This window comes from Nostoc sp. NZL (assembly GCF_015714705.1).
GTDB classification, from domain to species: Bacteria; Cyanobacteriota; Cyanobacteriia; order Cyanobacteriales; family Nostocaceae; genus Nostoc; species Nostoc foliaceum_A.
The window spans coordinates 57,672-99,972 of the sequence record NZ_WBKL01000167.1 but is presented as its reverse complement, the minus strand read 5'-3'; the positions used below and the strand labels follow the sequence as shown (position 1 = coordinate 99,972).

42 protein-coding genes, 15 tRNA genes and 1 pseudogene (1 of these 58 running past the window's edge) are annotated in these 42,301 nt (G+C 42.8%); 18 read left to right on the top strand and 40 right to left on the bottom strand.

Features of this window, described 5'->3' with window-relative positions:
- Positions 1–372, bottom strand: a 372-nt coding sequence (locus tag F8R90_RS24805; RefSeq protein WP_331000707.1) for an ELWxxDGT repeat protein, incomplete at its 3' end; no start/stop codon positions are given.
- Positions 373–1,337: 965 nt separating this feature from the next.
- Positions 1,338–2,300, bottom strand: a complete 963-nt coding sequence (locus F8R90_RS24800) for a protochlorophyllide reductase (RefSeq protein WP_196512880.1) — start codon at positions 2,298–2,300, stop codon at positions 1,338–1,340.
- Positions 2,301–2,553: 253 nt separating this feature from the next.
- On the opposite strand from F8R90_RS24800, the gene F8R90_RS24795 reads away from it, so the two are divergent.
- The 3 genes from F8R90_RS24795 to F8R90_RS24785 all read left to right on the top strand — a co-directional run bounded on the left by F8R90_RS24795 (position 2,554) and on the right by F8R90_RS24785 (position 3,594).
- The gene (locus F8R90_RS24795; RefSeq protein ID WP_230966787.1) at positions 2,554–3,099 is read left to right on the top strand and encodes a T4SS efffector SepA family protein; all 546 of its coding nucleotides are present in this window, start codon (positions 2,554–2,556) and stop codon (positions 3,097–3,099) included.
- Between the two features lie 87 nt (positions 3,100–3,186).
- Positions 3,187–3,378, top strand: a complete 192-nt coding sequence (locus F8R90_RS24790; RefSeq protein ID WP_196512879.1) for a DUF6888 family protein — start codon at positions 3,187–3,189, stop codon at positions 3,376–3,378.
- 15 nt (positions 3,379–3,393) lie between these two features.
- On the top strand, positions 3,394–3,594 hold the full coding sequence (locus F8R90_RS24785; protein WP_196512878.1) for a DUF6887 family protein: 201 nt from the start codon (positions 3,394–3,396) through the stop codon (positions 3,592–3,594).
- A gap of 82 nt (positions 3,595–3,676) precedes the next feature.
- Here the strand turns inward: F8R90_RS24785 and F8R90_RS24780 are convergent, their stop codons facing one another.
- Positions 3,677–5,404: a succinate dehydrogenase/fumarate reductase flavoprotein subunit gene (locus F8R90_RS24780; protein ID WP_196512877.1), complete on the bottom strand. Its 1,728-nt coding sequence runs from the start codon at positions 5,402–5,404 to the stop codon at positions 3,677–3,679.
- A 241-nt stretch (positions 5,405–5,645) separates the two neighbouring features.
- Entirely contained in the window at positions 5,646–5,963 is a 318-nt protein-coding gene (locus tag F8R90_RS24775) for a hypothetical protein (protein WP_190891069.1), read from the bottom strand.
- A gap of 571 nt (positions 5,964–6,534) precedes the next feature.
- On the opposite strand from F8R90_RS24775, the gene F8R90_RS24770 reads away from it, so the two are divergent.
- Positions 6,535–7,425, top strand: a complete 891-nt coding sequence (locus F8R90_RS24770) for a hypothetical protein (RefSeq protein WP_230966785.1) — start codon at positions 6,535–6,537, stop codon at positions 7,423–7,425.
- A 77-nt stretch (positions 7,426–7,502) separates the two neighbouring features.
- On the opposite strand, the gene F8R90_RS24765 is transcribed toward F8R90_RS24770, so the two are convergent.
- The 4 genes from F8R90_RS24765 to pds all read right to left on the bottom strand — a co-directional run bounded on the left by F8R90_RS24765 (position 7,503) and on the right by pds (position 11,536).
- The gene (locus F8R90_RS24765) at positions 7,503–8,825 is read right to left on the bottom strand and encodes an ABC transporter substrate-binding protein (protein WP_196512876.1); all 1,323 of its coding nucleotides are present in this window, start codon (positions 8,823–8,825) and stop codon (positions 7,503–7,505) included.
- A 179-nt stretch (positions 8,826–9,004) separates the two neighbouring features.
- A tRNA-Ser gene (locus F8R90_RS24760) sits at positions 9,005–9,096 on the bottom strand.
- Between the two features lie 84 nt (positions 9,097–9,180).
- A complete protein-coding gene (gene crtB / locus F8R90_RS24755) occupies positions 9,181–10,113 on the bottom strand; it encodes a 15-cis-phytoene synthase CrtB (RefSeq protein ID WP_190891065.1) in 933 nt (310 codons plus the stop codon).
- Entirely contained in the window at positions 10,097–11,536 is a 1,440-nt protein-coding gene (pds, locus tag F8R90_RS24750; protein WP_196512875.1) for a 15-cis-phytoene desaturase, read from the bottom strand. The genes crtB and pds overlap by 17 nt, the downstream gene beginning before the upstream one ends.
- Before the next feature lie 29 nt (positions 11,537–11,565).
- On the opposite strand from pds, the gene F8R90_RS24745 reads away from it, so the two are divergent.
- The 3 genes from F8R90_RS24745 (at position 11,566) to nagZ (ending at position 13,381) form a co-directional block, all read left to right on the top strand.
- Positions 11,566–11,769, top strand: a complete 204-nt coding sequence (locus F8R90_RS24745) for a hypothetical protein (RefSeq protein ID WP_196512874.1) — start codon at positions 11,566–11,568, stop codon at positions 11,767–11,769.
- 254 nt (positions 11,770–12,023) lie between these two features.
- Positions 12,024–12,146, top strand: coding sequence for a hypothetical protein (locus tag F8R90_RS33555; protein WP_269141794.1), 123 nt, complete (start codon positions 12,024–12,026; stop codon positions 12,144–12,146).
- A gap of 146 nt (positions 12,147–12,292) precedes the next feature.
- Positions 12,293–13,381 (top strand): beta-N-acetylhexosaminidase, encoded by a 1,089-nt coding sequence (gene nagZ, locus F8R90_RS24740; protein ID WP_196512873.1) that lies wholly within the window; start codon positions 12,293–12,295, stop codon positions 13,379–13,381.
- A 1-nt stretch (position 13,382) separates the two neighbouring features.
- On the opposite strand, the gene F8R90_RS24735 is transcribed toward nagZ, so the two are convergent.
- The 13 genes from F8R90_RS24735 to F8R90_RS24675 form a co-directional block, all read right to left on the bottom strand.
- Positions 13,383–13,453, bottom strand: a tRNA-OTHER gene (locus F8R90_RS24735).
- Between the two features lie 388 nt (positions 13,454–13,841).
- Positions 13,842–13,915: transfer RNA gene (locus F8R90_RS24730), tRNA-Ala, on the bottom strand.
- 92 nt (positions 13,916–14,007) lie between these two features.
- Positions 14,008–14,071 (bottom strand) — tRNA-Gln (locus tag F8R90_RS24725).
- Positions 14,072–14,082: 11 nt separating this feature from the next.
- Positions 14,083–14,157, bottom strand: a tRNA-Asn gene (locus F8R90_RS24720).
- Between the two features lie 7 nt (positions 14,158–14,164).
- Positions 14,165–14,262 (bottom strand) — tRNA-OTHER (locus F8R90_RS24715).
- Between the two features lie 80 nt (positions 14,263–14,342).
- Positions 14,343–14,417: transfer RNA gene (locus F8R90_RS24710), tRNA-Arg, on the bottom strand.
- A gap of 4 nt (positions 14,418–14,421) precedes the next feature.
- Positions 14,422–14,510, bottom strand: a tRNA-Ser gene (locus F8R90_RS24705).
- 143 nt (positions 14,511–14,653) lie between these two features.
- Positions 14,654–14,724, bottom strand: a tRNA-Glu gene (locus F8R90_RS24700).
- A gap of 56 nt (positions 14,725–14,780) precedes the next feature.
- Positions 14,781–14,852: transfer RNA gene (locus F8R90_RS24695), tRNA-Trp, on the bottom strand.
- Between the two features lie 3 nt (positions 14,853–14,855).
- Positions 14,856–14,928: transfer RNA gene (locus tag F8R90_RS24690), tRNA-Met, on the bottom strand.
- Between the two features lie 10 nt (positions 14,929–14,938).
- Positions 14,939–15,011: transfer RNA gene (locus tag F8R90_RS24685), tRNA-Cys, on the bottom strand.
- Between the two features lie 3 nt (positions 15,012–15,014).
- Positions 15,015–15,091 (bottom strand) — tRNA-Glu (locus F8R90_RS24680).
- A 4-nt stretch (positions 15,092–15,095) separates the two neighbouring features.
- Positions 15,096–15,188: transfer RNA gene (locus F8R90_RS24675), tRNA-Asp, on the bottom strand.
- A 97-nt stretch (positions 15,189–15,285) separates the two neighbouring features.
- Between F8R90_RS24675 and F8R90_RS24670 the strand changes: the two genes are divergently transcribed.
- From F8R90_RS24670 to F8R90_RS33550, 3 genes and pseudogenes are all read left to right on the top strand, one after another.
- The gene (locus F8R90_RS24670) at positions 15,286–15,747 is read left to right on the top strand and encodes a helix-turn-helix domain-containing protein (protein ID WP_196512872.1); all 462 of its coding nucleotides are present in this window, start codon (positions 15,286–15,288) and stop codon (positions 15,745–15,747) included.
- Between the two features lie 30 nt (positions 15,748–15,777).
- Positions 15,778–16,347: pseudogene (locus tag F8R90_RS33125) on the top strand (IS630 family transposase).
- Between the two features lie 149 nt (positions 16,348–16,496).
- Complete coding sequence (locus F8R90_RS33550; RefSeq protein WP_269141793.1) at positions 16,497–16,628, top strand: hypothetical protein; 132 nt, start codon at positions 16,497–16,499, stop codon at positions 16,626–16,628.
- A gap of 643 nt (positions 16,629–17,271) precedes the next feature.
- On the opposite strand, the gene F8R90_RS24655 is transcribed toward F8R90_RS33550, so the two are convergent.
- The 3 genes from F8R90_RS24655 to F8R90_RS24645 all read right to left on the bottom strand — a co-directional run bounded on the left by F8R90_RS24655 (position 17,272) and on the right by F8R90_RS24645 (position 18,553).
- Positions 17,272–17,664: an alr0857 family protein gene (locus F8R90_RS24655; RefSeq protein ID WP_196512870.1), complete on the bottom strand. Its 393-nt coding sequence runs from the start codon at positions 17,662–17,664 to the stop codon at positions 17,272–17,274.
- A 16-nt stretch (positions 17,665–17,680) separates the two neighbouring features.
- Positions 17,681–18,217 (bottom strand): HNH endonuclease, encoded by a 537-nt coding sequence (locus F8R90_RS24650; protein ID WP_442946759.1) that lies wholly within the window; start codon positions 18,215–18,217, stop codon positions 17,681–17,683.
- An 84-nt stretch (positions 18,218–18,301) separates the two neighbouring features.
- The gene (locus F8R90_RS24645) at positions 18,302–18,553 is read right to left on the bottom strand and encodes a hypothetical protein (RefSeq protein ID WP_196512869.1); all 252 of its coding nucleotides are present in this window, start codon (positions 18,551–18,553) and stop codon (positions 18,302–18,304) included.
- A 71-nt stretch (positions 18,554–18,624) separates the two neighbouring features.
- Here F8R90_RS24645 and F8R90_RS24640 point away from each other — a divergent pair, with 71 nt between their 5' ends.
- The 3 genes from F8R90_RS24640 to F8R90_RS24630 all read left to right on the top strand — a co-directional run bounded on the left by F8R90_RS24640 (position 18,625) and on the right by F8R90_RS24630 (position 22,111).
- Positions 18,625–18,960 carry a hypothetical protein gene (locus F8R90_RS24640; RefSeq protein WP_190891054.1) on the top strand — a complete coding sequence of 112 codons (336 nt, stop codon included), beginning with the start codon at positions 18,625–18,627 and terminating at the stop codon, positions 18,958–18,960.
- Between the two features lie 515 nt (positions 18,961–19,475).
- Complete coding sequence (locus F8R90_RS24635) at positions 19,476–21,494, top strand: GAF domain-containing sensor histidine kinase (protein WP_230966783.1); 2,019 nt, start codon at positions 19,476–19,478, stop codon at positions 21,492–21,494.
- Positions 21,495–21,502: 8 nt separating this feature from the next.
- On the top strand, positions 21,503–22,111 hold the full coding sequence (locus F8R90_RS24630) for an SRPBCC family protein (RefSeq protein ID WP_196512867.1): 609 nt from the start codon (positions 21,503–21,505) through the stop codon (positions 22,109–22,111).
- Positions 22,112–22,201: 90 nt separating this feature from the next.
- Here F8R90_RS24630 and F8R90_RS24625 read toward each other — a convergent pair.
- A tRNA-Glu gene (locus F8R90_RS24625) sits at positions 22,202–22,274 on the bottom strand.
- Positions 22,275–22,603: 329 nt separating this feature from the next.
- Here F8R90_RS24625 and F8R90_RS24620 point away from each other — a divergent pair.
- Positions 22,604–24,523: a cation:proton antiporter gene (locus tag F8R90_RS24620; RefSeq protein WP_196512866.1), complete on the top strand. Its 1,920-nt coding sequence runs from the start codon at positions 22,604–22,606 to the stop codon at positions 24,521–24,523.
- 43 nt (positions 24,524–24,566) lie between these two features.
- On the opposite strand, the gene F8R90_RS24615 is transcribed toward F8R90_RS24620, so the two are convergent.
- Both F8R90_RS24615 and F8R90_RS24610 read right to left on the bottom strand, forming a co-directional pair.
- A complete protein-coding gene (locus tag F8R90_RS24615; RefSeq protein WP_196512865.1) occupies positions 24,567–25,226 on the bottom strand; it encodes a cytochrome b N-terminal domain-containing protein in 660 nt (219 codons plus the stop codon).
- 361 nt (positions 25,227–25,587) lie between these two features.
- Positions 25,588–26,283, bottom strand: a complete 696-nt coding sequence (locus F8R90_RS24610; RefSeq protein WP_196512864.1) for an esterase/lipase family protein — start codon at positions 26,281–26,283, stop codon at positions 25,588–25,590.
- Between the two features lie 620 nt (positions 26,284–26,903).
- Between F8R90_RS24610 and F8R90_RS24605 the strand changes: the two genes are divergently transcribed.
- Positions 26,904–28,538, top strand: a complete 1,635-nt coding sequence (locus F8R90_RS24605; protein WP_196512863.1) for a hypothetical protein — start codon at positions 26,904–26,906, stop codon at positions 28,536–28,538.
- Positions 28,539–28,823: 285 nt separating this feature from the next.
- Here the strand turns inward: F8R90_RS24605 and petJ are convergent, their stop codons facing one another.
- From petJ to F8R90_RS24575, 6 genes are all read right to left on the bottom strand, one after another.
- A complete protein-coding gene (gene petJ / locus F8R90_RS24600) occupies positions 28,824–29,168 on the bottom strand; it encodes a cytochrome c6 PetJ (protein WP_190891037.1) in 345 nt (114 codons plus the stop codon).
- A gap of 243 nt (positions 29,169–29,411) precedes the next feature.
- Positions 29,412–29,831 carry a plastocyanin gene (gene petE / locus F8R90_RS24595; protein WP_190891035.1) on the bottom strand — a complete coding sequence of 140 codons (420 nt, stop codon included), beginning with the start codon at positions 29,829–29,831 and terminating at the stop codon, positions 29,412–29,414.
- Between the two features lie 400 nt (positions 29,832–30,231).
- The gene (gene psbV, locus F8R90_RS24590; RefSeq protein ID WP_196512862.1) at positions 30,232–30,723 is read right to left on the bottom strand and encodes a photosystem II cytochrome c-550; all 492 of its coding nucleotides are present in this window, start codon (positions 30,721–30,723) and stop codon (positions 30,232–30,234) included.
- Between the two features lie 132 nt (positions 30,724–30,855).
- Positions 30,856–31,071, bottom strand: a complete 216-nt coding sequence (locus F8R90_RS24585) for a hypothetical protein (protein ID WP_190891030.1) — start codon at positions 31,069–31,071, stop codon at positions 30,856–30,858.
- 162 nt (positions 31,072–31,233) lie between these two features.
- A complete protein-coding gene (locus F8R90_RS24580; RefSeq protein WP_196512861.1) occupies positions 31,234–32,070 on the bottom strand; it encodes a carbohydrate ABC transporter permease in 837 nt (278 codons plus the stop codon).
- Complete coding sequence (locus tag F8R90_RS24575) at positions 32,067–32,975, bottom strand: carbohydrate ABC transporter permease (RefSeq protein WP_196512860.1); 909 nt, start codon at positions 32,973–32,975, stop codon at positions 32,067–32,069. The genes F8R90_RS24580 and F8R90_RS24575 overlap by 4 nt, the downstream gene beginning before the upstream one ends.
- A 170-nt stretch (positions 32,976–33,145) precedes the next feature.
- Here F8R90_RS24575 and F8R90_RS24570 point away from each other — a divergent pair, with 170 nt between their 5' ends.
- Positions 33,146–33,796: a class I SAM-dependent methyltransferase gene (locus F8R90_RS24570; protein ID WP_196512859.1), complete on the top strand. Its 651-nt coding sequence runs from the start codon at positions 33,146–33,148 to the stop codon at positions 33,794–33,796.
- A 225-nt stretch (positions 33,797–34,021) separates the two neighbouring features.
- Here the strand turns inward: F8R90_RS24570 and F8R90_RS24565 are convergent, their stop codons facing one another.
- Positions 34,022–35,242 carry an ABC transporter substrate-binding protein gene (locus F8R90_RS24565; protein WP_196512884.1) on the bottom strand — a complete coding sequence of 407 codons (1,221 nt, stop codon included), beginning with the start codon at positions 35,240–35,242 and terminating at the stop codon, positions 34,022–34,024.
- Between the two features lie 229 nt (positions 35,243–35,471).
- Here F8R90_RS24565 and F8R90_RS24560 point away from each other — a divergent pair, with 229 nt between their 5' ends.
- Positions 35,472–36,881, top strand: a complete 1,410-nt coding sequence (locus F8R90_RS24560; protein WP_196512858.1) for an MFS transporter — start codon at positions 35,472–35,474, stop codon at positions 36,879–36,881.
- Positions 36,882–36,946: 65 nt separating this feature from the next.
- On the opposite strand, the gene accD is transcribed toward F8R90_RS24560, so the two are convergent.
- From accD to leuB, 5 genes are all read right to left on the bottom strand, one after another.
- Positions 36,947–37,897 (bottom strand): acetyl-CoA carboxylase, carboxyltransferase subunit beta, encoded by a 951-nt coding sequence (gene accD, locus F8R90_RS24555; protein ID WP_190891018.1) that lies wholly within the window; start codon positions 37,895–37,897, stop codon positions 36,947–36,949.
- 214 nt (positions 37,898–38,111) lie between these two features.
- Positions 38,112–38,285 carry a hypothetical protein gene (locus tag F8R90_RS24550; protein ID WP_190891015.1) on the bottom strand — a complete coding sequence of 58 codons (174 nt, stop codon included), beginning with the start codon at positions 38,283–38,285 and terminating at the stop codon, positions 38,112–38,114.
- Between the two features lie 162 nt (positions 38,286–38,447).
- Positions 38,448–39,296, bottom strand: coding sequence for a prepilin peptidase (locus F8R90_RS24545; protein WP_196512857.1), 849 nt, complete (start codon positions 39,294–39,296; stop codon positions 38,448–38,450).
- A 95-nt stretch (positions 39,297–39,391) separates the two neighbouring features.
- Positions 39,392–39,652, bottom strand: a complete 261-nt coding sequence (locus F8R90_RS24540) for a hypothetical protein (protein ID WP_190891010.1) — start codon at positions 39,650–39,652, stop codon at positions 39,392–39,394.
- Positions 39,653–39,738: 86 nt separating this feature from the next.
- On the bottom strand, positions 39,739–40,830 hold the full coding sequence (gene leuB, locus F8R90_RS24535; RefSeq protein WP_196512856.1) for a 3-isopropylmalate dehydrogenase: 1,092 nt from the start codon (positions 40,828–40,830) through the stop codon (positions 39,739–39,741).
- Between the two features lie 289 nt (positions 40,831–41,119).
- On the opposite strand from leuB, the gene F8R90_RS24530 reads away from it, so the two are divergent.
- Entirely contained in the window at positions 41,120–41,974 is an 855-nt protein-coding gene (locus F8R90_RS24530; RefSeq protein WP_196512855.1) for a mechanosensitive ion channel family protein, read from the top strand.
- A 101-nt stretch (positions 41,975–42,075) separates the two neighbouring features.
- On the opposite strand, the gene F8R90_RS24525 is transcribed toward F8R90_RS24530, so the two are convergent.
- On the bottom strand, positions 42,076–42,301 hold the end of the coding sequence (locus tag F8R90_RS24525) for a hypothetical protein (protein ID WP_196512854.1). It continues 383 nt past the right edge of the window; only the last 226 of its 609 coding nucleotides appear in the window; its start codon lies beyond the right edge, outside the window; the stop codon is at positions 42,076–42,078.

Sequence of the window (42,301 nt, the reverse complement as noted above, 5' to 3'; positions counted from 1 at the left end):
ATTGGTCAGATTTTGCGGGTTAGAGCTACCTATGCCAGAGAAGATATCCTTGACGCGGACAGTACCAGCTTCGGTGCCATCACTTTTCCACAGTTCATTGCCCCCACTGCTGTCAGTAGCACTGAAGTACAGCGTGCCGTTGACATTGGTCAGAGAGTTCGCATAAGAGCTACCTGTGCCAGAGAAGATATCCTTAACGCGGACAGTACCAGCCTCGGTGCCATCACTCTTCCACAGTTCAGAACCACCACTGCTGTCAGTAGCACTGAAGTACAGTGTGCCGTTGACATTGGTCAGAGAGTTCGGGTTAGAGGAAACTCCACTGGTGTTTATATCTTTTATGAGGTTAATCGATGCTTCTTCTGCTGCCATAACCGTTTTTCCTTAAACCTTTAGATACAGAATCACAAGCGAAATCAGGCGTTGGTTGATGCTCCAAGTGCGATCGCTATTTTTCTTACATGCAAAGATGCGATCGCTGAATCCTCCGCTTTCTTGCTTGCAAAGATGAGGTTGCTGAATCTCCTAGCTTCGCTTTTCTAAAATTAAACAGCCTCAGTAAAGATGTTGAATTTTATCAAGAAACAATTCAGGAACCAGCGGCCATAATTCAGAAGAAGGTTAAGCAACTGGGGAATAAATTAGGGCGTTTTCAACCCAACTAAATATTCACTTTAGTGGACTTCAATGGTGGGTCTGAATCTTCCAATAATTGAGTCTGAATTCTTCTTCAAGTTTCTTTATATAAAGCCAATTATCTTTAATCTAGTAAGCACTGCAATATAGCTATATATCAAGATATCAAGATGTGCATAGTTAGGATTTCGTTAAATTTGGCGGTATTTTTATGAACAAGCAGAAAGCAGCAGAATTTTATAGGGTTCGTGTCAGTGCATTAACAGTCAAGTATCCAGTTAAATAAAGATAACCTCGATCAAGCCTTAAAAAGGGGGAATAACCTTCTAAAAGTCTTCAGTAAAAAGCAGGGCTTAGAAGCATCTAAACTTTTGGATACAGGATTTAGCAATTTTAAAACATCCTCTAAAACACTAAGTGCAACAGTGGGAAATTAACGTCATCATAATTTGTAATTATCCTATAAAGTGCACTTTTTTTACCAGTTATAATTTATCACGCAATCTTCTTTGCTTTGACTGAGGTTTATGTCAGAGTTATAGCTTACAAGAAGAAGTGGTAGTTAAATACAGCTATCAATAAAGTCAGAGGTGACTTAATAATCACCTCAAGCATCGGTTTCCTGCACATAATATCGATTCAAAAAAGTGGATCGATAAATCGATGAATCATGCACAAAGGTAACGCCAAATCCTGTCGCATCATGCCAGTCCAACCAACTTTGCACTTAGTTCCCACATGCGATCGCCTTTTTCATCATCGCGGGCTTGAGGAGAAACCTTTTGAACAAAGGATTTGCCATCTTTCTTCTGACGATTTCCCCAACTCCAATAAGCACCGGATTGATTATACTCAGGATCGGCAACCACCGCAGCAACCCGTTCTCCTGCCAACTCCTGAGACACGTATCCCCCAGTGATGTACTTCTGGAATAATGGGAAGATTTTCTGAAACAGGGGATAGTGGTTTCTGAATAGCGGCGTTTCTGCAACACATCCTGGATAGAGAGAACTGAAGGCGATACCGGTTGACTCATGATAGCGCCGATGCAGTTCCCTCATGGTCAACACGTTGCAAACCTTGCTGTCTTTGTAAGCTTTGACGGGTTCAAATTCCTTACCGTCAATCATCGAGATTGGCTCTTTAAATCCCTCTGCGAAGCCCTGGAAATCGCCCAAGTCGGGACGCGGCGGAATCTTCCCACCCAGTTCATCTGGATTGTGAGTGACAGTTCCTAAAATGACGAGCCTTGGCTGTGAAGATGATTTCTTCAGATCCTCTAGCATCAGGTTGCACAACAGGAAATGCCCAAGATGATTTGTAGCAACACTTAACTCGTAACCTTCTGGGCTTCGCAGTGGCTCCTTTAACAAAGGCATATAAATTGCGGCATTGCACACCAAAGCGTCTAGAGAGTTACCGCTTGCTCGGAAGTTATTCACAAATTGTCGAACGCTATCCAAAGAGCCAAGATCGATGTGCATGATAGTGTAGCTACCCTGGTGGGGGATTCCCAGAGATTGGGCTGCAAGTTGAGCCTTCGCTATATCCCTACAGGCCATCACTACGTACCATCCCCTTTCAGCAAGAGCCTTGGCAGCGTACAAACCGACTCCTGAAGAAGCACCTGTGATTATAACCGTTGGCTTGTGATGTTGTTCCATTCTGTTCAGCCTCCATTGACTGTCTCTAGGATCTCACACCAGTGAGCCATCATTGTCACCAGCTTTTTCAATGCCGGATTAGGCTGAACTAATATGCTTATAACGTCATTAAATTTTACTGTTAGGCAATCATTCACTTTCAAATTTTGGTCGTAGCGGAAAGCCTGGATAGACTGGTGCAGATTAAAAAGTAACTGGCATTTTAAATATATATATGTTACATATATATAAAAGAGTAAATACACAAGGATATATGATGCCGGTTATCAGAATACCTGATCCCATTTACAAAAGGCTCCAAGCTCTAGCTGTCCCTTTCGAGGATACACCCATCACTGTTATTGAGAAGTTATTGAATGAATATGAGGCACGTTACCAGCCTCAGCAAGTTTCTGAAACCGAGAATTATAAAGTTCTTGAACCTGATACTTCGAGCAATTTGCACCATACCAGAGTGCTTCGAGCCGTCATTGGTAGCCAGGAAATTCATCAACCGAACTGGAACAAAATCGTCGATGCAGCACACGAAATTGCTATTCGACAAGGATTTTCTGTAGAGGAACTTATGAAGCTAACCCTTGCCCATGTTGTTAGGGGTGAAAAAGTTAATTCTGGTTTTCGCTACTTACCAGAGGTAAACATTTCGATACAAGGTGTAGATTCAAATCTTGCTTGGCGTAACACTTTGCACTTAATGAAGAATTTGAAAATGCCAATTGAAATATACTTCGAGTGGCGTGACAAAGAGGGAGCAGCGTATCCCGGTGAGAAGGGGAAGTTCATTTGGAATGCTAAATAGGATGTGAGAATAACAACTATTAGAGCATCGCTGGATGGGTTTATATGATTAAATGTGTTACATATAAATTTATAAAGATAAACATTCATGGACGATCTACAACTAAGAGTAGAACAGCTACAATCCTTATATAGACTTTGCCATCAACTTACAAATGTGATGTTTCAGGCAATTCACATCGTGCGATTAGATGAACGATCGCTCAATATATTTATATTAGCTGGGCAAAATGAAGGAATAGAGCTAGAAATTAAACCAGATGGTAGTATAGAACCATGAATGTAGTCTAGAACTATGAATCAGGTAAACTATACAGCAATGAGCGACCAAGAGCTAAAGAGTTACCTTCTTACCCATAAAAATGATAAGGAAGCCTTTTCTGCTTACATGGATAGACGAAAATCTCGTCATCGTGATGCTGCAATACAATTAAATGATCCGGCTTGGGAAGAAAAGATAATAGCTGTGATTCAGAAACAATTAGGTTCTGATTGATAACTTAATCATTTCATATTCTTAATCGAGGTGGACAAAGTTTTTGTAGTCCCCTCGATTTCCCATATAAATTTACCTTTAGCTAATACTTCCGCTCTTTTGGCTCAAACATAGTAATCGCCACTGGCCGATATTGAATATCAATTCCTGCTGGTGAATAGTAAGCCATTGTGTGTTTCAGAAAGTTGGTATCATCTCGCTCAGAATAATCTTCGCGGAAATGAGCGCCACGGCTTTCCTGGCGATTTAAAGCTGATGCTAAAATAGTCTGTCCCACTACCATCAAACTTCGCAATTCCAAAGCTTCTACAAGTTCCGTATTCCAGCAACTGCCTTTGTCATCTAAATAAATTTGTGGATATCGCTTTTGTATTTCTTCTAATTTGTGCAACCCTTCACTCATTAATGCCTCAGTGCGGAAAACACCGCAGTACTCGGTCATACAATCCTGGAAGGCTTGACGAACTTGGTTAATGCGATACTGTCCTGGTTGCTCTAGCAAAGCTTGGATTTGTTGCTGGGCTTCCGTTACATATCGTTGCTCATCTACAGAGGGCAACTTACGTTTTTGGACAAATTGGGCGATCGCAGCCCCAGTTCTCTTGCCATAAACGACACATTCCAACAGGGAATTACTACCAAGGCGATTGGCACCATGTACGGAAACACAAGATGTTTCGCCAGCAGCAAAGAAGGCATCAACTAGACCATCACCACTACTGCGGACTTGCCCATCAGTATTAACTGGGATACCACCCATACAATAGTGAATTGTCGGGCGAACTGGCATAGGTTGAGTTACCGCGTCAACACCTACCAAACGGTGTGCTTCTTCCCAACAAAAAGGGACGCGACTCATAATTTTTTCTTTGCCCATATGGCGTAGATCCAGATAGACAAAGGGGCCACCAGCAGTTCCATCAAGATGAATACCACGTCCAGCACGAATTTCGTAAGCGATCGCTCGTGAGGTAATATCACGAGGAGCCAGTTCCATGCGACTGGGTGCATAGTTCGCCATAAAGCGATCGCCTTCACTATTAATCAGATATGCCCCTTCTCCCCGTACCGCTTCCGAAATCAGCACCCCTACCGGATATAAGCCAGTGGGATGAAATTGGACAAATTCCATATCTTCAAGGGGCAAACCTGCGATCGCAGTCATTGCCAAACCATCACCAGAAGAAGCGTAATCATTAGAGGTGGTGTTATAAACGCGACCATAGCCCCCTGTGGCAAACATTACCGCCTTTGCCCGCACCACTTCGATATGTCCATCCAAAAGATGGAACATTACCACACCTTTCGCCTCATTGTCTTCCAAAATGAGGCGCATCACATACCACTCTTCATAAACTTGCACCCCATAACGCCGCAGGTTGTTGACCAATTCGTGCAAAATCGCGTGACCGGTCTTATCAGCGGCGTAGCAAGTACGGTTGTGGGAATGTCCGCCAAAAGCCCGTTGGGCAATGCGCCCATCGGGTAAGCGAGAGAACAAAACGCCCATGTGTTCCAAGTCAATTACCACATCTGGCGCTTCTTGGGCGAGAATTGCCACAGCATCTTGGTCTGCCAAGTAATCAGAACCTTTGACAGTATCAAAAGCATGTGCTTCCCAAGTATCTTCTGAATCAACATTTTTTAGCGACGCAGCCATACCACCTTGAGCCGCAACTGAGTGGGAACGAATTGGATGGGTTTTAGCAACCACAGCAATATTTAAATTAGGGTCAGTGCGGGCAATTTCCACAGCAGCGCGACATCCCGCCAATCCACCCCCGACAATAATCACATCGTGTTCCAGCATAATTAGCCCCTGATTGCAAACCCCTGCTGTTCTATTGTAGAGAGGTGATTAATCAGGTAGTTAGAGGAATTGCGATCGCGTCTCTACAAAAAAATTCCCTGCCTATAGACAGGGATAATATTACAAATTTTTAAATTACGAGTGAAAAGTTAAAAATGAAGAGTTGGGTCTTCACTTATAACTCCTAACTCCTAACTCCTAACTCCTAACTCCTAACTCCTAACTCCTAATTTGTAACTCTTTAGCTAGTTGCTTGTGCAGGTTGTTGCTGAGACACATTACCTGGTATGGGTTCCATTTTGGTTCCAGGCCCTACAGGAGTGACTTCAATATGATTTAACAAGGTAGTGACAAACGCAAACAACAAGAAAGGTAGTGATAGCAGAACGACCAGACCCGCTGTTGCTAAAGCGTATACGGGGCGCTTGGCACCCATCAGCGCCAAGGCTGATGCCAAACTTAGGGTAATTGTAATCAACCAAACAATTATTTGACCGTAGATATCACCGAAAGTCAGGGTACAGACAAACCGATACTTTTGAATATTATTTCCGCTCATCACATTTGCCTCAAGTCTCTCCTAATAGGTTCTACCTTAGAACCATGTTTGCTTTGTAGACAATTTCTAAATATTTTTGCAAGCTTCGTAATATCACTTTACAATCAACTTTTTTTGTTACAAAGCGCAATTTATAGTACAGCATGGCGTAGATAGAGCATAGCCTATGGGAAACCTTTCTCCTGTACTCGTCGCTGCCTGGAATTCTCCTAAGGGTGTGTTATCGCATAGGCTAACGCACCATGCAAGATTTTCAGTGCGTTAGGACTAACATCTACACCCTACCAGATTCAAGCTAATGTGGTGAACAGTTGGCGCAAAGACAAAGAAAACTGGATGTTGACGTAGACTAATTTTTTTGGGAAAAGTTTTCGCAATTTTGATAACCTTTTCAACAAATAGACTCTTTGCTGAAAGCCAATATAATTTTTGTCATCTGTCAAATTCCAGATATTTAGGATATGATATTTAATTTTTTGCTAGTAAATATTAACTAGATACCAGCAAAGTCAAAATGGAAAAACCGATTTTTTGGTGTTAAATTTTGAGTATTGCGCGATTTCGTTGATTTATGTCAACAAAAACCTTTATTTCTCGCGGCAATATTGTTTTAGGAGTGAACGTGAATACTATTTTTCTTAAAGGTGTTTTTTGGTTACCAAGTATAGCTGCTCTCACAGTCCTGAGTAGTGGCTTATCTGCAAGTGCCCAGACAGTGGACAAGGTGAGCAGTCAGGCATTAACCGACCCTTCCACAACCGTAGCGTCTCCCAACGAGTTTAGTACAGAACTAGACACTGCAAGTCAAAATTTCTCTACAGAAACAACTGAAACACTTACAGTAACAAATTTAACTAGTGTACAGCAGCTGCCCAACGCTGCGATACAGGAAAACGCTAGTGTAACGCTTACACCCATTCCAGGTACAGTGGCAACCTCATCTGCGACGCTCACCTCTGAGTTTGTAGAACCGACTTCTCAAACTACTGCTCAACCATCTGCTACCAAGGTAGCGCAATCGGATATTGATTTAGGTAGAACTACTGCTGGTGGCAGCAGTTATATTGGCGTTGCTGCTAACATTGGTTTGAGTGGTGGAGACTCATCTTTGGGCGATGGTAATTTCGCGGTAGTCAGCAAAATCGGACTGACAAATTCTATATCTGTGCGACCCTCAGCCGTATTTGGGGACAACACCACAGTTTTACTTCCTATCACCTACGATTTTACTTTCCAATCAGCAGATGCTTTTAGCGAACCATTACCAATTGCACCTTACGTCGGAGTAGGTGCAGCTTACAAAACTGGTGATGATTCGCAATTTGCCTTTTTAGTATCTGGCGGCATTGATGTGCCTCTAACTCCTCAATTCACAGCAACGGCCGCTGTGAATGCCGGCTTTTTCAATGAAACTGATATAGGCTTGTTGTTAGGAGTTGGTTACAACTTTAGTGGGTTTTAAGAGTTAGGAGTTATGAATTAGAAGTTAGGAGTTAGGAGTTATTAAGATTAAATTCATAACTCACAACTCCTAACTTTCTATTTAGGGGTAACTTTGTCAATTACCTTGATTTGGCCATCGTCTCCTACCGTCCATACATCATATACACCAACAACATCACCGTTAGCATCAACATCTACGTTGCCGCTGGCACCTTGGTAGTTGATATCTTGACCCTCTTTAAGCAACTTTAGCCCCTCGCAGACATCGGTAACTTCTGTGCCAGGCCCATTAGCAACTTCACGAATTTTGCTGGCTACGCCAACGCCTGTATTTTCCTTAGCAGCTTGCGCTGCCAACGTCAATAAGGCAGCCGCATCCCAAGCTTGAGGAGCATATTCCCCTGGCGCACCACCCTTTTTATCTTTCCATAGCTTGTTGAAAGCTTCTAGTGCTTTACCATCGGAACCGGGTACTGTACCGATCGCACCAGTTAAAATATATTTACCATCACTGCCTTTGCCAACTTGTTCTGGGAAAGTGGGTGATTTTACTCCATCTGTAAGCAGAATCTGCACTCCCTTAGCTACACCTTGCTGATAGGCGGCTTTCAAGAACAGACTGCCAGTTTCAGCGTACAGTACAGCCAGGACTGCATCTGGCTTCCCAGCAAAAGCAGCAGCCGCTTCTGTATCAAATGTCTGGGCTTTCGGGTCGTAGCGGACAGGCTTATCTTTATTAACGATGGTTCCACCCAATTTTTCAAAAGTTTGCACAAATGCTTTTTCAAAGCCTACGCCATAATCGTTATTAATCACGACTGTAGAAATTCGTTTGAAACCTTTTTTATTGGCAAGTTGGGCTAATGCTAGTGCTTGGTAGGTATCGGGGGGAGCGGTACGCGCCCAAAAACCTTTAAAGTCGCCTTTTTGGGACTTTTCGGTAAACACAGGACTGGTACTCCCTGGGGAAACCAGCATAACTTTATTCGGCGTTGCAATGGAGACTGCTGCACTAGAAACGCTACTGGCAAAAGAACCAACGACACCTGCAACTTTATCTAAAGTTGCTAGTTTGGTCATACCGGCAGCACCAGCTTTGGGGTCGGTTTGGTCGTCTACTTGCACCAAGTTCACTGGTTCGCCATTCACCCCACCGCAAGCATTGACTGTATCGACGAGTAAAGGGACAGAACCTAGCATCTGTTGTCCCACAGAAGCCAAGTCGCCTGTTGTTGGTAGCAGGGAACCAATTTTTAGCCCTTTACCAGTGCTTGTAGTAGTTGAGTTTGCCGCTGGGGTAGCAGTACTTCCGTTGGTAGCTGTGCTATTGGGGGCACTGGGATCACCACAAGCCCCAACTAGGAACCCAGTTGCTAGGGTAGCTATACTGAAGGTTAAGGCAGCGCTAATTTTTCTCATAAGTATATTTCACTCCTCAGATATCTAGGAGCCTAAAAGTAAGATTCAAACTTAGCTGGATCTTATCAGGACTCCAAATGATAAATCATATCATCCATCTTTGGGAGTAGAAATATTTACCACTACACTAGTATTAGTGTTATACACAGTATATGCTCTGTGTATTAAAAGCTGTAAAACGGAGAGGGAGGGATTCGAACCCTCGGTACGGAGTTGCCTGCCGTACAACAGATTAGCAATCTGCCGCTTTCGACCACTCAGCCACCTCTCCATGACTCACGAATATCAATGTTACCAGACTTGCTTTTAAGAGTCAATAGTCATTTGTCTTCGGTAACGACAAATGACTAATTTCTCAAAGGACTTGCGATCGCATCCAAGCTAAGGGCAAAGTGCGTAACTTTTTCCACTGGGGAACGTAAGCGCGCTGACTGAACACATCATAATCGTTGCGTTCAATCACCTCCAAAATCTGACCGTACAGCATTGATGCTGCCCATACAGGCCAACGGGCGTCGGATGCTAAATAAGTAATTCCCTGATCGGATGTGCTATAGAATTGGCGGGCCCGATCGATTTGAAAGCGCATCAGCGCCCGCCAACGATCATCTACCACACCTTTGAAGAAGTCTTGCTCGGTGTAGTTGAATTTTTCCAAGTCCTCAAGGGGAATGTAGATCCGCCCCCGTTTGGCATCTTCTCCCACATCCCGCAGGATGTTAGTGAGTTGATTGGCAATTCCCAGAGCGATCGCTTCTTCTGTGGGAAGATATGGTTGTTTGTTCTGATGCCACGGAGCGGTGTATATGGTGCTATCCACACCCATGACTTCTGTTGACATTAAGCCAACAGTGCCAGCAACGCGGTAACAGTAGAGGTATAAGTCCTCAAAGGTTTCATAACGACTGCGATATAAGTCCATACGTTGACCGGCAATCATATCCCGAAAGGGCTGAATGTCCATCGGAAAGCGCTGGAGGGTATCAACTAAAGCGACATCGTAATTTTCTAATGGGCGTCCCGCAAAAATCGATTCCAGCTGCTGTTCCCATAGGTCTAGGGTTTCTGGCGTGGTAATAGCAGATGCGGGCCCATCCACCAATTCATCTGTACGGCGACACCAAGCATAAATTGACCAAATAGATTGACGTTTTACCGGACTCATGAGCAAAGTACCCAGGTAAAAAGTCTTGGCATACTTTGCTGTGAGATCCCGACAAAGTTTGTAGGACTCGTCTACAGAGACCAGCGTTTTCATGCGCGGGGGGGAATCAGGCAGTTGCAGCATTCGTTGCGGGCGGTCGGGTGAGCGTTTGCAGGTTTGAGGAATTTGCTACCGGGAGAGCCTCAGAAATTGCCTGCGCTGTCAGCTTACCAGAAAGTACGGCACCTTCCATACTGCCTAAGTAGCGTTGCATGGTATAACTTCCGGCGAGATAGAAGTTGGCAATGGGCGTAACTTGTGCGGGACGGTACTGTTGACGACCAGGGGTCGCTTTGTAAACTGAACGCGGCGTTTTCACCACATGAGATTTCAGCAATGTTGCTGGATTGTCTCCCCCAAAGTGGTCGGGGAAAAGTTTTTCTAACTCGGCAATCGTTGCAGCCACAATCTCCTCATCAGATTTGGCAATCCAATCTTTTGCCGGAGCTAGAACTAATTCCAGCATTGAGCGATTGGGGTTGGCGTATTCACGGCAGGTATTGCTCATATCAGCATAAACGCTTAGGAGGGGCGATCGCGAAAAAAGCAAGTGATCAATTTCTGTAAGTTTCCGGTCAAACCACAAATGCAGGTTAATCACTGGTACTCCTTCCAAACCTTCTAGCTTCTGGAAAAACTCCATTTGCTTCCAAGATTTAGGCAACATGACCTTTAAAGGATCAACTGACATGGCAGATACATAGGCATCAGCCGTAAAAACTTCATCTTCTGCACCATTTAACCCTCGAATCAAGTATGCTTTCACCGTGCCATCGGCGTTGAGCAAAATCTCTTTTAAGGGGGCATTCAATCGCACTTCTCCACCGCGTTCTGTGATGTAATCTACGATCGGGCTGCATAGACGTTCTGTGGGAGAACCATCCAAAAATGCAATTTTGGAGCCATATCGTTCTTGCAGAAAGCGATTCAGTGCAGTTAACAAAATCGTTGCCGAAACTTCATCAGGGTTGATAAAGGTGAGGGCTTTACATGCGGCGATAAAAACGTCACTAGTTACCCGCTCGTCAACACCTTGCCTTTTCAACCACTCTAAGAAGCTGTACTTGTCCATGTCTTCAACATACTTTTGACCCCGAACCACTGCTGGAAGTAGGCCAACTGCAAATCGAATCTTCTGCTCCCAAGTCAACATGTCTTTGTTGCGAAGAATCGATGCAATAACGTTGAAAGGTGATGGAATATCTGGAACATCAAAACGTGAGAGTGTCCCAGGCTTGTCTGGTTGATTGAAAATCAGTGTATGCTCTTTCCACTGGAGTCTGTCTTCAATGCCCAACTCTTTGAGCAATTGGAGCATATTAGGATATGCCCCAAAGAAGGCGTGTAACCCGGTTTCGTACCAGTCGCCGTCAGAGTCTTTCCACGCCGCAACCAGCCCACCCAATACGTCCCGGCTTTCCAAGACAATGGGAGTGTGACCTGCGTCCGTGAGATATTTCGCGCAGGAAAGTCCTGCTAGACCAGCACCCGCGATCGCTACTCGCATTTAACCTTAATGCCCTTCAATATTTCTTAATGGTTTTGTTGATTCTCATTATACGTTGCAAACCGTTACATTTGGCAGTCATTGTGCGATCGCTTCCCCAAAAAACTTTTACCAAAGGGAATTTTACCTACGCGCACCTACCCAACATAATTGCCAACACCATTGTTGCTAATAGGTTTTGGCGAACATTTTATCTAGATTTATGGGTAAGAAATTTAGGGAAACAAAAGTAATTCCTTTGACTGGAAATAGCTAATCCTAAATATTGTCTTAAAGTAGTTGATTTCTTTGCTAAGTCGTATATTTACTCTGAGGAAATATTTAGGGTATTAGTTGAAGACTGCTAGTTAATTTAAGATATATTTCCCTACAGTGAATACATCAATAAAGTAAAAATTAAGACCACCTATGCTTTAATTTAAGTATTTTGACTGTTAAGTAGTTAGTATATATTAGCAACAATTCTGAGTCATTATGGAGTTGTTTGATGGCGCAACAGAGCAAATATCTATTGAAACAGCAGAATGCTTTTGTGGGAAAACTAATCTCTAGTAGCACCAGTAATTATGCTGAATATTTTGGCTTAATTATCTTAGGTCGCAGCCTCTAAAAGATATTCCCATACTCGGCATGGAAACTAGAATAAAAACCTCTGTTTGAAAGCTCGCCACTCTCCATAAGGATGTAGGATAAAGGTTTATGTCCTCTAGGTTGAACAACTCTGTTGTTTACCGCACAACTTATAGGTAAAAGATTATGAGTGTATCGCAGGAGCTAAGGCGCTTTGGACATCACCTGATTCTAGGTATTTCCGGCACTACATTAAGCGATGATGATAAACGTGCACTCAATGAATTGAGACCGATCGGGGTGATCTTTTTTGCGAAGAACTTTTTGGATGGTACCCCATATCAAGTTTGGCTGGAAAGCTTTAAAGATTTGACCAGTCAAATACGAAAATATACTGAACGTGATTTAATGTTTATGACTCTGGATCATGAAGGAGGTCGTGTCATTCGCACACCACAGCCGATTACGCGGTTTCCTCATGCGTTATTGCTGCGATCGCACGCCCGTGAAGTAGCAAAAGCCACAGCATTAGAGCTAAAATCACTGGGAATCAATTTATCTTGGGCACCTATAGCAGATATTTTTTCGTATCCCCACAATCCCATTATTGGGCCTCGTGCCTTTGGTAACACTCCCGAAACTGCTACTCAAGGTGCCCGTGACTACTACCTTGGACTTCAAGAGTCAGGAATTTTGGGATGTGCCAAACACTTCCCCGGACATGGAGACACTAGCAAGGACTCTCACATTGAGCTACCAATACTGAATTTAACTCTAGAAGACCTGCGAATTCGAGAACTTATACCTTTTAGAGCTTTAATCGAAGTACAGATTCCTTTAATCATGACTGCCCATATTTTATTTCCCAGGATAGATGCTGATGTACCAGCAACCCTTTCCCAAACTATCCTCAAAACCATACTTAGAAGGGAACTTGGCTTTGAGGGAGTAGTTGTATCTGACGACTTGGATATGAAAGCTATCTCAGATATGTTTATTAAAGCTGGTACTGTGGCGCGGTCATTTCATGCAGGCTGCGACTTGTTTATTGTCTCGCGCAACATTAATTCATCATCAATTGAAAGAACTTATCAGATTGCTGAAGATTTTGTTGATTCTCTAACCAAGGGTAGCTTAGACGAATCATTAGTGGAAGCAGCCAGAGAAAGAATCGATAAACTACTGGCAGTAACACCGCAATATCCCGTACATGCTTTGGATAAAGATATATTATTGCAACATGCTGAACTAGCGATCGCTAGTTGCTATTCATAAATGGGTGGTATAGGGGTCGAACCTATTTCTGCGGGTTAAGAGCTATGTGCACAGCCGGTATGCCAACCACCCTAGTTAATTTGAAAAAGAAATGAGCAAGTGCGATCGTATTAACATCGCAAGCTTTTTTATACAACGCTAAATATAAATCCACCAGGGAGGTACTGCCCCTCCTATTTCTGTGTTATCAGCACAGCGCCTCGCTTTTCGGCTTCAGGTGGAAAAGAGGAAGATGGAGGAATCGTAGCTTGCTTCCCGTAGGGTACCCCTACAGTTTGCTGTACCTGGTTTTCAAGACCAGTTGCCGTCCATACTCTTCGAGAAGGCTATCGCCTACAGCGGCATCTTCCATTCAAGGGTGCCTGACGGGACTTGTTCGCGTAAGCGTTCCCGAAGGGTACCCGCTATGACTGGTTCCACAAACCAGCGCCTCGACCACTTTGGCTTCAGACACCATCAGTGGAACCAATGGGACTTGAACCCATAACCTCCTGCTTGCAAGGCAGGCGCTCTAGCCATTTGAGCTATGACCCCATATTTATTTGGTGGATACTGGTCGGAATTGAACCCACGCACTGAGTACGCCATACTCAGATGCTAGCGATTACATCACACCCGCATCAAGCTGGTAACAGGAATTGAACCTGCAACCTCATCGTTCAGAGCAATGCGACTTACCAATTCGTCCACCCGGCAATGAATGGCTGCCTCAGTAGGACTCGAACCTACAACCGCGCGGTTAACAGCCGCTTGCTCTACCATTGAGCTATGAGGCAACGAAAGCCCCCCAGGTCGGAATCGAACCGACGACCTCCTGTTCTTGTCTTTCAGACACGCTACGCGAACAAACAGGCGCTAACTACCAACTGAGCTACTAGGGGATAGAAGGAGAGATGGGTATTACCCTATGAACTGGTTTAATTCAACTCGAATCAGCCACTCCACCATCTCTCTGATACAACGAGAGCGGAGGGAATCGAACCCTCAAGTCTTCAGTTTCGTAGACTGAGATGTTATCCAGTTACACCACACTCTCAAAACGGAGAGAACAGGATTTGAACCTGCGACGGATATTAAAACCCGCTTCCTCTTAGCAGGAGGATGCTTTCAGCCACTCAGCCACCTCTCCATAGTGGGTCGAGCAGGATTTGTAGCTTGCTTCCCATTCGGGGAGCGTCCCGTTGGCGCAAGAAGGAAGGGTACCTGCGTGCAAAAAAGAACAGTTTTACAGACTGTCGCCTTCAGCCAAACTCGGCCACCGACCCATAATTATTCCCTCGACGAGAATTGAACTCGCATCTGTGCTTTGAAAGAACACTGACTTAACCATTCGTCCATGAGGGCATAATTGACCGAATTGTAGATTTTGGATTAAAAAATTTAATCCAAAATTGTCTGACACAGGGACTAGGATTTGAACCTAGAACATCGGATTTGGAGTCACGAGGTGTTGCCGTTACACTATCCCTGCATTTGGTGGCAGCGGCGGGATTTGCAACCCGCACCAGGGTATGAACCTGGGGCTTTGCTGGTTAAGCTACGCTGCGATCGCACCAGAGGCTGAGGTGAGATTTGAACTCACGATATCGGTTTTGCAGACCGACGCCTTCGACCACTTAGCTACTCAGCCATTTGGGAGTCCTGACGAGATTCGCACTCGCAATCTTCAGCTTGAGAGGCTGATGGCTTAAACTATTCGCCTACAGGACTACAACCAGGGTGACGGGATTTGTAGCTTGCTTCCCGCAGGGTACCCGCAACATTTCCGCAGACAACGGAACGCTCTAGCCAATTGAGCTACACCCCGATTTTTTGAATCTGTGCTTAAACTTTTAGGTTTTTATACCATTTTTATATGAAGGTGCATATAATAGGGAAAACAAGAACAAGAAATTAAAATAGCAATGAGCCGCCCATTTAAGATGGAAATAGCAGAGAGTGAAGAAGAACTCAAAAAACGTCTTCAAACAGCCAATTTGGTAAATCAGAAAGAAAAATTACAGATGCTGTGGTGGATAAAAAGCGGTCAGATAAAGGAACAGCAAGAAATTGGAAACCGCTTGGCAAGAGATACTTCAACAATCACTAGATGGCTACAGAAGTATAGAACAGGTGGTCTATCTAGTTTATTGAAAATAAAGAAAGCCCCAGGTGCAAAACGAAAAATTCATCCAGGAGCGATCGCGGCACTGGAGTCAGAGTTAAAAACAGGTAAAGGGTTTGCGAGTTATGGTGCCATCGTAGAGTGGTTAAAACTCGAACAGGGGCTGGAGGTTGAATATGCAACAGTGTATGCGTTAGTTCGATATAAATTAGGGGCAAAACTCAAAGTACCACGTCCTCAAAGCCACAAGCACTGGCGTTAAGTTGGTATCTGAGTTTAAAAAAAACTCGGTATGATTCTGAATTGTCATGAAGTTCATCTAGCGCAAGGAAAATGCGTTCATTACTTGTGTCAGGATGAAACAAGAGTAGGATTAAAAACTCTGACAGGAAAAGTAATTACGGCTTCTGGAGTCAAGCCAACTGTATCGGTTAAATGGGAACGAGAAAATTTTTGGATTTATGGTGCAATTGAACCATTAACAGGAAAATATTTCCAGCAAGAATATTCTAAACTCAACGGGAACTATTTTCAACAATTTATAGATTGGCTATCTCAGCAATTAGGCTCAAATTATGCAATTTTACAAATTGATCAAGCACCTGCTCATGTAAGTTGTGCAATTAATTAGCCTGAAAATATTATACCCCTACTTCAACCACCTCATTCCCCTGAGCTTAATCCAATTGAAAGGCTTTGGCAGTTTCTCAAAAAATCTCTCAAAAATGAACTTTTTTCTTCTTTGCAAGATTTACGCACTCGCATACAACAATTGTTCGAGCAATTAACATTTGAGCAAGTAATATCTATCTCCTCTTATAACTTTATTTTAGAAGCTCTTTTCTATGCAGCTTCATATTAAATTGGTATTAGACACAAAATTTTGGTGAACTTGCCCATTTCTTATTTAGTTTTCAAGGTTCAGAAAATTTACTTTCTACTTTTAGAAACTGTTAGGAAAACAACCGAAACTCTAGGTAGCAAGCCTGTTATGTATTACGGATGTATTCAATGGTTTTGATGATTGCAAACTTAGAAATTTTTTCGTTTATTGCCTTTACTGCCGATGATTTACAAGTAAAAGCAGCTTTTTTGATTGGGGACTCTGGTTTATTCCAACGCCTGTCCTTTAGTTTTATGTAGAACATAACTTTGACTCTTGGGAAGCTTGTTTTCCGTCTCACTACATTTATACTACAAAACACTACAAGAGGTGTCAAGGGGTTTCAGAAAATTTTTTTGAAATTGTCTAAAAAAGTTGCTGTACTTAGGTTTGAACTTAATTAACCACTCTGAAAAGTAAAACTACAGTTATTCTTGGGTGAATATTTAAAAGCCTGATGTGACAGACAACTCCCTCAAGCGACAACAGATAATTAGTTTTGTCGCGATCGCCACTATGATTACAGCTTGTAGTATTGCTCCAGACACTTCCCCACAATTGGGTTGAACTAGCCAATAAGCAAAATCTATACTGCACATGCACAAGTTCAAGATCATCCAGCAAAAGGGCAAATTAATTCGCCAGTCGTAAACCCTACCTTTACAGCCCCAGCTAAATTTCAAGGAAAAATGGTTGTATTAATGATGGTCCCTACCCAAAGACAATCTTAGTAAATGCTAGATATCCTGAAGCCAAATGATGTTAATGCGACATTTCTTTGGGTAGGAAAAGTTTTGCCACAAATCATCAGCAAACTCAAATGCTACCGATTTGTGACAATTCCCAAACTCTTAAAAATGAGACAATAAAGGGTGAGGAATTCTACTCACCCGACTATTTCGTTTATTCGCTCAATACAGAAGTACTGCTCTCTTGAGCTTCTTGCCAAAGTTTGTGCAAAAAGAACTCAGCGCGATCGCTCATAGTGGTAACGAACACACCGACAGCATCCTTAGAACTATCTAATAGCCAAGAACCCCACAGGGTGACTTCTATATATTCGGCATCGCAGGCACAAAGGGCAATGATTCCTCTGTCATCTCTTTTTACCTCAGCCTTAAGCACTTCTACCCCTGGCAAATCAACAGGAAGCAAAAAGGAAGCGGTACTGGGTTCAATGCATAAACTTTGCCCAACTCGCAGGGCTAAAATTACTCGCTGCGCTACCCATTCTTCTAGCGACAGAGTGACACATTCCAAATAAAAGCTGCTTTCAGTGTAAGTTAATTTCAGCATTCCTTATGCTCTCCTGTTATTCCAGGCTTCCTTGCATATCTATCCAAAACTGTTCGGCAAAAGCAATCGCGGGGTGGATTGGTGCTTTTGGTTTGGTACGCAGTTGCATAACAACTTCAAACAAGGTGCGGTCACCTTTACGGGAGTTACATTTCTCACAAGCTGTGACTACGTTATCCCAAGTGTGAGAACCGCCTCTTGATCGCGGCATCACATGATCTAGCGTTAGATGTTTGCCGCTACCGCAATATTGGCAACTGTGATGGTCTCGTCGTAACACTTCCCGCCGATTGACTGGCGGAACTTTCCACATCCGCTCATTAGAAGTAACTGTTAAGCGAATGTGTTTTGGCACATCAATTACCAAACTGGGTGAGTGAACTCGCCATCCGCTTTCTGTGGTAAAACCCAGCGGTTGAGCTTTGTCTGTTACTAACAGCACAATCGCCCGCTTGATATCGATCCGACACAGTGGCAAGTAATTTTGAGAAAACACCACCACAGATTGCTCTAACACTTGCATTGCGTTCGCGCCGCGCATGGAAGATATCATCACAGCTTCACTCCTTATAAAAAAACCCCCGCTTCAAGTTTTTGGTGAAGCGGGGGTTAGAATTGACCGGAAAACTTTCTGGTCTTATATCGGTACAGTATTCCTTTGCCTGTACCCCCCGCTTTGTTGATCTAGTTCTGGTTTTGCAATCAGCACACTAATGCTGAGATGTCTAAAATCATAATTACCCTCTGTGATTTGCCCATGATTCCGGCTACCATCGCCCATAAATAAATACTCCACTTCCATAGCAGCTGATTCCCAACCGGCTCGGCAATTGGTAGCGCACAAAATTGAAGTAGAGATGGGGTAAATGGATTTCACAGAAAATTTCACCTATTGAAGATTGCTTTAAACATACTACACTTGTATTACTATCTTGTCTATACCTTTAAGGAGAAATAGTGATGCATACGATCGCTCGCACCCCAACTACCGATATGGAAGTCACCAGCATCCGCCTAGAGCGGGAACTCAAAGATAAGCTTAAAGAAATAGCTGGCAATCAAGGATATCAAGCTTTGATCCGAGATATCCTTTGGAATTATGTCCAGCAAAAATCAGGTGAATGGAAGCCTAGATTTTCGCGAACCGACATTCGAGCTAGTATTGCTGCCACAGCTCAGCAAGAAGAACGCTGTGTACTCACAGGTCAACTAATTCAACCCCAAGAAGCGATGTTATTAGGATTGACGAGGAATGGCGATATGGTTCCTCTGAGTGTCGAGAGTTTGGCTGGATAGTCTTATATTCAGGCAATGCAGCTCAGTTATTTTTACTAAATAATTGGGCTGCATTCAGAATTTAGCTTTATTTCCTCCAATAAGTAAAACCTATTGTTAAGAACTAAATTAAAAGCAAAATCTTACAAAAATTTTAAAATAGATTCAGTGTTATTACGGTTATAGCTGGGGGATTTTGCTTAGATTCCAGAGAAATTACGGTTTATGTATACTTACAGACAGGATATTCTAAGTCAAAGTAAATTAATTATCTCAATATAAAGAAGATAAAGCAGCCACAAATAATCAGGCTGGGGCATTTTAGAATATCCTAAGTATCTCATTACCTATGTAGCAATTTGCTTAAATAGCGGGAACTTGGCCATCTGCCATAGAAAAGGGCTATAACAGGTGAGAGAAAGTATTCATAAAAAAATTGTCAATTATCAAGGTGTAGCAACACAACTAACGGGGAATAATATGCCAAGAGGTTGGGTGCAAAAACAATGGGGTTATTATCCAAGGGCGTGCCAAGAATGAAAAAGCCTTTATGGTCGTCGCCACAGTACGTAGATGATATAGATCGACTACAACCTTACCAAGTCAAGCTGATGCAGCATCAGGAAGAAACTGCCCACCAGTTGGTACAAAAAATTAACCAAATCATTGCCAATAGCTCGGCGACGGCATTGATGCTGCAAGATATTGCCCAATTGCTAGGAGTTGTCTTTCAAGTAGATTGTTGCTGCTTGGTTTCAGTAATGGGTGAGACATCCGACGAAGCGACTACTACTAATTGGTGTGCTGATGAGTATCTAGGGTTGCCACATCCAGAAGAGATGTTTTCAATGGAACAGTTGCTTATGCACTCACCAGTGTTGCAATGTGCTGCTGAACCATTAACTATTGAAGATATTTCCATCATTCAAAATAGTCTGGTAATTGGCTGTCAGTATTTGCCACTACCGATAAAAGCCGTTTTGGCAATTCCCACCCGATTTGCTGGCAATAATAATGGGGTGATTAATCTGATTAAATTCCAACCCTATGATTGGAGTGAATCAGAAAAACAACTGCTCAAAGATGTGGAGTCGGCTTGTGCGATCGCTTTTTCTCGCCTAGCACAAGCTCAACTAATTACTCATCAACAACAGTATCTGCAAAAGAACAATCAGTATCAAAGCTTGATCAAGCAATTAACTATACTGAGTCGCAGTAATTTGGAGCTTAATCAAATGCTCCAGTTAGTTATAGCCTCTACTGCTGAATCTCTACAGGCAGATCGGGGTTTGCTTATACTACTAAAATATACAGATCCACTCTTTAGGACTCAAGCCAAAAAGCAAATTCCTAAAGCGAAAGCTAGAGTAAGCGGTGAATGGACTAAGGCAACACAGATTTCCCACACTACTAAACCAGATAGCTTAGATCAGTCTTTCTTGCTTTCGGAATGTGGTTTATGTCAGCGTGCCTTCATGGATACTGGAAAACCAGTAATCTTCGATGACTATAAAGATCAAAATGATACCTCGTCAGCTGCTCCATTATTTGCAGTAGAGGAATTGCCTGCGGTATTATTAGTGCCATTAGAGAGTCAAGGTAAAATCTTAGGATTCTTGGTGCTACAGCAAGCTGTCACTCGCAATTGGCAAGCAGCAGAAATAAATCTTGTGGAAATGGTTTGTGCTCAAGTAAGTAACGCCATAATTCAGTCACAGACATTACGCCAAGTCCAAACTTTGGTAGATGAGCGGACAGCGAAACTCCAAAGCAGTCTGGAACTCCAGGCAAAATTGCATGAAAGAACCCGGCAGTATGTTGAGCAGCTACGGAAACTCAATGAACTCAAAGATGAATTTTTGAGTAATATGAGCGATCGCTTGCGCTATCCTTTGACAAACATGTTAATGTCAATTCGGAACTTACGTTTGCCAGGAATAGCACCAGAGCGTCAGGCTAGATACATAGATATCCTAGAGCAGGAATGTACAAAGGAAATTAACTTGATTAATGACTTGTTGACACTCCAGAAACTAGAGTCGCCTCACGAAGCCCCACAACTAGAATCTATAGATTTAAATACTAGAATCCAGGATATAGCAGCATCCTTCGAGAAAAAACTCGCCGAGAAGGGATTAAAGATTTCTGTAGATTTACCACAGGAGTCGCTAAAACTGCAAACTGAACTAGAGAGTTTTGACCGCATTCTCCAAGAACTGTTAACTAATGCCTGTAAATACTCAGAGCATGATACCATCGTCCATTTGGAAGCTGCTCACAGAGTTGATCAACAAATTGATCAAGTTATCATAAAGGTGACGAATACAGGACGTGCCATCTCTCAAGAAGAAGCGACTTACATCTTTGACAAGTTCCGTCGCGGAAAAGGGCGCTGGACTCCAGGGACTGGCTTGGGACTTGCTCTAGTCAAGTCTTTAGTGCAGCATCTGAATGGAGCGATCGCAGTTGAGAGTCTTCAAATCTCGGATTCTCAACAAAGCGAAATTTGCTTCACCTTGACTCTGCCCCAATTTTCTGACGAAAGCAAACCATAATTCTGAAAGTGACTAAAGAACAAAACACAACAGAGAACCCTGATTTCCAGTCTCCTAGTGATGACATTAACCTCGAAGGGGATTTGACTGCTGATGCAGCCGCTTTGGCAGCTAACATAGAAGTTCAAATTGAGAAAATAGCAGAGCGAAAGCGACAAATCAGTGCCAAAGTCCAAATTTCCCAACCAGTGGAACAAATCTGGAAGGTTCTGACAGATTATGAAGCCTTGCCTGACTTTCTTCCCAATCTTGCCAAGAGTCGTCTAATCGAACATCCCAATGGTGGAATTAGACTTGAGCAAGTAGGCTCCCAGCGCTTACTGAATTTCAACTTTTGTGCGCGGGTAGTTCTGGATTTGGAAGAATGCTTCCCCAAAGAAATTAATTTCCGCATGGTAGAAGGAGATTTTAAAGGCTTTTCTGGTAGCTGGTGCTTAGAGCCTTATTCTCTCGGTGAGTATGTAGGAACAAATCTTTGCTACACAATTCAAGTTTGGCCTAAACTCACTATGCCAGTGGGAATCATTGAAAATCGCCTGAGCAAAGACCTGCGGTTAAATCTTCTGGCTATTCACCAACGTGTAGAAAAGCTAGCCAGCAATGAACCTTATGTATAGTAAAAGTGTCATTCAGGTTTTTTCCTGAATGACACTTTTACTTAGTAAATTTATAGCAAGAAATAATCCTGCTTTTTTATTGTTTTTAAGTACCCCCAGGGGAATTCGAATCCCCGTTACCTCCGTGAAAGGGAGGTGTCCTAGGCCTCTAGACGATGGGGGCATCGGACTCAGACCTTTTATAAGTTAACCAATTTCCTTGCCTTTGTCAACAGGTTTTGCCAAAAAAAGTTTGTGACAGCTAAACTGGGTGGAGGCGAAAGCTTGAATGAGGATACAAAGAGACATGGAGACACAAAAAGAATTCTGTAGACGCTTCTGCGGGAAGCCGCAGGGTGCGTCAGCGTCCGGCGCTGGGGATTTAAAAAGATGTCCAGATAGAAAAAACGCTAAATTCAGCAATGGACAAAGGGTATGATGTTGTACCGTGTAAAGTTAATGTTTACGGTTTTTTATAAAAGATTTTGAAATAAATCGCTCAAAATCTACAACATGGAAGCATCTTTTGAAATTACCCTACAGATGGCGATCGCCGTCCTTGCAGGCATTAGCGCCCAAGTGCTGGCTGCATATTTTCGGATACCCAGCATCGTTTTGTTATTGCTGTTAGGCATCCTCTTTGGCTCTGATGGCATCGGGCTGTTGCATCCCCATTTGCTAGGTACTGGACTAGAAGTTATTGTCGCCCTAGCAACGGCAATCATTTTGTTTGAAGGCGGACTTAACTTGGATTTACGTGAGTTAGGTAGAGTTTCAGTCAGCCTACAATTGCTCGTCACTCTAGGAACGCTGATCACACTGCTTGGTGGGAGTATGGCAGCCCACTGGCTGGGTGAATTTCCCTGGAATATAGCTTTTCTCTATGCTTCTATAGTTGTGGTTACAGGCCCAACGGTGGTTGGGCCTTTGCTTAAACAAATCAATGTAGATCGGCAAGTAGCAACACTCTTGGAAGGAGAAGGGGTTTTAATTGACCCTGTAGGAGCTATCCTCGCCTTCGTTGTCCTCGATACCATTTTGAACGGCGATGCTGATCCGATTAATGCGATCGTCGGTTTACTCATGCGCCTGGGTGTTGGTGCGGCAATTGGTGGTGCTGGCGGTTATCTGATGAGTTTGATTTTCAAACGCGCCAGTTTTCTGTCATTTGAGCTAAAAAACTTAGTGGTGTTGGCAATACTTTGGAGCTTGTTTACCTTATCGCAAATGATCCGCAGTGAATCGGGAGTAATGACAACAGTAGTTGCAGGAGCAGTCTTTGCTAACTCCTCAGTCCCTGAAGAACGTCTGTTAAGGAGTTTTAAAGGTCAGCTGACAATTCTCAGTGTCTCGGTGCTATTCATCTTATTAGCTGCTGATTTATCCATTGCCAGTGTGTTTGCTTTGGGTTGGGGTAGTTTATTCACTGTTTTGGTACTAATGTTTGTCGTTCGCCCGATTAATATCCTCTTGTGTACGTGGAACAGTGACTTAAACTGGCGACAGAAACTATTTTTAAGCTGGGTTGCTCCTAGAGGAATTGTTGCCGCCTCCGTAGCTTCTTTTTTTGCAATTTCGCTGACCCAACGTGGCATTAACGGCGGTGATTCCATTAAAGCTTTAGTCTTCCTCACAATTATTATGACTGTTGTCTGCCAAGGACTAACAGCTGGTTGGGTTGCTAAATTGCTGCAAATCACCTCCAAAGACGTAACTGGGGCAGTGATTGTGGGTTGTAATCCCTTGAGTCTTTTGATTGCCCGGTTCTTTCAAGAACGAGAAGAAAACGTGGTCATGATTGATACTGACCCCCAATGTCTTGTTCAAGCTGAGGCGCAAAATCTGCGGGTGATTGCCAGCAGTGCGCTGGATGCTGCTGTTTTGGAAGAGGCAGGACTTGCCTCTATGGGTACTTTTTTGGCTATGACAAGTAATGGCGAGGTGAATTTTGTTTTGGCTCAAAGGGCAGCTGAGGAATTTAAGCCGCCGCGCGTCTTAGCTGTTTTCCCACGCGATCCGCAAGCGAATATTTCGGCTAGTAATAAAGTTAATCAAGCTTTTATCCCAGACTTAGCGATTAAAACTTGGAATGAATATTTGAATGATGGAAGAGTCAAGTTGGGGACAACTACGCTAAATGAGTTTGAGTTTTCCACTCAATGCGATCGCATCCAAGAAAAGATTCGGACTGGGGTATTGATACCACTATTGGTAGAGCGAGAAGAACGCTTACAGGTAATGCCAGCTAACCAAGAGTGGGAAGTTGGCGATCGCATTATTTACCTGTTGCATGACCCCAGACCTAGCCTTTTAAAACGCTTATCTGGTGCTACCCAATCCACTCCCCTCTCTCTAGAAAAGTTACCGGAGGTTGAAGACCTATCCCTCGCCCAATTGTCTCAATTTTCCGCTAGTGAGGCTCCTGGGGGATGAGCGGGATGAGGGCAGGGGAAAATTCTTAACTTTTGACTCTTTATTATCCTTGGGAAGGAATAAACTTGCCTTCTGGTGGTTGTTGCAAATTATCAATTTCTGGTCTTGGCGCTTCTTGATACATTTCCCATTCCTGCCACAGTAAAGCAGATAAATGAACTATGGCAAGAATTAGTGTCGCCACGGAAATTAAATAACTGTGTATTGTGTAAAGATGTTCGACAGTAACTGTATTAATCGCTCCACCCCCAGTCAGGATGTCGCGCAGTTGTCCACCAATCAAAGGAATGGCTTCGATGGTTCCTAGTTCAATGTTAAAACGCCAGTATCCTTCCTGAGTCCAATCTAGGATCATCGCTGTCCAATTCAGCCCGATCGCACTTAAGGTCAACAAAATCCCACTAATCCAAGCAGCCAGCCAACTCTTGCGAAATTGCCGACCTAAAAACATCACCACAATTTGAATGAGAGCGATCGCAATTATCGCGTTACCAGAAATATCATGCGCTCTCCAAAACAACCAGCCATATGGCAGTTGTGTATTAATCATCTTCAATGAGTTATAAGCTCCGCCTGCTGTCGGTTCATAGTAAAAAGACAGCAAAACTCCGGTAGAGATATAAATTAAGCACAGAGTCAGAATCACGACCGATAATATCGTCGCTACTCGTCGCAAAATCCTATCGAACTGGGTGCTTTGCATAGCTCACCCCTCCTGTTCTTAACTAGGTATTTATTACAGTTACAATTTTAGCTAAGAAATATTAATAAATGTTGCATTACCCAAATAAAATATATAGTTTCCACTCAGATACGGTACAAGATTATATTGCTAGGTGTAGAGGCACGGCACTGCCCATACGGGTGTACCTCACGTAAACTAGAACCGCTATAGTTTTTTAAATCGGATATATTACACCATTTGCGATGAGCTAACTAGCCCGCCTCAGACTTAAGTCTGAGCCTAATAGCCTCAACCGTTTACTAGTCGTCTTTAGACGACTTTAGCTATTAGCTTAGTAATTCATTGCTAGGCGATTGTTAAAAATAGCGCAAGTTAGCAGTTAAATCAAATATTGCACCCAAGCTTTTAAGGGTTCTGGTGAACCATACCAAATCCCAGGACTTCTCGGAGAATGCTTCACACCTTCAATCACCAGATTTTCTGCGCCTTCTAAGTGAGCAGCTTCAATGGGCGTGATTCCATCTCCCCAAGTGTTGCCCTTACCACAAGTTAATTGGTAACTACTGTAAGCTAACCAACTACCAGGCCGCCTTTGCCCAAAGATAGTTTTGCCAGCTACACAAACGTAACGAACGTTTTTGTAAAAAGCTCCTGGGTAGTTATTGGTCACAAAATCTAGATTGGAGCGAGTCCAGCGTTCTTGACTAATATGGGGTGTACCCAAGGTTATGAGAGTAGCAATCAAGGGATACGCTTTCCAGAGGGATGGTTTAACGTTACCTCTTGCCAAATAAGGCTTTTCTCCCATGTAGATACGGGATATCCAACCTCCCGCTGAGTGACCAATCAAGTTAACTTGAGTAGCATTATGTTGCAGCAATGTATGCTTGATCGTAAGATCGAGTTGTTGCAGAATTGACGTTATAGGTCTTCCTCCAATAGTGGGTAGCCAGTCACGCCGTCGCAGTGGTACTGTAACCGTTGGAAAATCTAACTCTTGTAGGGATTGTTCTAGTTGGCGGTAAGCGATCGCGCTTTCTAGATATCCAGGTACAATAACTGTCGGTAACGGCATTTTAAATTTTGGTTGCAATGATTTAGGGTTTGAACTTTTTTGGCGAAGAAGTAGTCAGAAGTTAAAAGTTAAAATTGCGATCGCATGACTGACTACTTTTATAAAAACCCAAATAGCTTTAGCGGGGTTTAAGGCTAGAATGTCAATAAAATTGTACAATTTGCAACAGTTTTAAGGACTGCTAATGTGGTAGTATTTTCACATAGGGGCTAGTCTAGTACAAGCAAGTGTGCCATCTGTTACAGAAGCGTAGTTGACTGAAAAACAGTAGAAGAAACAAGGCAACTTCAGCAGATGTTGTGATGCGATCAGACTGGTGTGTTCACCGAAACTTTAGAAATATCCCAGATATTAATTTTAGTTGTGTGCGTCATAACAATAAGAAATCAAAAGTAGTAATTTTTCAAATATCTCTTTGAGTAAGCTCAAATTTAGAACACATGATACAGCGTCATTGATCAATTAAATACTGGAATAAATGGCAATTTTGGCGTTTTAATTGCCAGGATATGAAGTTATTATTTCCTTAGAGGGACGCATATATTGCAATATCTTGCAATATAGTCAAAAAGAGAAAATCGCTAGTCAACTACAACTGAGCCGAGTGAACGATAACAGCTATGTCTTACGTCTCCTTGTTTAAAAATATACCAGAAATCTTAAGCCAGCCAATTGGGATAGCAGCTATAGCTTCTCTTGGCATTCACGGTGCGATCGCGATGATTGTGCCATTGATGCCTATGGATTCTAGCAAACCCAGAGATACAGAATCATCCAAAACCGTCGGACTTTTGGAATTGAGCCAAGCCGACCAAAGCCGTTTGCCGCAAAGCACGCCCCAAGTTGGTTTACAACAACTTCCTCCAATAGCGCCACTTTCTGCTCCCAACTTTAGTGCCCAAACTGGATTAGCCCCATTGGCACCACCGCCATCCAGCCAGTTAGTAATGCCTCCATTACCCGCATCATTGAATAACTATCGGGTGTCTTCCTTGCCTACAAGGCAGTCTTTGCGGATGATTCCTAGTGATAATTTGCGATTTGATGCCTCTAAATTTGACAGTTCTAAATTCAATAACAGCGCCAAATTCTCTCCATCAGTTCCTCGTGTGAATGTCACTGACACCAAATACGAGGCACCTAAGCCACTGGCTATAAATAGATTGCCAGAATTGCAGTCGCAGAAAATACCTGATGATATTCTGCAAAATGCCCAACCACCAAATCTATCTGACACTAGCCCCATTACAACAGCACAGGGAAATACGACTCCACAGATGACGCAAGCGGGGAATGATGCGTCTAGAATTGCTCAAAACCCGCTGATAAATTCTTTAAAACAAACTCCAAGGACTGGGGATAGCTTAACCCTAATTAGGGACACCACGCTCAAGACACCCGATTCATCTGTGAAAGGAACTGAACTGGCAATTGCACAGCTAGACTCTTACGCAAACCTGAGAAAAGAAGTCCAGCAACAATACCCCAACGCTGAACAAAAACCAGTCATCCGCCAAACATTACCCACCGATAAACCGAATCTTGAAGGCTCTGTTTTGGGTGTATTAGTGGTAGATCCTGATGGTAAGGTCTTAGATATCAAGTTTCAAGACAAGTTAGTTTCCCGTGAATTGCAATTAGAAGCAAGGGAATACTTTAACAAGCAATCCCCCAAGGGAGATAAACAGATTAGTTCCTATCCATTTAACTTGCGTTTCCAAAACAGCACTAGCAACAGCACTGGGACTACTCAATTATCTGCACCGGGAATCAATAACAATCAGCTTACCCCTTCACCAGCAGCTACTTCTAAACCATTTCCTGAACTGCGAATCAGAAATAACCAGTCCATGCCTTCATCGACAGGTACTCTTAAGCCATTAACTGCACCAGGAGTCAATGGCAATCAGTCTGAGTTATCACCGGCAGCTACTCCCAAACCATTATCTGAACTGCGCATCAGAAATAACCAGCCTGCGTCCTTACCGACAGGTACTCTCAAACCATTAACTGCACCGGGAGTCAATAGCAATCAACCTACGCCCTCACCAGCTGTTACTTCTAAACCATTCTCTGAACTGCAAATCAGAAATAACCAGCTTACGCCTTCATCGACAGCTACTACTCCTGAACCGTTAGTTCTGCCGAGAGTCAATAAGACTCAGCCTACACCCTCTACTGAATCCGATGGAAAATTAGTAGAACGGTTGCGTGAAGTGAAGGAAAATAGACAAAAGTCTAATCCAGAAAAATAATCACCAGCGGGTGATTTTGGATTAAGAACAAGCTAAAAGCTATGAACGATAAAGTTTGTGAATTGATCATTCATCTTTAAAATATCGTTTTTAGCAGTTGACGAACTGGCTATAGTTAGTTCGTCAGATATAACTAAATTTGAAGTTGATTAGAAGATTATACCTAATAAATACACTTAGGTATTTCCAACAACAAAATTCTCCAATCTTGTGAGGTGGGTGTCTAACCCGCCTTTAATTGCTGGCGAGACACTTACCCCACAAGAAGTATACGGTACAGCTACTTTACCAGCCTTGTTCTGCATTCTGAAAAACGTAAGCAGCTACCTCCAGAATCTCCTCAGAAGTTAACTTGCTTTTAAAGGCAGGCATGGCATTTTTACCATTTTGCACTTGGTGAATAATCGCCTCGATTGAGTCGCTATTATAATTTTCTAGGTACTTTGATAATGCTTCCTTTTTCAAGGTTTTCTGGCTAATGAGGATATTACCGCCACCTATATGGCAAGAAGCGCAGTTAGCCTCGAAAATTTTAGCACCATTGGATATTTCGGCAGCTAGTGCTGGACTAATGAATGTCAATTTGAATAAAGCGATCGCTAAAAGTAGGATTAATAAAAGTATTCTCAACAGAATTTCCTCGCAACAAGCCTCCAGCAAGAGTATAAACGCGATTAATGCCTGATTAAGTCAAATTTGATCAAAATTGGCGGTAACGAGTTCACCCCTCTATCGTCACAGGTTACTTAGCGTCTTAGGGGAGGATAGGACTCGTTACCGCCATTTATCCATTGTGTGCGTCACTCTAGGAGTGTGGCATGTTGAGATGAGCTAATTTCACTGATAAATCATCTTGTGCCAACGGCAAGGTTTCTAGCCTTCGACAGTGATTGTACCAACCATGCCAGCACCACGGTGGGGTTCGCAGTAGAAGGTGTAGTCACCAGCAGGTGCGTCTGCGGGGAAGGTGGTTGTTTCTTTTTGACCAGCACTCATCAGCAAATTCTTATGAGACAGAGATTTTGCTAAAGCGGCATCCTTGGCAGGGTTTTTGGCAGCATCAAACACAACATTATGGGGAGGAACTTTATTGTTCACCCATTCAATTGTGTCACCTGGTTTAATTGTCAACTTTTTCGGTTCAAATGCCAGCATTCCTTTATCGCTACCCAATTTCACCTTGTAGGTTTCAGCCGAAGCACTGGGAGTAAAAACAGCAAAGCTGCTAACAACTAAAAGGATTGTTAACACAGCTAAACTAAGGCGTCGCAAGCTTGCGGATATCAATTTCATCGCTCTCTCCTAACAAACAATTTTTTTTCCTTTCTCATTTTAAATAAAATCAACGCCAAATATGACAATCTGTCATAGATACATTTTTTTTTTAAGAATGGGGAGCAATTTATTGAGAAAAGCTGTGCAATCAGTAATAAATACTAGACTGCTATAGCCCAAAAAGCCTGTGAATAAAGGTAATCGGTAAAATTATAGATTTTTATTTTTCTTGAGGAATATCTTAATGTTTTAAAAATTTTCCGTGCCCCAACCAGGAACCTGTTGTGCTGCTGCGAAAACGAAAACAGCTAAATTTTGCTGAAAACTAGGCATTGGGGGCTAGGAATTAGGGACTGATTTCTTTCCAATCCCTAATCCCCAGCACCCAGTACCCAATACCCAGTACTAATTCCAGGGTTTAGTAATAGATTTTTCCGCCTCCCCACTTAGTGCCAACGATTTTGGGTTGTAAGAGAATATGACCGGCGATCGCCTCCAAGTCATCATCTGTCAGATTTCGCATTGCTGTGAAAATATCTGCGCTTTTGATACTGGGGTGTATTTCGGAAATCTCTTCTTCCCCGTCGTAAGTAGTGGGATTTTTCAGGTAATCCACTAAGCCTTCAATGTTATTACGGTTGGGTGTTGCCAGTGCCAGATCCTCTGGAGTTAGTCCTACGTTCTGGTTTACCTTGGTAACTCCCCCAGCATGACATTGGGCGCAAGCGTAATTAAATAAGCGTTTACCTTCTTTGACTTGTTTCAGGCTAAGTACGACGGTATCACCTTGAGCATTTAATGGCACTGTTCGGGTAGCTTCGTCCAGTTCCACTGCTGTCGCGCTACCGACAAACAACTGAAACGAGAGTAAAACAGTGGCCATAACAACGCCAATTAGTCTTCTAAACATGTTTCCCCTTAAAAATTTTGACGCTCAACACAGCTAAGAAAGCGGTTCTCAATCTCCAAGCTGCTAATTGCTAATGACTCATTGTTTTTTGTCATTAGCTATCAGTGATTAGCTAAAGCCCAAGATCACCCTTCAGATGACCTCGTTATCACCCACCAAGTCACTAGTACCTTTTGGGCGTGTTTCAGATGATATTTGGGAAATAATTGCCTTTGCATCTTCTAACGCCAAACGGGTCTTTTGGTGTTTGTAGGCGATTCCCAGTTGGTTGCACAGAGAAAACACTTTTTCTACAGGAATGCTGTAGTCGGCTGCTATCTCTGCGATCGATAGGTCTGCAAAACCCATAATGCTTGTTAACTGATAGATAGAGATTGAGTCGCTGTAATACCAATATCACGTTAGGAGTGCAATTTGTTGCCCAAAATACTGTTTGGGGAATGGGAGGGGGAAAGAGGGTAGGGGAAGCAGGGGAAGAATTTTTAACTAATGACTAATGACTAATGACTATTAACCTTTTCCCCCGGTAAAGGTGACGCTTTGAATAAAGTAACGATTAAAAAAGGCGTAAATGCCTAAAGCTGGCAGGGTAAAGACCATAGAAGCCGCCATAATGTAGTTCCAATAGCTGATGTATTGACCTTTGAAGGTGTTCAGCCCCAAAGGGAGGGTAAACATTTCTGGGTCAAATAGGATAACTATAGGCAGTAAAAAATTATTCCAACTCCCCATGAACACAAAAACTGCCTGCGCCGCCAGTGCTGGTTTTGCTAAAGGCAAAACAATATGTCGAAAAATTCCAAAGGTATTTAAGCCATCTAGTTGAGCTGCTTCTTCTAGTTCTTTAGGAAAATTAACGAAAAACTGCCGCATCATAAAGATAAAAGTGGCATTAACCATGCTGGGCACAATCATGCCTTGGTAAGAATTCAGCCAGCCGATCGCTTTCAAAATCAAAAATGTGGGAATTAGGGTGATTTGCGTCGGTACTGCCAGCACAGCTAGGATTAAGAAGAACCAAAAGCCCTTACCCACAAAGCGTAGTCTTGCCAAGGCATAACCAGCCATTGAATTTAACAACAAGTTTAAAAGCGTGACGCTGAAGGCAATCACCACACTGTTGAACAACCAGCGCCAAAACAGCGGTTCTTGGAGAAAGATTTGTCTGTAGTTATCGAAAGTAAAATTCTTGGGGAGAAAATTGGGTTCACCACCAACAATCTCTGTTAGCGGCTTAAATGATGCTGAAAGTGCCCAGAGAAAGGGAATTAGGGTGATGATCGCATAAAGTGTTAGCAAGACGTATAACAAGACTTTGAGCCAGGATAAGCCAGAGATGTTAGTCAAATCCGTTCGCCTCCAAAAAGTCGCTGCTGAATTAAAGTGATGGCAATGATTACTGCTGCTAACAAAAATGCGATCGCAGCTGCATATCCCATTTGTAAATTCCGAAACACAGCTTGGTAAATTAGCAGCACCACAGTTAAGGTAGCGTTGTTTGGCCCGCCAGTACCCCCAGAAAAGATGTAAGACTGGTCAAAAAGTTGAAAAGTCCCAATCACCCCCACTGCTACCACAAAGAAGGTTACAGGCTTCAGCAAGGGAAGAGTAATGTGGATAAATTGCTGCCACCCATTTGCGCCATCGAGTTCCGCCGCTTCATAAAGTGTTTGGGGTATATCTTGCAACGCCGCCAGATAAATCACCATGAAAAATGGCGCGGTTGACCAAATGTTCATGATCATAATGCCTTTGAGCGCAACTGCTGGATCACCCAACCAGTTATAAGTAGGTAGCCCGACAAAAGTGAGGAAATCGTTTAGTAGCCCATCGGTGTTATAAATCCACATGAAGATGAGTGTTAGCACTGCTGAAGAAGTGACTGTCGGCAAAAAATAGAGGATACGCCACCAGTTTTTACCACGAATCCCCGAATTCAGAGTTACGGCCAGAATTAAAGCCAGGATAGTTTGAGTTGGCACAACAATGGCTACATATTCTGCTGTGTTTCTCAAAGCAATCCAAACTCGTTCATCTTCAGCTAATCGTGTGAAGTTCCGAAAACCGATGAATTCGTACTCAATACCGCCAAGAAGTTGAACTTTTTGCAAGGAAAGAAAAACGGCATAGAGAATGGGTAAAACTACGAAAGTCCCCAAAACTAGAATGGTGGGCATCAGAAACATATACCCAGCAAAGTCTTCAGTGATGTTCCACTTGGAGTGACTTCGCCGCCTGTTAATTTCAAACACTATTGAACCTCCATCTAATCCCTCACTAACCCCTCTGTAGCGATCGGTAGTGCATGATTATTTATGGTACTTTGTGTTAAGAACTTAAAATGATTTAGTTTATTAACTCTTGTGCTTGTGAAAAATCGAAATTTTTAAAATGTATATTCACGTAGGAGAATTTAATTCTAATGGTTAGTGTACACACAAGATACTGGCTTAAAAACGAATTCTACCACGTTACAGCATCTGTAGCAAATCTGCTATTAATTAGAAATCCACATAAGATTAAGCCGAAAGCACGATTTCTCAACTTAGGATGTGGAAATAAAGGCATTCAAACAGAAGACTGGCTAAATTGTGATGGTTTTCTTCAATCCAGGGTCGATTACGTTTTTGACATAATGGGAAAGATGCCCTTTAAAGATGCTCGTTTTGAAGGAATCTTTTCAGAACATTTTTTCGAGCATTTAATCCCTGACCACGCCAAATTATTTTTATCAGAATGCTTTAGAGTACTCAAGCCCAGTGGGGTTTTGAGGCTGTCTGTTCCTGATGGAGAGCTTTACCTAGATCGATACTTTAACGATCATGAGTGGATGATGCAGCGAAGACCTAAGGTAACACCTAGAACACGCATGGCGATCGTGAATGAGGTATTTCGGCAAGGATTTGAACATCAATATTGTTACGATTTTGAAACAATCAAGGTTGTGCTTGAAGAAGCTGGATTTAAGGATATACGTAGGGTTGATTTTCACACGAGTAATACTCCTGAATTATTAATAGATCAGGAGTCAAGAAAGTTTGAAAGCCTTTACGTAGAAGCTATCAAGCTCTAAAAAGTTAGCTAGGGTTTTAAAACTGATCAAGTCTCTGAAGCTTAGAAAAGTAGTTAGGGCTTAGTTTTTTTAGTTAATTTATAATGACTGAAATTATTTAACCTCAGTCTAAATTATGGGGTTATTTTTTTTTGAGAATATTTTGGGCTATGGCAAAAGTTTTGCTAATATCTATCTTTTACTGTTCATTTGATTAAATCTATTAAGCTAAGAAAAATTGCTTACTTACTTCATCGCTCTAATTTGCTGATTAGCTTCATTTTCTGCCCGCACCATCGCCTGCTTTAATGGTTGTTGTCCCAACAAGGCACTGACAAATTGATTCTCAAAGTTATTCACGATCGCAGCTGGATACTGACCTACCTGCCACGGTGTAGCATAATCCACTCCCGCCACTAATGGCGATCGCAATGGATCTTGGTCGTAACCCAAATTCTTTGCCACTGATTTCCGGGTTGGCAAAGCAAACCCTGTTCCTGTCCACTTCTGCATTCCTTCTTTACCTGTGAGATAGGAAATTAACTCCCAAGCTTCGGCTTTGTGCTGTGCTTGCTTGTTCATCACGTAGGCAACAGTAAAGACCATCGTGCCTTTTTTGCCATTAATAGTAGGCACTGGTGCGGTAGCAAACTCTACTTGGGGAAAGGTTTCAGTTAAGTAGGGAATTGCCCAGTTACCTTCAATTACCATTGCCACTTTACTCTGACCAAACATTTCACTACCTGAGTTTGTCCCTACATCAGATTTTTGGGCTGAGGAGCGGTCTTTTTGATACTGGTCTACCACCAACTCTAAACCCTGTAATCCTGCCTCACTGGCAAAGGTAGCATAACCATTTTGATCAACGAGTTGCCCACCAAAGGCTTTAATTTTATAAGCCTGACGCGCTAATTCGGTAATTTCTCCAAAGCCGTATCTATTAAGTTTGCCTGTCAATTGCTTGGAGTAGTTACGTAGTTCATCCCAAGTAGCCGGCGGATTACTCAACCCTGCGGCGGCGAAGGCTTTTTTGTTATAAAACAGAGCAAGGGTGGAATAGTCTTTGGGAAGACCATAAATCTGGTTCTGGTATTTGAAACTGTCAAGTAGGGTATGCTCGAAGTCCGCTAGGTCAAATTCGGGGGTGATATAACTTTCTAACGGTTCCAGGACATTTTGACTCATCAAGAAAGGAGCTTCTAGGGCATCCAGATAAAAGACATCGGGCGCAGCTTCCCCAACTAAACGAGTTTTGATTACATCCATGTATTGGTCAGAAATTACCTCATATTTGACCTTAATAGTTGGATGTTGTGCTTCAAAGTCTTGCAGTACCTGCCTCAAAAGTTTTTGCTCAACAGGAGAGCCTCCCCATCCACTGAGCTTGATGGTGACTGCGGTAAATGCTAACGGTTTGCTTGGTAATTGTAGGCTTTGACAAGCAATAATAGCGATCGCGATCGCCATCACCAATCCCAAAAAATTAAATAATCTTTTCTTAATCACAGACAGATAATAGTTTCTTTCTTCTTACTTATACCTTCTGTTGCTAAGGAGTGAAATTTTACTTAATTGAAATTTTTGTTGAGAATTGCAAGCTAAAATAACGAAAAATTATCAGCAATGCTAATTAAAGCATACTGACTTTCTCTACAACCGGGTTTATCCCAGGGTACTTTACCCATAAACATAGATTATGGATTCTGTTCAGGTTGAAACAACTGCGCCACTGACTCTGGAATTTCCCCAGATTGCCTTACCACCAACAGCAATCTCTCCAAACTCTCGAATTCCCAAGGATACTATTCGCACTAGTTTAAAAGCCTCCACTGCGGATTCTGTCTTAGCAGCGATTTACTCCCTTGGAACTGGCGGAATTTTACTCAGCAATTTCTTGGTGGAATTGGGTGCTAGTCCAGTGGTATTTGGGATGCTGTGCTCTATCCCGATGTTGGTCAATCTTATTCAGCCGTTGGGTGCTTACTTATCTGAACGTAGTACCAGCCGCTTTCAATATTCTCTTCGGACACATGGAATTGGTCGGCTGCTATGGCTGGTTCTAGTAATTGGTATTGTAGGCGTAAGCTGGGGAGCACTTAATAATCACCAGTTAGTTATATTGACACTCTTGATTGTTCTATTTAGCAGTCTTTTGGGAGGACTAGGAGCGGCATCGTGGCTAAGTTGGGTAGCAATGATAGTTCCCCGGCGATTGCGAGGCAGGTATTTTGGTATACGCAATAGTGCTGCTAGCCTTACCAATTTGGTTTGCGTACCAATGGCTGGCCTAGTTGTATCACATTGGTATGGTGGAAGTCTCCAAGGTTATGGGGTGGTTCTGCTGGTAGGTATAGTGTTTGGGATTGTGGGATTGGGGTGTCAATATTTTCAGGTGGATGTGAATCCGCGATCGCAAAACACTTATTATGGCAAGTTAACTCAAACAAATGAGATTCAATCAGAGGTTGCAAAAGATGAATCTTGTAGTGTGCCTACTCCACAAAACCAATTAGAAAGCAGTATTTGGAAAAACTCTAATTTTTTGAGATTTCTGCTGTATTTAAGTTTCTGGACGCTTGCTGTTAACCTCAGCAGTCCTTTTTTTAACCTCTATATGCTCGACACACTGGATTTGGATGTGAGCTACGTAACTATCTACAACAGCCTTCAGGCGGGGGCGACTTTGCTAATGCTCATACTGTGGGGAAAATTAGCAGACAAGATAGGCAATCGCCCCATCCTCATCTGTATTGGAATTTTGGTTGCAGCCACACCACTGCTGTGGCTGGGGATTGGTGTTAATCGCCTTGACATCTGGTTATGGTTACCGCTGTTACACATCTTGATTGGAGGTACTTGGGCGGCGATTGACTTGTGTAACAACAATATACAATTAGCGATCGCACCAATTAAAAATCAGTCTATCTATTTTGCGATCGCAGCTGCCGTTGCTGGAGCGAGTGGTGCTTTAGGCATAACTATAGGAAGCTTTATAGTTCAATTTGCTCAGTTTGGAGGCTTGCTGGGGTTATTTGCCCTCTCTAGTCTATTTCGACTAACAGCACTTGTCCCACTGCTTTTTGTTAAAGAGCCAGGGAGAGCATAAAGGGGATAGGGAGATGAGGTAGTATTTTCTTCCCCTGCTTTCCCTGCTTCCCCTTCTCCCCTGCTCTATTCTGCGGCGGTAGAAGTCAAGGACATTGTTTCCCACAACACCATATGAGGTGTTGTTAGTACAGGCTGGTGTAGGGCTATCAGCTGGGTTAGGGTGTTCTTTAATTGGGTACGGGGTACGATATCATCAACAAAACCGTGCAGGAGCAAATCTTCAGCAGTCTGAAAATCATCAGGTAGTTTTTCCCGCAGGGTTTGCTCAATCACTCGCCGACCGGCAAAACCAATGGTTGCCTTGGGTTCTGCCAAAATGATATCGCCCAACATTGCAAAGCTAGCGGTAACGCCGCCTGTTGTGGGATTGGTCAAAACCGGAATATATAATAGTCGAGCGTCTTTATGGCGCTGTAGGGCTGCGGAGATTTTCGCCATCTGCATCAGGGAGAGCATTCCTTCTTGCATTCTCGCGCCCCCGGAGGTGCAGACAATAACTACAGGATACCGCCGTTGAGTGGCTTGCTCAATCATGCGGGTGAGTCTTTCTCCCACGACCGAACCCATGCTACCACCCATGAAGCGGAAGTCCATAACCCCAAGGGCAATGGGCAAACCATTAATTTGACCTAAACCAGTTTTAACTGCGTCTATTAAGCCAATTTTCTCTTGCATTTCCCGCAAGCGATCGCTGTAGAGTTTGCGATCGCGAAATTCCAACGGATCGGTTGGACGCAAATGCTCGTCTAGCGGTTTCCAAGTATTATGATCTATCAATTGACGGATGCGCTCATCGCTGTCTACCCGATTGTGATGACCACATTCAGCACAAACCATCTGATTGGCTTTCAGGTCTTTTGTATATGCCAATACGCTACACTTAGAACATTTATGCCATAGTCCATCAGCAATTTCACGTTCTTGGCGTTCGAGGCTGGTAGATCCTGATTTCCGTCGATTGGCAAACCAATCAAATAGAGACTTTAAACCGCGTGATTCTTCGTTGTTAGCCATTTTTTATTTTATTTTAAGTGGGTATGAGGTCGAAAACATTTCAAGCCGTATCGGGTTGTCTTTAGCCTTTTGCCATTTGTCTTTATTAATGAAAAAAGGCTACATCGTCAAACTACGCTTTTAAGCAATTCAGACCTTAATTTTCATCTTTGGTTGCCAGCTTAACGAAAATACTTATGCCAATACAAGTCTCTTGCTACTTTTTTCAGCAGACTTAATTATATGGACGTACTGACAAAGCCATGAGAATACCAACCTCCAAATAAGATGCTTTCCCCCTCCTACCCAAATCAATTATTCGTATTGCTAGGTTATGAGCAATCAGCATCTGTTGCACTAGTTGTGCTTGCCAACGGTTAATCGTCGTTAAGAGGGTAATACAAGTCACAAGCTGAATATTATCAAAATATGAAGGGTAGATGGGGTAATGTTGGTTACAGTCACGAATTATAAATATTTCTTATGAAATCACATTTTGGTTAGAGAAGAGGTAACAGAGAATAATCTGTGCTCTGTAACCTTTACCCCATCCCCTTTTTCTGTCCTCAGTTCAAGACGCTGGAAAAAATAACCGCAGGTAGCTAGACAAAATGGCTTCGCCGCTAAACAGAGTAATCACAGATCCTAAAGCCAGAAAAGGGCCAAAAGGCATCTTTTGTCCTAACCTTGGTAGCCATGTCTTTTGACTGGTGGTTTTGCGTCTACCCATAATGAGACTGCTGCCAACTAACGCTCCCAGGAAACAAGCAATAAAACTAGCCAAGAGCAAATATTTCCACCCTAGCCAGGCTCCCATCATGGCTGCTAACTTGGCATCACCCGCACCCATTGCAGCTTTACCAAAGGCAATTGAACCCAATAGGGCGATCGCATCAAACAGCCATAAACCCAATACTGCGCCAACTATCGCCATCATCAGGTGATTTACCAATGCCACGGAACTAGCCTCTGGTAAAAAACCAACCACCATTTGAAATAAAATCCCCACCACTAAACCCGACTGAGTAAGTGGATTGGGTAGGGTCATTGTATCTAGGTCGATAAGCGATAGCGCCAATAACCAACTACAAAAAGCCCAATAGCCTATTGTTAAAGTCGAAACTTGAAATACCAAAAAAACTAGTAAAAAAATTATGCCCGTTACCCCTTCTACCACAGGATAACGGACAGAAATTTTGCTTTTGCAATATCGACACCGCCCTCTTAAGGAAATCCAACCAAATACTGGTACATTGTCGTAAGCTTTTAGCTGGTTTAAGCAGTGGGGACAACGAGAGGGCGGCCAAAGAATTGACAACCCAGCAGGTAGCCGATAAACAATAACGTTGATAAAACTGCCAATAGATGCACCTAAAGCAAAGACCATTACACTCGCCGGGATGGCGAACAAAATGTCCATACAGTCATTTGTCCTTTGTCATTTGTTCTGTGTCATTTGTCGTTTATCTTTTGTCCTTTGTCGAGAACTAATGACCAATGACCAATGACTAATGACTAATACATGTGCGATTCTATTTGACTCAACGGCACAAAACATTCTTGAGGTAAAAGAACTGGTTGGTTAGTAAAAATAACCTTACCTCGATGAGTCACACGATTAATTGCTACACCGGAAGATTGCCCAGCTATTTCGGGATGTACTTCACAGTGAGTATAGTATATCTGCCCAGCGGCTCTGATTAGGGCGGGATCAATCAAAGGCGATTGGATCTTTGGGGCAGTAAAATTTGCTTGACCTTGTCGTAATGCGTACACTATCGACTGTTATTTGATTGCTAGATTTCCCTTTAGTCTACCCGAAACTTATAGCAAAGGTTGCCAAATTGCCCAAGTTGCATTATTTAATTATTTTTTTCAAGAGCTAAAATCAGTGCCTCGCCCATAGTGCGGCAACCTAAAAGGTTTTTTCCTGGAGAAATTATATCCCCGGTGCGATCGCCTTGTTCTAAAACTTGCAATACGGCTTGTTCGATGTGATCTGCCGCTTTTGGTTGATCTAAACCGTAACGCAACATCATCGCCGCACTCAAAACCTGCGCTAGAGGATTTGCCTTATCAAGTCCGGCAATATCTGGGGCGGAACCGTGGACTGGTTCAAACACACCAGGCCCAGAAGCGCCCAAACTAGCTGAGGGTAACATCCCAATGCTACCTGTGAGCATGGCGGCAGCATCAGAGAGAATATCGCCAAACAAGTTGCCTGTAACGATGGTGTCGAACTGCTTAGGAGCGCGTACCAACTGCATAGCTGCATTATCTACATATAAATGAGAGAGTTCAATATCTGGATATTCCGTACTAAGTTGGGTGATGCGATCGCGCCACAACTGCGATACTTCTAATACATTCGCCTTATCTACCGAACAGAGTTTCCCACCGCGTTTTCTAGCCGCCTCAAAGGCCACCCGCCCAATGCGCTCAATTTCTGATTCCGTGTAAACCATTGTATTTACACCGCGTTTCTCACCAGTTTCTGTGGCAAAAATCCCTTTGGGTTTACCGAAGTAAATCCCACCAGTGAGTTCGCGCACCACCATAATATCCACGCCTTCGACAACTTCGCGCTTCAAAGTCGAAGCATCAATTAACTGGGGCAAAATTTTCGCTGGGCGCAAATTGGCAAATAATCCTAAACCTGCACGTAATCCTAACAAACCTGCTTCTGGGCGTAAATTGGATGGCAGAGAATCCCACTTATAGCCACCAATAGCGGCGAGTAATACAGCATCACTGTTACGGCAAGTCTCTAGAGTGGCAGATGGTAAGGGTTCGCCCGTGGCATCAATTGCTGCACCACCGATGAGGGCTTCTTGGAATTCAAACTTCAGATCAAATTGCTTCCCTACGACTTTCAGCACATCTACCGCCACTGCCATAATTTCAGGGCCAATGCCATCGCCGGGGAGTAGAGTAATGCGGTAGTTCTGGGTCATAGCTGATTATTACTAGGTAAATGCTTACAGATCAAATATCATACCTAGCAAAATGTACCGTTGGAGTTTTTAATTTATTTATATGATGCCCCTTGTACTTTTAGGGCAGGTAAGATGCCTACCCCACCAGAAACTATTTATATTCGTCCAAAAATTTCCAGACATTCTTCGATAACACTTTGCTTTTTACTGCGTAGCACACCAAAAATTAAAAAAAAGTATCCATAGGAGATTTTTATTTAATTTATTGTATGTTTATTGTGTTTAATAATTCACAAACAAAAAAATTATGGATTTCAGACAAATTAGCGTAGTTGCTAGTCAACTTTTAACTCAGTTTGGGCTGAAAGTTTTAGGTGCGATCGCTCTGTGGCTGATTGCTCAACGCTTGATTGATTTTGGATTGAAGCTAGCCCGACGTGCTTTCCGAAGCCAACAGGTTGATCCGACACTGATTAACTATCTTCTGAATATCATTGGCGTTACGTTGAGAATTGTTCTAGTTGTGGCAATTCTCGGCTTCTTTGGGGTTGAAACAACTTCCTTTGCTGCATTGCTAGCAGGAGCCGGCATTGCAATTGGTGCAGCATGGGGGGGACTACTAGCAAACTTTGCAGCCGGAGCATTTTTAATCGTTTTTCGACCATTCAAAGTTGGTGATTTCATTACGACAGCAGGTGTTACAGGTACTGTTACAGAACTTGGGCTGTTCACAACTAGTATTAATACACCTGATAACGTATTGACTATTGTTGCCAATAATAAAATCTTTGCTGACAATATCCAGAATTATTCTGCCAATCCTTACCGTCGGGTTGATTTGGTAGCTCAACTCCATCATGATGTGAGACATAACGAAGCGATCGCACTTTTGAAAGCGAAAATTAGCCAAATTCCTAATGTCCTTCAAAATCCAGCACCGGATGTAGAAATTCAGGATTTCAACTTTGCAGGGCCTGTACTAGCAGTACGTCCTTATTGCAATAATGACCATTACTGGCAGGTTTATTTCGACACTAATAAAGCTATCCGTGAAACCTTTAGCGAAGCTGGATATCCAATTCCCGAATACCGTTATACAGTTAACGGTTCATCTGGTAATGGCATTAATAACGCCATCCCACCACTATCAGAAATAACTTGATATTAGAGCAAAAAGTCAAGGTTTTATTTGCAAAGTTTCCTAAATAGCACAATAAGAATTAATAAGTAGGTAGGGCGTATGCCTTACCTACTTTTGCTAAATTATGACCTATTCCAAACCCTTATAAAGGCAATCACTGCATGTCCGCAAGCATTCATCATTACCCCGTTTACGGTACCACTGATTGCAGACCCGATAAAAGGCATCATTGTTGCTACGTTGACTAAAGTTGTCTCGCCTGCTTTGGAAATTAGCTTAATTCCTAAAGCTTTGTTTATCTCAGCAAAAGTTTTCCCAGGAATGGACATCAAAGCTTTTTGAATAGCT

Bases quoted from the DNA above. Each gene is read 5' to 3' on its own strand.
- F8R90_RS24800 (WP_196512880.1), bottom strand. From the start codon at position 2,300: ATGGAACAACATCACAAGCCAACGGTTATAATCACAGGTGCTTCTTCA.
- F8R90_RS24795 (WP_230966787.1), top strand. From the start codon at position 2,554: ATGATGCCGGTTATCAGAATACCTGATCCCATTTACAAAAGGCTCCAA.
- F8R90_RS24790 (WP_196512879.1), top strand. From the start codon at position 3,187: ATGGACGATCTACAACTAAGAGTAGAACAGCTACAATCCTTATATAGA.
- F8R90_RS24785 (WP_196512878.1), top strand. From the start codon at position 3,394: ATGAATCAGGTAAACTATACAGCAATGAGCGACCAAGAGCTAAAGAGT.
- F8R90_RS24780 (WP_196512877.1), bottom strand. From the start codon at position 5,404: ATGCTGGAACACGATGTGATTATTGTCGGGGGTGGATTGGCGGGATGT.
- F8R90_RS24775 (WP_190891069.1), bottom strand. From the start codon at position 5,963: ATGAGCGGAAATAATATTCAAAAGTATCGGTTTGTCTGTACCCTGACT.
- F8R90_RS24770 (WP_230966785.1), top strand. From the start codon at position 6,535: ATGTCAACAAAAACCTTTATTTCTCGCGGCAATATTGTTTTAGGAGTG.
- F8R90_RS24765 (WP_196512876.1), bottom strand. From the start codon at position 8,825: ATGAGAAAAATTAGCGCTGCCTTAACCTTCAGTATAGCTACCCTAGCA.
- crtB (WP_190891065.1), bottom strand. From the start codon at position 10,113: ATGCTGCAACTGCCTGATTCCCCCCCGCGCATGAAAACGCTGGTCTCT.
- pds (WP_196512875.1), bottom strand. From the start codon at position 11,536: ATGCGAGTAGCGATCGCGGGTGCTGGTCTAGCAGGACTTTCCTGCGCG.
- F8R90_RS24745 (WP_196512874.1), top strand. From the start codon at position 11,566: ATGGTTTTGTTGATTCTCATTATACGTTGCAAACCGTTACATTTGGCA.
- F8R90_RS33555 (WP_269141794.1), top strand. From the start codon at position 12,024: ATGGCGCAACAGAGCAAATATCTATTGAAACAGCAGAATGCTTTTGTG.
- nagZ (WP_196512873.1), top strand. From the start codon at position 12,293: ATGAGTGTATCGCAGGAGCTAAGGCGCTTTGGACATCACCTGATTCTA.
- F8R90_RS24670 (WP_196512872.1), top strand. From the start codon at position 15,286: ATGAGCCGCCCATTTAAGATGGAAATAGCAGAGAGTGAAGAAGAACTC.
- F8R90_RS33550 (WP_269141793.1), top strand. From the start codon at position 16,497: ATGGTTTTGATGATTGCAAACTTAGAAATTTTTTCGTTTATTGCCTTT.
- F8R90_RS24655 (WP_196512870.1), bottom strand. From the start codon at position 17,664: ATGCTGAAATTAACTTACACTGAAAGCAGCTTTTATTTGGAATGTGTC.
- F8R90_RS24650 (WP_442946759.1), bottom strand. From the start codon at position 18,217: ATGATATCTTCCATGCGCGGCGCGAACGCAATGCAAGTGTTAGAGCAA.
- F8R90_RS24640 (WP_190891054.1), top strand. From the start codon at position 18,625: ATGCATACGATCGCTCGCACCCCAACTACCGATATGGAAGTCACCAGC.
- F8R90_RS24635 (WP_230966783.1), top strand. From the start codon at position 19,476: ATGAAAAAGCCTTTATGGTCGTCGCCACAGTACGTAGATGATATAGAT.
- F8R90_RS24620 (WP_196512866.1), top strand. From the start codon at position 22,604: ATGGAAGCATCTTTTGAAATTACCCTACAGATGGCGATCGCCGTCCTT.
- F8R90_RS24615 (WP_196512865.1), bottom strand. From the start codon at position 25,226: ATGCAAAGCACCCAGTTCGATAGGATTTTGCGACGAGTAGCGACGATA.
- F8R90_RS24610 (WP_196512864.1), bottom strand. From the start codon at position 26,283: ATGCCGTTACCGACAGTTATTGTACCTGGATATCTAGAAAGCGCGATC.
- F8R90_RS24605 (WP_196512863.1), top strand. From the start codon at position 26,904: ATGTCTTACGTCTCCTTGTTTAAAAATATACCAGAAATCTTAAGCCAG.
- petE (WP_190891035.1), bottom strand. From the start codon at position 29,831: ATGAAATTGATATCCGCAAGCTTGCGACGCCTTAGTTTAGCTGTGTTA.
- psbV (WP_196512862.1), bottom strand. From the start codon at position 30,723: ATGTTTAGAAGACTAATTGGCGTTGTTATGGCCACTGTTTTACTCTCG.
- F8R90_RS24585 (WP_190891030.1), bottom strand. From the start codon at position 31,071: ATGGGTTTTGCAGACCTATCGATCGCAGAGATAGCAGCCGACTACAGC.
- F8R90_RS24570 (WP_196512859.1), top strand. From the start codon at position 33,146: ATGGTTAGTGTACACACAAGATACTGGCTTAAAAACGAATTCTACCAC.
- F8R90_RS24565 (WP_196512884.1), bottom strand. From the start codon at position 35,242: ATGGCGATCGCGATCGCTATTATTGCTTGTCAAAGCCTACAATTACCA.
- F8R90_RS24560 (WP_196512858.1), top strand. From the start codon at position 35,472: ATGGATTCTGTTCAGGTTGAAACAACTGCGCCACTGACTCTGGAATTT.
- accD (WP_190891018.1), bottom strand. From the start codon at position 37,897: ATGGCTAACAACGAAGAATCACGCGGTTTAAAGTCTCTATTTGATTGG.
- F8R90_RS24545 (WP_196512857.1), bottom strand. From the start codon at position 39,296: ATGGACATTTTGTTCGCCATCCCGGCGAGTGTAATGGTCTTTGCTTTA.
- leuB (WP_196512856.1), bottom strand. From the start codon at position 40,830: ATGACCCAGAACTACCGCATTACTCTACTCCCCGGCGATGGCATTGGC.
- F8R90_RS24530 (WP_196512855.1), top strand. From the start codon at position 41,120: ATGGATTTCAGACAAATTAGCGTAGTTGCTAGTCAACTTTTAACTCAG.